We start from the raw sequence: 54894 nt of genomic DNA, 5'->3' as shown, positions 1-54894 counted from the left end.
CAATCAGTGCTCCGTTCTGGAGGTTAGGGAACGTTCGGAGCGAAACGCGCGTACGTCATGGAGCGTTCATGAACACGCAAACCGCCCCGCGTCCGGGGTGCGGACGCGGGGCGGCGGTGGACCAGGACGAGCCCGGTGCCTCTCTTCCCAGGACGGGGCCCGAGGCTTCCCGGGACGGGCCCGAGCTACTGAGGGGCGAGCCCGGAGATCTTGTCGGGGTTGCGCATGATGTAGACGCACTGGATGAGTCCGTCCGCGATGTCCAGCTGGAAGACCGTGTCCGCGCGCCCCTCCGCCAGCACCAGCATCGCCGGACCACCGTTGAGCTCGGTGAACCGGATCTCCATGCCGGGAATCGTCTTCGCCGCCACGGCCACCAGGAACCGCGCCACCTTGTCCGCGCTCTCCAGGACCCGCAGCGGGGCCTGCGCCTTGCCACCGCTGTCGCCGACCAGCCGCGCCTCGGGCGCCAGCATCGAGAGCAGGCCGCCGAGGTCCCCGCCTCCGGCGGCGGCGAGGAACCGTTCCGTCATCTCGCGCTGCTCGACCGGGTCCACGTCGAAGCGAGGCTTGCGCTCCTCGACGTGCTTGCGCGCCCGGCCCGCCATTTGCCGCACCGCCGCCTCGGACCTGTCGAGCGCCGTGGCGATCTCGCCGTACGGGAAGCCGAAGGCCTCGCGCAGGACGAACACGGCGCGCTCCAGCGGAGAGAGCGATTCCAGTACGACCAGGACGGCGAGCGAGACCGATTCGGCGAGGACGGCCTGCTCGGCGGTGTCCGGGACACTCGCCCCGAAGTCCGTCTCCAGCGGCTCAGGCAGCCACGGTCCGACGTACGCCTCCTTGCGCGACTGCACGTGCCGCAGCCGGTCGATGGCGAGCCGGGTGGTGATCCGTACGAGAAAGGCACGCGGGCCGAGGACGTCGCTGCGGTCCTCGGCCGACCAGCGCAGCCAGGCGTCCTGGACGACGTCCTCCGCGTCGGCCACCCGGCCGAGCATGCGGTAGGCGACACCGGTCAGCACGGAGCGGTGTTCTTCGAAGGCGGCGGTCGCGCGGGCCAGGGTGTCAGCATTCACCGGCCCATCCCAGCCCACCGGCCGCGCCTTGTCCACCCACTTCCCGGCGCGCTGCCGCCACCCGGCGCCGAGCCCTTGAACTCGACGCTACCGGAGGGTAGTTGTTACTGACACGCTGTCTAAGGGCAGTGTACGAGGCCGGAATCCAGGGACCCAGGGAGCACCTCCATGACCGCCAGCATCGAGTTCACCGTCCAGTCCCCCGGCGGGCCGCGCACCGCGTCCGTCGTGTACGAGCGGGTGGGCCGGGGCGAGCCGCTGCTCCTGCTGCACGGCATCGGCCACCACTGGCAGGCGTGGGAGCCGGTGCTGTCCGCACTGTCCGCCGAGCGTGACGTCATCGCGATCGACCTGCCCGGGTTCGGTGCCTCGCCGGGTCTGCCCGAGGGGGTTCCCTACGACCTGGACTCGGTGGTTCCGGTGCTCGGCGCCCTGTGCGAGGCGCTGGACATCGGCCGGCCGCACGTCGTGGGGAACTCGCTGGGCGGTCTGCTCGCGCTGGGCATGGGCCGCGAGAAGCTGGCGCGGTCGGTGACGGCCCTGTCGCCCGCCGGTTTCTGGACGCAGGCCGAGCGGAGGTACGCGTTCACCACCCTGCGCGGCATGCGGATGGCGGCGAGGTCGATGCCGTTGCCCGTGGTGGAGCGGTTGTCCCGGAGCGCGGCCGGACGGTTCACGCTGACGAGCACCATCTACGCGAAGCCGGCCCGGCGTTCACCGGAGGCCGTCGTCGCGGAGACCCTCGCGCTGCGGGACGGGGTCGGGTTCGAGCCGACGCTGCACGCCGGGCTCACCGTCCAGTTCCAGGACGACATCCCCGGTATCCCGGTGACGGTCGCCTGGGGCACCCGCGACCGGCTGCTCGTGCGCAGGCAGGGGGTCAGGGCGAAGAACATCATTCCGGGGGCCCGGCTGGTGCGGCTGCCGGGGTGCGGACACGTGCCCATGAACGACGATCCGGCTCTGGTGGCCCGCGTCGTCCTGGACACCAGCCGCTGAACCGGAAACCCCCGATCCGGTACTGGCCGGGCGCCGCTCAGTGATGTGCTCCTGGGGCAGCGGGCGGGGCTGGACGGGCTGATCGGGGGTCTGCGGGTCGGGCTCGGCGGGGCTGCTCAAGGGTTCCGTGGGCGGGGCTCGGCCAGCTGCTCAGAGGCCCCTGGGGGCTGCTCGGCAGGCTGCTCAGAGGTCCCTGGGATCCGCTCGGCGGGCTGGGCAATGGTCCGTGGGCGGAGCCCCTTCGGCTGGTCCGGGGTCTGCGGGCCCGGCCTTCCCGGGGTATGTGGGCGGGCCCCGGCCGGGGTATGCGGGCTGCGCCCGGACCGGTCGTGCGCGAGCGTCCGTCGGCCGAGGACGCCCCGCCCGAAGACTCCCCGTGCGAGCACTCCCGATCCGACGGCCACCCCGAGCCCGACCAGGGCGCTGCCGGCGGCCTGCCCGGCTCCGTAGGTTCCGGTGCCGACCAGCGGCGCGGTCAGCGCCGCCGAGACGGGGATCAGCCCGGAGAAGAGAGTGGCGCGCTCGGCGCCGATCCGCTGCACCCCCTGGTACCAGCAGACGAAGCCGACGACGGTGACGACCACCGCCTGCCACAGCAGCGCCGCGCCCTCCCCCGCGGTGGGCATCCGCAGCCAGTGCGTACCGTCGTGCAGCAGGCCGACGGCCGCCGACTCGACGGCGGCGAGCGCGCAGGAGGCGGCGGACAGCAGCTTCGGGCCGAGGGGACGCAGCAGGGGTACGGCGATGACGGCGAAGCCCACCTCACCGCCCAGGGCCGCGACGGACCAGGCGATTCCGGCTGCGTCCGTACGCCCCCAGCCCTGTACGGCGAAGGCGCCGACGGCCACGAGCAGGGCCCCGTACAGCACGGCCCTGGTGGGCCTGCGCCCGTCGAGGAGGGGCACCAGGACGGCGACCACGACGGGCGCACAGCCGACCAGTACGCCCGGAACGGCAGGCTCCGCGGTGCGTTCCGCGGCGAGCACCGCGAAGTTGAATCCGGCCATGCCGACGGCGGCGAGGAGTGCGAGCCTCAGCCACAGGCGCCGGGTCAGGGTGCGTAGCCTCGCCGCCGCGCCCCGGGCGACGAGCGGCAGTAGAACGAGGGCGGCGAGCCCGTAACGCAGGGCCTGGCCGCCTGCGTACGGGTAGGCGCCGAGGACGCTGTTGGCGGTGAAGGAGCCGCCGACGAGGACGCAGGCGAGGGCGGCGAGGAGCGAACCGTGAACGACGCTGCTCTCGTGGGATGTTCGGGTCATGGCTCGACGCTAGGGAGCGGATCGGTCCGGTTTAAGGTCCACTTTCATGACGCCATCGGGGACCAATCCGCTCGCCGGGACCAGCCCGAACCCGGGGACCACGCGGCCCGCCAAGACCAATCCGCCCACGGAGACCACCCGGTCCGCCGGAACCGGCCCGTCCGCAGCGGCCACACCACCGCCCGGAACCGGTCCGTCCACAACGACCGCGCCGTCGTCAGGAACCGGCCCGTCCACGGCGGCCACGCCACCGTCCGGGACGCAACCGTCCGCAAGCAGCGCGCGGCCCGCCGCGACCCGCCCGCCCGCAGACTCCGTGCCACCTGGCAAAGGCGTGCCGGATCCAGTGCAGGCCACGGCATCGGAGGCGCGGTCCGGCCCCGCACCTGCTCCAGGCCCGCCCTCGGAAGTGTGGTCTGCCGCATGGGAATTGCTGCTTCCGGCTGCCGCCGCGCCCGCCAGGCAGCGCGGCCGGAGTCTGCGGTCGGCGTTGCGGGAGGCGGTGCGGACGGGTCGGCTGCCGGCCGGCACACGGTTGCCTTCGAGCCGTGCGCTCGCCGCCGACCTGGGGGTTTCGCGCGGTCTCGTCACCGAGGCGTACGAGCAGCTGACCGCCGAGGGCTATCTGCGCAGCGGCCGGGGCGCCGGCACCTGGGTGGGCGGCGCGACGCGACCCGCCGTGCGCGGGGTGCGCAACCTGGCACCGCGCGATCCACGGGTACGGGCGGACTTCGTGCCGGGAAGCCCCGATCTGTCGCTGTTCCCGCGTGCCGCCTGGTCGGCGGCGCACCGGGGCGTGCTCGCACGGCTCCCGCACCACGCGCTTGGCTATCCGGATCCGCGCGGACTGCCCGAACTGCGCAGTGCGCTGGCCGGGTTGCTGACGCGGCGGCGCGGGGTGGTGGCCGATCCGGAGCGGCTGGTGGTGTGCTCCGGCGTGGCGCAGGCGACGACGCTCCTGGGCTTCGCGCTGCGGGAGCACGGGCACGTGGACGTGGGCGTCGAGGACCCCGGCAGCCCGGAGCACGGGAAGCTGATCTCGGCGGCCGGGCTGGCTTCGGTACCGCTGCCGCTGGACGCCGAGGGGCCGCGGACCGAGCCGCTGTACGCGAGCGGGACACGCGCGCTGATCACCACTCCGGCGCACCAGTTCCCCTCCGGGATCGGCTGCTCGGCAGGGCGGCGCGCCGAGCTCCTGGGCTGGGCGAGGTCGGTGGACGGACTGATCGTCGAGGACGACTACGACGGGGACTTCCGTTACGACAGGGCGCCGGTCGGGGCACTCCAGGGGCTGGACCCGGAGCGGGTCGCGTACACGGGCTCGGTCAGCAAGTCCCTCTCGCCGGGGCTGCGACTGGGCTGGCTGCTGGTACCGAAGTGGCTGGTGGAGCCGGTGGTGGAGCGCAAGCACACCCTTGACCTGGGCAATCCGGTGCTCGATCAGGCACTGCTCGCGGACTTCGTGGTCAGCGGGGCGTACGACCGACAGCTGCGCCGCTGCCAGCGCGCCTACCGGGAGCGGCGGGACGCGCTGGTGGCGGCCCTCGCCGAGCACTTCCCGGGGGCGGAGGTCAGCGGGATCGCGGCCGGTCTGCACGCCATCGCGACGCTGCCGGGTCGGTACGGGCCGGAGGCGGAGTTCCTGGCTCGGGCGGCCGGGGCGGGGGTGGCGGTGCGGGCGCTGGCCTCCTACGGGACGGGAACGGACCGCGCCGACGGGTCGGGGGCGGTGCGGCTGGTGCTGGGGTACGCGCATCTGTCGGTGGCGGACATCGGGTACGGGGTGGAACTGCTGGCGGAGGCGACTGACCCGGCGCGGCGGTGACGGACCCGACTCGACGGCGACGGACCCGACGCGACGGCGACGCGTTCACCCCTTCGAGTACTTGCCACTTTGGAAAGTAAATGCCAACCTGGCACATAAGAGCAGTTCAAGAATCGCTCCGAGGGGGAAAAATGAGTGAACTCACCGATGCGGCAGCGGCGTTGAGGCGCGTCGACCGGGTCGAGAGCGCCGCCTGGAAGGGCAGTAACTGGTATCTGCGGTTCCTGCTGATATACGGCCTCGCTCAGCTCGTGATCGCACCCGCGCTCGTGCTGCTGCGGCATCCCGTCAGCACCTTCGTCGCCGTCGGGGTCAACACCGTGGTGGTGGTCGCGCTCAGCTTCTACGCGGCCCGCCAGCGCACCGTCCGCAGGGGATTCGGGATGCGGCACGCGATGGTGATAGCCGGCTGGGGGGTGACATTCGCTCTCACCGCGTCGCTGGGCAGCACCGCATTCCACGAGAACGTACTGTTCGCGGTGGCGGCCACGGTCGCCTGTGTCCTGCCCTTCGCGCTCGGCGCCAGGTCCGAGATACGGAGGTCCGCATGACGGGAAAGGACACGGGGTCGCACCCCCGGCACGAGCTCGCCCCTCTGCTGACCTCGCCGGTCCGGCTCTCGGTGGTGGCCGCGCTCGCACCGCTCGACAAGGCCGAGTTCAGCTTCGTCCGGGATCTGGTGGAGGTGTCCGATTCGGCACTGTCCAAACAGGTGGCCGCCCTGGAGGAGGCCGGCTGGGTGGCCGTGGAGAAGGGACGCGTCGAGCGCCGGCCGAGAACGTGGCTGATCCTCACCGCCGAGGGCCGCACGGTGTACCGCCGACACCTCAACGCACTGCGGGCCATCTCCGGCACCTGACCTGCACGAACGGGATGCATCGCGCAAGCGGTCGACTGCGGGCCCGATAGGCAGGAAATCGCAGCGAATCAACCAGAAGCACGCTTAACCCGTCAGTCACAAAGCGTTCGTGATCACGCAACACCGTTCGGCCACAGTGATGGCATGACAGACATGACAGGTGTCAAAACCTCCACGAAGAAGCCCGCCCGCCACCACCACTGGCGCCGTGATCTGGTGGAGCTGGCCGCCCTCTTCACCGCCGTGGCGGTGGCCGACTCGATCGCGAACATGATCGTGCACGGCCCCGAAGGGCCGGTGCTGCTCATCGCCTCGGCGGTGGCACTGGCAGCGACCGCCGGGTTCCACACCTGGTGGGCCCGACGCCACAGCCATGCTCCGCCGCCCACACCGACACCAGCGGATCCCACGACGACCGCGACGGCCGTGGAGCCGGCCGCGTCGGCAACGGCCGCCTCGTCCGCCGCCTCGCCCGGTGAGCCCCGGGAGACCTCGCTCTGGCGGATGCGGACCACGGTGAAGGACGAGCCGGGGTCGCTGGCCGCACTGTGCACCGTGCTCGCCGGGCTACGGGTCGACATCCTGACCCTGCAGACGCACCCGCTGGGCGACGGCACGGTGGACGAGTTCCTGCTCCGCTCCCCCGCCGACGTGCAGGCCCGGGAGCTCTCCCGGCAGATCGCCTCGGTCGGGGCCCGGGACACCTGGCTGGAGCGGGCGGACACGCACGATCTGGTGGACGCCCCGACCCGGGTGCTCGGACTGGCCACCAGGACGGCACTCGACGCGGCCGAACTGCCACTGGCACTGCGGCAGCTGCTCGGCAGGTGCACCATTCACTCACTCCCCGCGACGACGCTCACCGGGCGGCCGACCGGGCAGACCGCACCCGTGGAGGGCGTACTGGAAGGGACGGTGATGCGTTTGCGGGACCCGTCCGGCGGGGCGATCACCGTGGAGCGGCCGTACCTGCCGTTCACGCCGACCGAGTTCGCACGGGCGCGGGCGCTGGTGGAGCTGGACGCCCGGCTGGGGCCGCGGATGCCGCGCAGCCAGGACGTCCTCACCCTGCCCGAGGGCAACGAGATCACCGTTCGCCGGGCCGGCCCGGACGACATCGAGGCCGCGCTCGCCATGCACGAGCGCTGCTCCGAGCGGACCCTCAACCTCCGCTACCACGGTCCGGTCGGTGACGCGGACCGCTACCTCAACCACCTGCTGAGCCCGCGCTACGGCCGCACCCTCGCCGTGCAGACCGCGTCCGGACGGCTCGTGGCCCTCGGCCACCTCCTGTGGGACGGCGACGAGACCGAGGTCGCGCTGATCGTCGAGGACGCCTGGCAGCGGCGCGGTATCGGCTCCGAGCTGCTGGCACGGCTGGTGGCGCTCGCCGGGGAGGCGGACTGCGGCAGCGTGTACGCCGTCACCCAGGCGTCCAACACCGGGATGGTCGCCGCGATGCGCGGGCTGGAGCTGCCCCTCGACTACCAGATAGAGGAGGGGACGCTCGTCGTCACGGCCCGGCTCAACGGCCGGCCGGAGCCGGTACGGCCTCCGGCGTACGGGCAGCAGACGGACCGGGGCTGACACCTTCGCTCCCGCCCGGCGGCAGTGGTGCGGTCGCTGTGCGGGGGCCGGTCGCACCGGCGGCGGCCAGGGCCTCGCACAGGTCGTGCCACAGGTCCTCGACGTCCTCCAGGCCGACCGACATCCGCAGCAGCCGGTCGCTGACGCCCGCCGCCCTCCGGTCTCCCTCGGCCACGATGCGGTGGCTGATGGAGGCCGGGTGCTGGATCAGGGTGTCGACGCTGCCGAGGCTGACGGCCGGGGTGATGAGCCGTACGCCCCGGATGACGGCGTGCGGGTCTCCGTAGACCTCGAAGGCGATCATGGCGCCGCCGATCTCCGGGTAGTGGACGCGGGCGACGCGCGGGTCGGCCGCCAGCCGGCGGACCAGTTCGGCGGCGCTCGCGGAGGCCGCGCGCATCCGGACCGGCAGCGTGGACAGACCCCGCAGCAGCAGGTAGCCGGACAGCGGGTGCAGGACACCGCCGGTCGCGAACCGCACCTGCCGCAACCGGCGGGCGAAGTCCTCGTCGCAGGCCACCACACCGGCCAGCACGTCGCCGTGGCCGCCCAGGTACTTGGTCGCGCTGTGCAGCACCAGCCGTGCCCCGTGTTCGGCGGGCCGCTGGAGCACCGGGGTGGCGAAGGTGCTGTCGACGAGCAGCGGCACCTCGCCGCAGGCCTCGGCGACGGCGGCGATGTCGACCTCCGCCAGGGTCGGATTGGCCGGGGTCTCCACCATGACCAGACCGGTGTCGGGGCGTATGGCCCCGGCGATGGAGGCCGGGTCCGACCGGTCCACCCAGGTCACCTCGGTGCCGAGCAGACCGGCCGTGAGAAGGTGATCGCTGCATCCATAGAGCGGACGCACCGCCACCACGTGCCGCAGGCCCTGCGCGGACCGTACGAGCAGGACGGCGGTCAGGGCGGCCATGCCGCTGGCGAACGCGACGGCGGCCTCGGTTCCTTCGAGCCGGGCGAGGGCGTCCTCGAAGCGGGCGGTGGTCGGGTTGTCGAGCCGGGCGTAGACCGGCGGCCCCTCCGGCCGGGCGCCGGTGGCGGCGAACTCGTCGATCCGGGCGGCTTCGCCGCGGCTGTCGTACGAGGGGTAGGTCGTCGACAGGTCGAGCGGTACGGCGTGGACGCCCAGCGCGGCGAGGTCTTCGCGGCCGGCGTGCACGGCATGGGTGGCCAGGGCCCGGGGAGCCGGGGGTACGGCGGGGACAGGTTCGGCAGTCATGCGAGCAGTCTGAACATCCGGCGGACTCCTGCGGCGAACTGCCGTGCTACGTTCGGCAGATGGCTGAATCCGTCGCGCTGGACACGGTGGACCTGCACATTCTGCGCCTGTTGCAGAACGACGCCCGGACCACCTACCGCGATCTCGCCGCCGAGGTGGGCGTCGCGCCCTCGACCTGCCTGGACCGGGTGAACAGGCTGCGCCGCTCCGGTGTGATCCTCGGGCACCAGCTGCGGCTCGATCCGGCGCGCCTGGGGCGCGGGCTGGAGGCGCTGCTGCTGGTGCAGGTGCGGCCGCACCGGCGCGAACTGATCGGTCCGTTCGTGGAGCGGATCAGGGAGCTGCCCGAGTCCCGGGCCCTGTTCCACCTCACCGGACCCGACGACTACCTGGTGCAGGTGGCGGTGACGGACACGGCCGACCTCCAGCGCCTGGTGCTGGACGAGTTCACCTCGCGGCGGGAGGTGGCCCGGGTGGAGACGCGGCTGATCTTCCAGCAGTGGGAGTGCGGGCCGCTGCTGCCGCCGGGGACCTGACAAGCCTCGTCCTCGCCGCTGCTGCCGCCAAGGCCTGACAAGCCTCGCCCTCGCGGTGGCTGCGGCCCGGAACCTGACAGCCCCCGCCGATTGCTCGGCAGCCGCTGCCGGTTCCCGGCCACGGACCCCTGTCAGGACTCTGACCTCAGAACACTGGTGACGCGGACCCCCTTCACGTACGAGGATGTCCGCATGTCAGACATCAGCAGCCCCTTGCCCCGCCAGGTCGCCGACAACTACGTCGACGCCCTCGTCGCCCTCGACCCGATCCTCGGCACCCAGCTGGGTGTGAAGGAGAGCGCCCGTTCGCTCCCCGACTACTCCCCCGAGGGACGGCAGGCCGTCGCCGATCTGGTCCACCGCACCCTCGCCGCGCTGGACGGGGCGGAGCTCCTGCCGGGGGCGGCCGACGACGCCGAGCGGCGCTGCGGGCGGCTGCTGCGCGAGCGGCTCACCGCCGAGCTCGCGGTGCACGCCGCGCAGGAGGACCTGCGTACGGTCAGCAACATCCACGGTCCCGCCCACAGCGTGCGGGAGGTCTTCACCCTCGCGGCGACCGAGACGCAGGAGGACTGGGCCGACCTCGCGGCACGGCTGCGCGCGGTCCCCGCCGCGCTGGAGGGCTACCGGCGCTCGCTCGCACTGGGCCTGGAGAAGGGGCTGCTGGGCAGCCCGCGTCCGACCAGGACGTTCGTCGGCCAGCTCACCGAGTGGGCGGGCGAGGGGCGGGGCTGGTTCGACGAGCTGGTGACCCCGGGCCCCGACGCGCTGCGCGCGGAGCTGGACGAGGCGGCGGCCGGGGCCACCGCCTCCGTGGTGGCCCTGCGCGACTGGATGCGCGATGTGTACGTCCCCGCGGTCAAGGACGCGCCCGACGCCGTGGGCCGCGAGCGGTACGCCCTGTGGTCGCGCGCGGTCAACGGCACCGACCTCGACCTCGACGAGGCGTACGCGTACGGCTGGGCCGAGTACCACCGGCTGCTCGCCGAGATGAAGTCCGAGGCGGAGATGATCCTCCCGGGCGCCGCCACCCCGTGGGAGGCGCTGGCCCACCTCGATGTACACGGCAAGCACATCGAGGGCGTCGAGGAGGTCCGTGTCTGGCTGCAGTCCGTCATGGACGAGGCCGTGCAGGCGCTGGACGGCACCCACTTCGAGCTCGCCGAGCGGGTCCGCAGGGTGGAGTCCCGCATCGCCCCGCCCGGCGGTGCCGCGGCCCCGTACTACACGCCGCCGTCCGAGGACTTCTCCCGTCCCGGCATCACTTGGCTGCCGACCATGGGCGACACCCGCTTCCCGGTGTACGACCTGCTGTCGACCTGGTACCACGAGGGCGTTCCCGGCCATCACCTCCAGCTCGCGCAGTGGACGCACGTCGCCGACCAGCTGTCCCGGTACCAGGCGTCGGTGGGCGGGGTCAGTGCCAACGCGGAGGGCTGGGCGCTGTACGCGGAGCGGCTGATGGACGAACTGGGCTTCCTCCCGGACGCCGAGCGCCGGATCGGCTACCTGGACGCGCAGATGATGCGCTCCACCCGCGTCATCGTCGACATCGGTATGCACCTGGGCCTGGAGATCCCGGCCGACTCGCCCTTCCACCCGGGCGAGCGGTGGACGGTGGAGCTGGCACAGGAGTTCTTCGGCATGCACAGCGGCCGTCCCGCGGACTACGTGGAGAGCGAGATCATCCGCTACGTGTCGATGCCCGCCCAGGCCATCGGCTACAAGCTGGGCGAGCGCGCCTGGCTGCTGGGCCGCGAGAACGCCCGCAAGGCGCACGGCGACTCCTTCGATCTGAAGGCGTGGCACATGGCGGCGCTGTCGCAGGGTTCGCTCGGCCTGGACGACCTGGTCGACGAGCTGTCGAAGCTCTGACCCGGGTTCTGCCGACAAGAGGGGCGGCGGCCACCGGACTCCGTTCCGGCCGCCGTCCCGCGCGACCCCACTCCCCCCAGGTGGCCAGGAAGATGAGTTGGCTCTTGTGCGCGGACCCGCTCTCCGCGCGCCGCCCCGATCCGGCGTTCGCCGAGGAGGCGGCCGTTCTGCGCGGCACGGGCGCGGCCCTCGCGCTCCTCGATCACGACGCGCTGCTCGCCGGGGACGTCCGGGCGGCGCTCGCCCGCGTCCCGCGCGATTCCGGGCCGTACTGGTACCGGGGGTGGATGGTTCCCGCCGTACGGTACGGGGACCTGGCACGCGGCCTCGACACACGCGGCTGCACCCTGCTGACCGGTCCGGCTGCGTACCGCAGGGCGCACGAACTGCCCGGGTGGTACGAGGTGTTCGCGCGGCTGACCCCGCGCAGCGTGTGGTGCGGGCTGCCGCCGGGCGCCCCGCCCGCACCGGCCTCGCTGGCCTCGCTGGTGGCCCCGCTCGGCAAAGGTCCCGCCGTGGTGAAGGACTTCGTGAAGTCGCGCAAGCACGAGTGGCACGAGGCCTGCTACGTACCGGAGCTGACGGACGGGCCCGCGCTGTCCATGGTGGTGGAGCGGTTCTTCGCGCTTCAGGAGGACTCGCTGGCGGGCGGCCTCGTGGTGCGGAGCTTCGAGCGGTTCGTACCGGGCGGGGAGGCCCGGGTGTGGTGGGTGGACGGGGAAGCGGTGCTGGTCACCGCCCATCCTGACTCGCCGGAAAGGCTGCCGGAGCCGGATCTCTCGGCGGTCGGCCCGGCCGTTCGCGCGCTCGGCTGCCGCTGGGTGACCACCGATCTGGCGCTGCGGGAGGACGGGGAGTGGCGGGTGGTCGAGGTGGGCGACGGGCAGGTGAGCGGGCTTCCCGCGGGTGCCGACGCGGGGAAGCTCTTCGAGGCGCTGTCGGGCGCGGTGTAACACCTCGCGGGGGCTGTCGGGCGCGGCGTAGCACTCCGGGGTGCTGTCGGGCGCGGTGCAGCACTCCCGGGTGCTGTCCGGCGCGGCGTGGTTCTCCGGCGCGGTGCAGCACTCGGGGGTGCCCTCCGGCCCGGCGCAGCCCTGGGGCGCGGAGGTGTCCCGGCCGCGCGCCGTTCAGCAGCCGCAGTCGTCCGCGTCGACGGGGGCGGTCAGCGGGTCCGCGTCCCGCGTCTCGTGGCCCTCCCAGGTCCGGTACTCGAAGCCCTCCCGGATCCAGTACTCCATTCCGCCGAGCATCTCCTTGACCTGGTAGCCGAGTTGGGCGAGGGCGAGCGCCGCGCGGGTGGCGCCGTTGCAGCCGGGTCCCCAGCAGTACGTGACGACCGGGACGTCCTTGTCGAGGAGGCGGGCGGCCTGTTCGGGGATGAGCGCGGTGGGGAGGTGGAGGGCCCCCGGCACGTGGCCCTGGTCCCAGGAGGCGGTGGAGCGCGAGTCGATCACGACGAAGCCGGGGTGCTCACCGGTGGCGCGGGCGTCGGCCAGCGCGGCGGCGACGTCCGAGACGTCGGCGTGGAAGGCCAGGCTGGCACCGAAGTACGCGGCGGCGGCCTCGGGGGACGCGGGCGGCACGCGCAGCACGGAGTTGGCGGCGGGAGCGGGGACCGCGGGGGTTCCGGCGAGGTGAGCGGCGGGAGCGGCGGCGGCTGCCGCGCGGGTGGCCGTGGCTGCTGAGGTCGTGGTGTTCATGGCCTGAAATCTACGGGCGACGAACCTCGCGCTGAAGTGGATTCCCCCGGCGCTTCCCTTGATCTACCGGGGATTCCCCTGTTGTCTGTCTTCATGACCGGATATTCACCGGATGCCACCGACTGGCGCATCCTGGAGGCCCTGCAGCGTGAAGGACGCGCCACCTTCGCCGAGTTGGCGCGTGCCGTCTCGATGTCGTCCAGTGCCGTGACCGAGCGGGTCCGCAGGCTGGAGGAGGCCGGGGTGATCTCGGGGTACTCGGCCGTGGTCGAGCCGGAGAAGCTCGGCATGCCGATCCTGGCGTTCGTACGGCTGCGTTATCCGCACGGCAACTACAAGCCGTTCCACGATCTTCTCGACGCGACTTCCGAGGTGCTGGAGGCGCACCACGTCACGGGTGACGACTGCTTCGTGCTGAAGGTCGCCGCCCGTTCGATGCAGCACCTCGAAGAGGTGTCGGGGCGGATCGGGGCACTGGGTTCGGTCACCACCAGCGTCGTCTACTCCTCGCCCCTGCCGCGCCGCGCGATCAGCCCCTGACCGCACCGCACCACCCGCCACCCCCGCCCACCGGGGTGGCGGACCCGTCGCGGGTGGCGGCGGGCTCGTTCACAGATGGTGGCGGACCTCGTCACAGGTGGTGGCGGACCGTCGAGCCTTCCCGTCCCTTGAGCACTTCGAGGCGGGTGCCGATGCGCTGCCGCAGGTCGCCGACGTGGCTGACGATGCCGACGCTGCGGTCCCGTTCGCGCAGTGAGTCCAGTACGTCGATGACCTCGTCGAGGGTCTGTTCGTCGAGGCTGCCGAAGCCCTCGTCGATGAAGAGGGTGTCGAGCCCGACCCCGCCCGCCTCCTCCGTCACCACGTCGGCGAGGCCGAGCGCCAGTGCCAGGGAGGCGAAGAAGGTCTCGCCGCCGGAGAGGGTGGCGGTGTCGCGTTCGCGTCCGGTCCAGGCGTCGACCACGTGCAGCCCGAGCCCGGAGCGTCGGCCGCCGGCCTTCGCGTCGGAGTGGACGAGGGTGTAGCGGCCCTGCGACATGCGGTGCAGCCGGGCGGTCGCGGCGGCGGCGACCTGTTCGAGCCTGGCGGCCAGGACGTAGGACTCCAGGCGCATCTTGCGTTCGTTGTCGGCGGAGGTGCCCGCGGTGAGCCCGGCGAGCCGGGCCACCCTCTCGTACTCCTCGCGGAGCGGTCCCAGGCCGCGGGTCTCCTCCTCGGCCTGGCGGGAGAGACGGGCCAGCGCCGCGCACCGTTCGCGTGCCGCGTCGTACGCGGACGCCGCGGCGCGCTGCTGCCGGTCCGCGGCGGCCACCGCGTCCAGCGCGCGGTCGAGGTCGGCGGCGGGCCGTGCGGCGGCGTGTGCCGCGTCCGTCTCGCGCAGCCGCTCGGCGACCGCCGCCCGTTCGGCCTGCCAGCCGTCGATGCGGTGCTGGAGCTCGCGTTGGCGCACGTCGTCCAGGAGGGCGTCCGCCGCCTCCTGCGGGGTGGCGAATCCGGCCCTGAACGCGGCGTCCGCGAGCCGGTCGTCGGCCGCCTTCAGCTGCTCGGCCGTGCTCTCGTAGGCCCGGACGGCTTCGGCGGCGTGGGCGAGGATGCCGACCCGCCGCTCCAGCAGGTGGGCCTGTTCGGCGACGCTGCCCGCCTCGCCGCGCACCCGCCGCAGTTCCTCCTCCAGGACGGCGAGTTCACCGTCGAGGGCCTCGCGGCGCGAGGTGCGGGCGGCGCTGCGCCGTTCGGCCTGCTGCTGGGCGTCGACGCGCCGGGCGTGCTCGCGCTCGGCACGGTCCAGCGCCTCCCGGGCGGCGTGCGTGTCGGCGGCCCGGCCGTGGGCCCTGGCGTGCTCGTCGCGCAACTGCCGTGCCAGTTCGGCGAGTTCGGCGACCGTGGCGCCGCCCGCCTCGGCGCGGGCCGCCGCGTGTGCCTCCCGCAGCCGGGAGAGGGCGCTGTCGGCCCGGCCCCGTACCTCGTCCGCGCGGCCGTACTCCGCCTCCGCCCGTGCTTCGGCGGCCCGGTCCACGTGCCCGGTACCGGGTCTGGCGGGCGCCGGGTGGCCGGTCGCGCCGCACACCTTGCAGGGCTCGCCGTCGCGCAGTCCGGCGGCCAGCTCCGCGGCGATCCCGCTCAGCCGCCGCTCGCGCAGGTCGTGCCACTGCTGGCGGGCGTCGGCCGCGGTGTCACGGGCGGCCCGCAGCCGGTCCTCGCCCTCGGTGACCTGGTGTTCCAGCTCGTCCCTGCGGCGGGCCGCGTCCAGCCGGGCCCGTGCGGGTTCGAGCTGGGACTCCAGGTGGCTCGCCCGGGTCGCCGCCTCCTGCGCCGCCTCGATGCGCTCCTGGTGCCGTCTGCGACCGGCGTCCCAGCCGGCCAGCCACTCCTCGGCCTCCTGGAGGAGGTCGTCGTCCGCGCGGGCCTGCCGGTCGAGGTCGGCGCGCTCGGCGACGATCTCGGCACCACGCCGCTCGGCCCTGCGGGCGGAGTCGAGTCCGCCGAGCTCCTGCCGCATCCGCCTCTCCTGCTCGGCGAGCTGCTCGGCTCCCGCGTCGGCGAGGGCGGGCGGCAGGTTCGAGCGGGCCGCCCGGTGGGCGCGGTCCGCGGCGAGGTGGGCGGCCTCGGCGGTGGCGCGCAGGCCCAGTGCGGGTGCGACCCGGTCGGCGGCCCTGGCCAGGTCCTGGCGGGCACACAGCCGGTCGAACTCCTCGCGGCGTTCGTCCAGGGCGTCGGCGCGCCGCCGTGTCTCGGCGTACCGCTCCTGGAGCCTGGCCAGTTCGCGCTGCTCCTCCAGGGCGCGGCGGGCGGCGGCCTGCCGGCTCTCGGTGGCAGCCGCGGCGAGGGCTGCGACGTCCCGGCGTTCGCGGGCGCCGCTGCGGGCGACGGCCGCCCAGCCGAGCACGGCTCCGGCGAGCCCGGGGTCGCCCGGCCGCTGGTCGGGGGCGGGCCAGCCGGCGGCGGCCGGACCGCCCGCTTCCGCCATCCGGTCGGCGAGCGAGAGCAGCTTGTCGTCACCGGCCTTGACCTGTTGCTCGGCGGTGCGGCGCAGTTCGGCGAGACGCTCCTCGACGGCGGCGAAGCGGCGGGTGTCGAAGAGCTTGCCGAGGAGCCTGCCGCGCGCTTCGGCGTCCGCGCGCAGGAAGCGGGCGAACTCGCCCTGCGGCAGCAGCACCACCTGGCAGAACTGTTCGCGGCTCATCCCGACGAGCTGGAGTACCTCCTCGCCGATCTCCTGGTGGGAGCGGCTGAGCGCCCGCCACTGCCGGGTCGTGCCGTCGTACTCGCGCAGCCAGCTCTGGGCCTTCTCGGTGGTGAAGCCGTCGCCGCGCTTCTTGGGGCGCTGCTGGGCGGGCTGCCGGGTGATCTCCAGGCGCCGTCCGCCGACGGTCAGGTCGAGGACGACCTCGGTGCGCACGCCGGGGTCGGCGTGGTCGCTGCGCAGGGTGAGCCCGCGGCCCTCGCGGGCGCCGGGCACCGATCCGTACAGGGCGAAGCAGACCGCGTCCAGGACGGAGGTCTTGCCCGCGCCGGTCGGTCCGTGCAGCAGGAAGAGTCCGGCGGCGGCCAGGGCGTCGAAGTCGACGCCCTGGGTGGCGCCGAAGGGCCCGAAGGCGGTGATCCGCAGCGAGTGGAGTCTCATCGGGCGACCTCGCGGACCGTGTCGTCCAGCCGCACGTCGTCGAACGCGCCGCGCAGCACGGCGCGTTCGTGGCTGCTGGCAGTGCTGCCGCCGCGGACGTGGGCCACGAAGTCCTCGGCGATCTGCTGGTCGTCGCGGCCCTTGAGCCGCTGGGCGTAGGAGGCCCGGGGTTCGTCCGGTCCCCGTTCGGGGTCGAAGACGAGGCCCAGGACGTGCGGGAAGCGGGCGGCGAGGCGGGCCATCGGGTCCTCGGGGCGGACCGCGTCGGTGAGGGTGGCCTCCACCCAGGAGTTCTCGTGCCGGTCGAGGGCGGGGTCGTCGAGCAGGTCGGTGAGGTGGCCGCGGAGCCGGGCGAGCCGACGGGGCACGGGGCAGTCGATGCGCTCGGAGGCGGTGATCTCCCCCTGCGGGCCGAGGTCGAGCAGCCACATCGTCTTGCGGTGGTCGACCTCGGAGAAGGAGTACGCGAGCGGGGACCCGGAGTACCGGACGCGCTCGGTGACCCGCTGCGCTCCGTGCAGGTGGCCGAGGGCCACGTAGTCGACGCCGTGGAAGACCCCGGCGGGGACGGCCGCCACTCCCCCGACGGTGATGTCCCGCTCGCTGTCGCTGGGTTCGCCGCCCGCGACGAAGGCGTGCGCGAGGACCACGGAGCGGGTGCCGGCCGGGCGGCCCGCGAGGTCGGCGCGGACCTGGTCCATGGCGGCGGCCAGCACGTCCTCGTGGCGTGCCTTGGCGGCGCCCAGCTGCTCACGCACGAGTGCGGGTTCCAGGTAGGGCAGCCCGTAGAGGGCGACGTCCCCGTGCTCGTCGCGGAGCACGACGGGGGTGGCGCAGCCGGCCGGGTCGGTGCGCAGGTGGATGCCCGCCCGTCCGATGAGGCCGGCGCCGACGCCCAGGCGGCGGGCCGAGTCGTGGTTGCCGGAGATCATCACGGTGGGTACGCCCTCGGCGGCGAGCCGGTGCAGCGCCTGGTCGAAGAGCTCCACGGCGGCCAGCGGCGGCACCGCCCTGTCGTACACGTCCCCGGCGACCAGCACGGCGTCCACCGCGTGCGTGCGCACCGTCTCGACCAGGTGGTCCAGGAACGCGGCCTGGGCGTCGAGGAGCGCGACCCGGTGGAAGGACCGGCCCAGGTGCCAGTCGGACGTATGCAGAAGCCTCATGGTTCACGAGAGTAAAGGGAGGGTCCGACAACCCGTGCGGCAACGGGGGAATCCGCCCTGTCCCTGACCTCAGGCGTCGCCGTACGCCTCGCCGCCGAGCGCGAGGTCCGCGGTGCCGGCCGTCGCGTCCGCGAGCCATCCGCGGAAGGCCTCCACGTCGGCGTCCGGCAGTCCGATCTCGATCGTCACGGCCTCCGCGTACCGCACCTCGCGCACGGTGCGCCCGGTGGCCCGCAGATCGTTCTCCAGCTTGCCCGCCCGCTGGTGGTCGACGGTCACGGTGGCGAGCCGAAAGCGCCGGCGGGTGATCGTGCCCAGAGCGTCCAGGGCCTCGCCGACGACTCCGCCGTACGCCCTGATCAGACCGCCCGCGCCCAGTTTGACCCCGCCGTAGTAGCGGGTGACGACGGCGACGACGTAGCGCACCTCGCGCCGCATCAGCATCTGGAGCATCGGCACCCCGGCCGTGCCGCCGGGTTCGCCGTCGTCGCTCGCCTTCTGGATCCCGGCGTCCGCGCCGACGACGTAGGCGTAGCAGTTGTGCGAGGCGGCCGGGTGTTCCTTGCGGACGCGCGCGACGAAGTCCTGCGCCTCCTGCTCGGTCGCGGCGGGTGCGAGGGCGCAGAGGAAGCGCGAGCGGTTGATCTCGGCCTCGTGCACGCCCGCCTGGGCGACGGTCCGGTACTCCTCCTGCATTTTGCCCACCCTATGCGGAACCGGGAATCCCCCGCCCCACCGGTACGTTCTCCCGGCACAGGCATCCGCAGCAGGCCCACGGGAGGCACCGCATGTACGGCGATCGGGACACGGTCCGCAGGATTCTCCGCGAGAGCGGCGACACCTGGGCGGTGGTCGGCCTCTCCTCGAACGAGTCCCGTGCGGCGTACGGCGTCGCCGCCGTCCTCCAGCGCTTCGGGAAGCGGATCGTCCCCGTCCACCCGAAGGCCGAGGAGGTGCACGGCGAGAAGGGGTACGCGTCGCTCGCCGACATCCCCTTCGAGGTGGACGTGGTGGACGTCTTCGTCAACAGCGAGCTGGCCGGAGCGGTCGCCGACGAGGCGGTCGCCGCGGGCGCGAAGGCTGTCTGGTTCCAGCTCGGTGTGGTCGACGAGGCGGCGTACGAGCGGACCCGGGCGGCGGGCCTGGAGATGGTGATGAACCGCTGCCCGGCGATCGAGATCCCGCGGCTGGACTGAGCGGGCGGGCGCCGCGGCTACCGCACCGAGGGGCACATCCGTCCGTTGGCGGCGGCGCGGGCCTCGAAGCCGGGGGGCAGCCAGCCGTGCGAGAGCAGCCGGGGGTGGGCGGGGAAGGCGGCGTGCGCCGCGAGCACGAAGATCAGTGACGCCCAGAGGCTGTGCAGCCGGACCGTCGTGTAGCCCTTGCCGTTGATGTCGTGGAAGGCGCACTCGAAGGTGTCGGGGGCCGCCAGGTCCATCGTGGCCAGGCCCGTCCAGCCGAGGTCGAGCCAGGTCTGCGGGTGCGAGAAGATCGCCCGCCGGTCGGTCACGGTGACCTCGCCCTGGCCCTCCATCACCCAGCGCGGCTGGGCGGCGGCCTGTGCCTGGTTTCTTCGGGAGGCGTTGCTCATGGCGTTGACGGCCAGGGCGCCGACCACGAACCCGGTCGAGCCCATCGCCATGGTGCTGGTCTGGGTGTACGAGCCGTCGCCGAGGGGGCGGTAGGTGGAGCGGGCGGCCGGGCCCGCGGCCAGCGAGAGCTCGCCGGGGGCGAGGCGGGCGGTGGTGGGCAGCGGCGGCCGGTGGGCGAGGCGGCCCTGCGTCAGGTCGTGGACGACGCCGCAGGTGTAGAGCAGGTGGTCGTCCAGGGGCCCCCAGGGCGGCCCGGCAGGGGCCGGCAGGTGGCCGGGGACCTGTGCGGGCAGGTGGTTGCCCGGCTGTACCGGATGGGTGTGGTCGTTCACGGCTCCCCCGTTCGACACGTTCGTTCAGTGCTGGTCGCGCGGCGGCCGTGTGCGGCCCTGTGCCGCGGGCGGTCCCGGCCGGCCGTCGGTGCGGCGTTCCCGGTCGTCCGTCCGTGCTGCCCGTGCGACGACCGTCATCGTAGGGCTCATCGGACCGGTGCGATGGCCACCGCCATCGTCATCTCCACGGGTTCCGCACCGTCGTTGCGGTAGGAGTGCGCGACATCGGCCTCGAAGGAGGCGGAGGTACCGGCCGGGACCGGGTACGAGGTGCCGTCCACGACGAGGGTCAGTTCACCGGCGGTGACGCGCAGGAGTTCGGTGCTGCCGGTGGGGTGCGGGTCGGAGGTGCTGGCGTCGCCGGGCATCAGGAGCCAGGTCCACAGTTCCAGCGGGCCGCGCCGGTCGGTGCCGACGAGGAGCGTGGCGTGGCTGCCCGCCCCGGTGGACCACATCCGGACGGCCTGCTCCCGGGTCATCAGCCGGACCTGGGCGCTCTGTTCGTGGTCCAGGAGGGTGCTGATGCTGATGCCGAGGGCGTCGGCGAGCTTCACCGTGGTGCCGACGCTGGGGTTGGTGCGGGCCTGCTCGATCTGGATGATCATGCCCCGGCTGACCCCCGCGCGGGTGGCCAGCGCATCGAGCGTGAAGCCCCGCTCGCCCCGCCAGCGCTTGAGGTTGCGGGCGAGCGACTGCGTGAGCTGGTCGAGGTCCGACACGTTCCGTCCGTCCCAGAAGTGGCCAGGCGCCGTCCACTGTGCTGGACGGCCGGTTCACTTTACTGGAGTGGGCGGGTGCGGGCACCGTCCCGTGGCGGTCAGGACGCCTCCTGGTCCAACTCGGCCAGTGCGACGAGCTGTTCCGGGGTGATGTCCGCCGGTATCGGCACCGGGGCGGGCGTCCGCAGCGGCGGCTGCCAGCCGTTCTCCTCGTCCCAGCGGCGTACGACCCGGGCCGGTGCCCCCGCCACCACGGCGTGGTCGGGCACCTCGCCCCGTACGACCGCGCCCGCCGCGACGACGACGTTGCGGCCGATCCTGGCGCCCGGCAGGATCACGGCCCCGGTGCCGATCCAGCAGCCGGGGCCGATCTCCACCGGCTCGGTGCGCGGCCACTGCTTGCCGATGGGCATGTGGGGGTCGTCGTAACTGTGGTTCGTGGAGGTGACGTAGACGTTCGGCCCGAAGTAGCAGTCGTCGCCGATGGTGACGGTGGTGTCGGCGATGACGTGGCTGCCCCGGCCGAGGACGACGCCGTTGCCGAGGGTGAGGATCGGGTCGGGGCCGAGGTCGAGGTCGGGCATCATGCCCGCGGTGAGGGTGACGCTCTCGCCGACGATGCAGAACTCGCCGAGGTGGATCCACCGCTCGCCGAAGACGGTGCCCTGCGGGAACGCCAGCTTGGTGCCGTGCCCGATCGAGCCGAACCGCAGCCGTCCCGGGCGCTCGGCGCTCACCGCTCCGGCCTGCTGGATCAGCCGCCAGCCGCCCTGCACGGCCAGGGTCGTGGCGCGGCGGCGGGCCGCCGTCAGGTCGGCGAGGAGCGCGCGGGCGGAGCGGGCGGCGGACCCGGCGACGGAGCCGTTCGGTTTGCCCGCGCGGGTGAGTCCGGCGCGCCCGGCGATTCCGGCGGCGAATGAGAACGTGTTTCTGTTCTTCGGCACCCGCACACGGTAGTCGGCCGCGGCCGGGCCGTTCAGCGCCGGTTCCTGTGATCTTCGCCCCACCCGGCACGACGGACGGAGGGCCGTACGGCGCACTGGGACGATGCGCCGGACGGCCCTCCGCGCTTCCGGTGAAGCGATGAATCGGTGAAACGGTGAAGCGGTCGTGCGGTGACGCGGTGTCGCGGTGGATTCGCCACGGAATCCGGTGCGAGGTCTCAGAGCACGATGCCCAGGCCCGCGTTCAGGTCGACGTCGAGGTCGAGACCATGGTCGTGGTGCCACGGGTAGTCCGAGCAGTACCAGTGACCGTGGTGCATCCAGCAGCGGTCCGCCGCCGTGGAGGATGTGGCCGACTGTTCCACCGTGCTCGCCGAGGCTGTTCCGGCGAGGGGTGCGAGAGCGATGACGGCCAGGGCCGAAGCCGCCACCGCACGTCCGACTATGGAGCGCATACCTGTCTCCTGACACATGGAGGAATAGGACGCAACTAGGCATACCGTGCACGATCGGCGCTACCACGGGGCCGACCGGGTTACGTCCCTTCGGAGCCGTGCCGCCGCCGGACGCAGCAGCCCGGGTGGCGGAACCGGGCTACCTGTGCGTGCGGGCCCCGGTACGCCTCAGCCCTCGCCGCGGACCGCCTCCGCGTGCTGCGCCGCCAGGTCGCGGTACATGAGCGCGTTGACCTTGATGCCCTCGCGCTCCTCCTCGGTCAGCTCGCGCCGCACCTTCGCGGGGACACCCGCGACCAGCGAGCCCGGCGGGACCCGCATGCCCTGCGGGACCAGGGCCTGGGCGGCGACGAGGGAACCGGCGCCGATGACCGCGCCGTTGAGGACGGTGGCGCCCATGCCGACCAGGACGTCGTCCTCGACGGTGCAGCCGTGCAGGACGGCGTTGTGACCGACCGAGACCCGCTCGCCGACGGTGACCGGGAAGCCGGGGTCGACGTGCACCGTGCAGTTGTCCTGGATGTTGGAGTCGGCGCCCAGCACGATCGGACCGCAGTCGGCGCGGAGCACCGCGTGGTACCAGACGCTCGCACCCTCCGCCAGGGTGACCTCGCCGACGACCACCGAGGTGGGCGCGGCGAAGGCACCGGGGTCGAGCCGCGGGGAGTGGCCGCCGACGCCCATGATGAGGGGCTGACCCGCTGTTTCCGTCATGTCGTACTCCTTCGTGCGTGCTTCGGACCGTCTGCCGCGCCGCAGTCCTGCCGGGCACGGTAGACGACCCGCGCCGGACACGGCGGGGCGGGGGCGCGACGGGGGCGCGGGCGGCTCAGTCGGCGGCGACCGGGACGGGTGCGGGGGCCGCCTCGGCGGCGGCCTTCTCTGCGGCGGCCTTCTCTGCCTCGTGCTTGGCCGCGGCCTTCTTCGCCCGGTTCTTCAGCACCAGCATCGAGGTCAGTCCGATCAGTACCGCGGCGACCAGGCCCAGCCACGAGAAGCGCTTCAGCCACGCCTCGGCGACCACACCCACCGAGTAGATGACGGCCGTGGTGCCGCCCGCCCAGACGATGCCGCCCAGCACGTTGGCGATCAGGAACTTCCAGTACGGCATGCGCAGCACACCCGCGAGCGGCCCCGCGAAGATGCGCAGCAGGGCGACGAAGCGGCCGAAGAAGACGGCCCACATGCCCCACTTCTGGAAGGACCGCTCGGCCATCGCGATCTGCGCCTCGCCGCAGTGTCTGGGGAACTTGCCGCCCATCCACGCGAGGAGCGGCCGGCCGCCCTTGCGTCCGATCGCGTACCCGATCGAGTCTCCGATGATCGCGCCCGCCGTGGCGCACGCACCCAGGATGTACGGGTCGATCTCGCCGTGCTGCGAGGCCAGCAGGGCCGAACTGACGAGGACGATCTCACCGGGCAGCGGAATGCCGAGGCTCTCCACACCGATGACCACCCCCACCAGGATGTAGATGCTGACCGCAGGCACGGTCTCCAGCCATTCCTGGACGTGCAACGCCTGTTCCTCCGTCGTACATGGGTTTCGCTGTCGGGGATCTCGCACCGAGGAACTCCCGGACGGACCACCCGTGCCGCGCCGGACCGGCGCCCGCCGCGCAGCCTACCCCGCTGGTCACCGCACGACGGCGGCCGTCCGAGCGGTCGCACGCACGGTCGGAAACCACCCCGCGCGGCGGTGTTTCGGCGAAGAAGGACAACCGGGGAAGGACAACTGACGGACGCTCAAAGAGCGGGCACACAGGGAAGGGGTGCTGCCGCGCCTCGACCGAGACGGGGCAGCACCCCTTCATCCACTCTTCCGCGGTACGCCGGACCCTCTTCTGCGGTACGCCGGACCGCCCGCGGTCCCGCTTGCCTACTTGTTCGGGCGCAGCGTCCAGACGACCGTCATCTCTCCGGTCACCGCGCCGTCCTCGCGGGTGATGGCGATCTCGACGGGGAACTCCGGGCGCTCGCCCGCGTCGAGTTCGGCGACCACGTCGGCGATCGGGCGGCCCAGCGTCGCGGTCGCGGTGACCACGCCCATGGCGAGCTTCTTGTAGCCGATCTCGGCCTTGACCGCGAGCGGCACGGCGCGCGACAGCTGGTCGCCGAACGCGGCGATCACGATCGCGCCGCTCGCCGACTCGGCGAGGGTGAACATCGCGCCGGCGTGCGGACCGCCCACGTGGTTGTGGTAGTCGCTCCGGTCGGGCAGGCGGACGACCGCCCGCTCCGGGGTGGTCTCCAGGAACTCCAGGCCCAGCGTGCGGGCCATCGGGACGGTGGCGGCGAGCATGTCGCCGACGGACATCTGATCTGCGCTCATGGAACGTTATGTTACCCACGGGTAGGACTTCTTGGCCATCCCCTCCGTGCCTCGCCCCGCTCCCCGCCCCTCGCGCCCGCCCGGGGGCGGCGGTAGCCCTGTCGCCCCCTCCCCTCTATGGTTACTCGCCATGTGGCCAGGACAGCAGCCGCCCGGGGGCGAGCAGAACCCGCAGGACGCCAACCCGTACCAGCAGCCGGGGTACCCGAACACGCCACCGCCCGGCCAGCCGCCGGCCGGTGGCCAGCCGACGCCGCCGCCGGGCCCGCCGCCCGGCGGATACCAGCAGCCTCCGACGGTGCCCGGGTACGGCTACCCGGCCCCCGGGTCGGTGCCGACACCGCCGCCGCCCGGGACCAACCCGTACCAGAACCAGTTCAACGCCCCGACCCACCCCGGACCGATCGGTCCCGGTGGCCCCGGCGGGCCCGGCGGCCCGCAGAACGACAAGAAGAAGAACATCGTCACGGCGGCCGTCGCGGGCGTCGTGGTCATCGCCGCGCTCGTCGGCACCGGGGTGTTCCTCTTCAAGGACGACGGGGACGAGAAGCAGCCGGTGGCGGAGGGCAAGACCACGCAGAGCCCGGCCGCTCCCAAGCAGCCGTCGGCACCGCCGGCCACCGACCCGGCAACACCCCCGACCGGCGGCAGCAGCAGCAACCCGCGGGCCGGTATCGACGCCAAGCCGACCATCCCGGGCTGGAAGGTCGTCCTCAACCCGAAGCACGGCACGGTCTTCGACGTACCGCCGGAGTGGGTGGTCGGGACCACCGGCACCATCGTCGGCTTCGAGGACGAGAAGAACCCGACCGGCAAGCCGGTGGTCGCGATGTCCGCGCCCGCGTCCCTCAAGGACAACTGGTGCCAGGACGACGACGACCACGACGGCAAGATGGACACCACCGGCCTCTCGCGGGTCGGCACCAAGGGTGCCAACGGCGCCAAGAACACCGGCGAGGTCGCCGAGATCCAGGCGGGCAACTGGGTCTACGCCGGGTACGACCAGAAGCGCACCGGCAAGATCAACGTGGTGAAGCCCAAGCCGTTCACCACCACCTCCGGCCTCACCGGCCACATCTCCACCGCGACCGCGACCGGTGTGAAGAAGCCGTCCAAGTGCGACACCGACGGCAAGGCCACGGCCTTCGGCTTCAAGAACGCCAAGGGCGACTACGCGGCCTGGGTGCTCTACAGCGCCAAGGGTGTCAAGGACGAGGTGCCGGACGCCACGATCATGAAGATCCTCGGCACGCTCCGGCTGCCGAGCTGATCACCGCACCACGGCACGTTCGCGTGCCGATCACCGCACCACGGCAGGTCCGCGTGCCGATCACCGCATAACGGCACAGACAGCCGTTCGGTTTGGCATCCCGGGGCGGCGGAGGCGATAGTCCACCAGTGACTTCCCCCGCCGCCCCGCCGTCTTCCGCAGCGCGCCGCCGCCCGCCGTGGGCCGGCCGCAACTACACGCTGCTCACCGCGGCAGCCGTCGTCACCAACCTCGGCTCCCACGGCGCGCTCATCGCCGCGTCCTTCGCGGTCCTCGCCGCGGGCGGCACCGCGGGCGACGTCGGACTGGTCGCGGCGGCCAGGACCGTACCGCTGATCCTGTTCCTGCTGATCGGCGGAGCGGTGGCCGACCGGCTGCCGCGGCACCACGTCATGGTCGCCGCCAACGCCCTCAACTGCGTCTCCCAGGGCCTCTTCGCGCTCCTGGTGCTCACCGGTACGCCCCAGCTGTGGCAGATGATGCTGCTGGCCGGGCTCGGCGGTGTGGGGCAGGCGTTCTTCGGCCCGGCGGCCGAGGGCATGCTGCTGTCCACCGTCACCGGGGAGCAGGCGGGGCGCGCGTTCGCGGTGTTCCGGATGTCGATGAACGGTGCCGCGATCGGCGGGGCCGCCCTCGGCGGCGCGCTGATCGCCGCCGTCGGACCCGGCTGGGTGCTGGCCATCGACGCCGCCGCGTTCGCCGTGGCGGGGGCGCTGCGGGCGTTCCTGGACGTGAGTCACATCCCGGAGCGGGTCAAGAGCAGCGGGCTGGTCGCGGACCTGCGGGCGGGCTGGCACGAGTTCTCCTCGCGGCCCTGGCTGTGGGCGATCGTGGTGCAGTTCTCGGTGATCAACGCGGTGGTCGCGGCGGCCGAGGCGGTGTACGGGCCGCTGGTCGCCGAGGAGCATCTGGGCGGCGCGGCCCCGTGGGGGCTGGCCCTGGCCGGGTTCGGCGCGGGCACGGTGTGCGGTGCGGTGCTGATGATGCGCTGGAAGCCGCGCCGGCTGCTGCTCGCCGGGGCGCTCTGCGTCTTCCCGCTCGCGCTGCCGTCGGCGGGGCTGGCGATCCCGCTGCCCGCGTGGGCGCTGATCGTGGTCATGTTCGCCACCGGCATCTCGATCGAGGTGTTCGGCGTCGCCTGGATGACGGCGCTGCACCAGGAGATCCCGGAGGACAAGTTCTCCCGGGTGTCCGCCTACGACTGGCTCGGCTCGCTCGCCATGGTGCCGGTGGCGACCTCCCTGGCGGGCCCGGCCGAGACCGCCTTCGGCCGCTCCCAGTCGCTCTGGGGCTCCGCCGCGCTGATCGTGCTGCTGACGGCCGCCGTGCTGACCATCCCGGACGTGCGCAATCTCCGGCGGCGCACTCCGGAGCCGGTGGCGGCGGCGGAACCGGCCACCGCAGGGCCCGCTCCCGAGCCCACCCTCACCCCGGGCCCCGCTCCCGCACCGCCCGCCGCGCCCGCGCCGTCAGCCGACGCTGAAGGCCCCGTCGGGGGGAACGGGTGACGCCACCGCGTCCGCGTCGCGCACCGCGACCGCGCCCCTGACGAAGCGGACCAGTGCCGCCCCGTGCTCGACCCGTGCGGGAAAGGCGTCCGCCGCGGTACGGCGGGCGAGTGCGGCGGTGTCCAGGGGCTGCTGGGAGGCGACAAGCACCGCGTTCCCGAACCGCCGCCCGCGCAGCACCCCGGGCTCCGCGATCAGCGCCAGTTCCGCGAACTCGGCGCGGAAGGTGGCGAGCTGGGAGCGGAGGAAGTCGAAGGGCGCGCCGTCCGCGAGGTTGGCCGCGTAGGTTCCGCCGGGCCCCAGGACGCGGGCGGCCTCACGCGCGTAGCCGAGGCAGGTGAAGGCGGCCGGCACCCGTGAGCCGCCGAAGACGTCCGCGATCAGTACGTCGGCGGAGTCGTCCGGCGCCTGCTCCAGCCAGGCCCGTCCGTCGGCCCCGTGCACGGTGATCCCGGCGCCGCCGTCGGGCAGCGGCAGGTGTGCGGTGACCAGGTCGAGCAGGCCCCGGTCGGCCTCGACGACGTGCTGGCGCGAGCCGGGCCGGGTGGCCGCGACGTACCGCGGCAGCGAGAGGCCGCCGCCGCCGAGGTGGACGACGTCGAGGGGTTCGCCCGGGGCAGCGGCGCTGTCGACGACGTGGGCGAGCCTGCGCGCGTACTCGAACTCCAGGTACGTCGGCTCGTCCAGGTCCACGTACGACTGGGGTGCCCCGTCCACCGTGAGCAGCCAGGCGTGCGGGCGGTCCACGTCGGGCATCAGCCGGGCGGTGCCGCCGTCGACGTCCCGGACGACCGGTATCGGATCGTTCATCCGCACATTGTCCCCCGCGCGGCGCCCGCCGGACGCCCCTGGGACACGCGCCGGGCGGCGGGGTCGCCCCCGCCGCCCGGTTTCCGGGACGGGCCCGGATCAGCCGACGAGGGATCTGTCGGCCGCGCTCAGTCCGAGGACCTTGACGGCCTGGTAGTAGGTCCAGGCGGTGGCGTCGCAGGAGGTCTTCTTGGCGCCCGAGTACTGGCCGCAGACCCGCTTGAGGTCCGCGTAGAAGGCGTCGTCGAGCCGTGCCTTGTTGGCGCTGAAGGTGCCGGCCGCCTTGTAGTTGCGGTAGCCGAAGTCGTGCCGGGCACAGGAGGTCTGGAACGGGAAGCCGAACGGGTTGTCGGGCGAGGAGGAGCAGTAGTCGGTCGACCAGTCGAAGCCGTAGGCCGACCAGTTGCCCTGGTTGGCGCGCGCCGAGACCCAGGACTGGTAGCTGGACGCGCTGGTCTGCGTCCAGCTGCTCAGTACCTGGGGCTTGTCGGCGGGGGCCGCGGACGCCGGAGTGGCGAAGGCGAGCACCGCGGCGGCAGTGGCGAGCCCGGCGGCAAGAAGACGGCGCATGAAGGATCTCCAGTCTGCGGGCACCGGATCTTTACCGGTGCGGCGGGCAACAGACTGTGAGGTGTCCGCAACAGTGCAGAGCGGTTACCCGAAAGCATCACGCCACCTGCGGAGAACCTCCACGATCAAGGGCCGCGGCACCCGCACGGTTCACCTCGCCGCAAGCTGCGACGAGGTGAACCGTGACCCAACTGGCCTTGCTACGGGAGCAGTTCGGTGACCGTTCCGGCACCGACGGTGCGTCCGCCCTCACGGATCGCGAAGCCGAGACCCGGCTCCAGCGGGGTGTCGCGGCCGAGCTCGACGGTGAGTGTGACCGTGTCGCCCGGCCGGGCGACCCCGCCCGTCGCGGCGAGGTCGATGTCGCCGACGACGTCGCCGGTACGGAGGTAGAACTGCGGCCGGTAGCCGGACGCGACGGCCGTACCGCGCCCGCCCTCGCGCGCCGACAGGAAGTACACCTGGGCCCGGAAGCGGCGGCCCGGGGTGACGCTGCCCGGCGCCGCGACCACATGGCCCCGGCGCACCGCGTCGCGCGGCACGCCGCGCAGCAGCAGGGCGACGTTGTCCCCGGCCTCGGCGGACTCCATCGGCTTGCCGAAGGTCTCCAGGCCGGTGACGGTGGTCGGCTGCGGACCGCCGTCCGCGCCCAGCACCTCCACCCGGTCGCCGACGCGCACCGTGCCGCGCTCGATCGCCCCGGTGACGACGGTGCCGCGCCCGCTGATGGTGAGGACGTTCTCCACCGGCAGCAGGAACGGCGCGTCGACGTACCGCTCGGGCATCGGTACGTAGGTGTCGACGGCGTCCAGCAGCGCCTCCACGGAGGCCACCCAACGCGGGTCCCCCTCAAGGGCCTTGAGCCCGGAGACGCGGACCACGGGGGCCGCGTCGCCGCCGTAGCCGTGCGCGGAGAGCAGGTCGCGGACCTCCAGCTCGACGAGGTCGGTCAGCTCGTCGTCGCCCGCGTCGGCCTTGTTGAGGGCGACGACGATGTGGTCGACGCCGACCTGACGGGCCAGCAGGACGTGCTCGGCGGTCTGCGGCATGATGCCGTCGAGCGCCGAGACGACGAGGATCGCGCCGTCGAGCTGGGCGGCGCCGGTGACCATGTTCTTGACGTAGTCGGCGTGGCCGGGCATGTCGACATGGGCGTAGTGGCGGGTGTCGGTCTCGTACTCGACGTGCGCGATGTTGATGGTGATGCCGCGCGCGGCCTCCTCCGGCGCCCGGTCGATCCGGTCGAAGGGCACGTAGCCGGTACTGCCGCCGGAGCCGCGCTCGGAGAGGACCTTGGTGATGGCGGCGGTGAGGGTGGTCTTGCCGTGGTCGACGTGGCCCATGGTGCCGATGTTGAGGTGGGGCTTTATCCTGGTGAATGCCGTCTTGGGCATGACAGTTGTTCCCTGTTTCTACGAAGCTGAAGATCCACGAAGCGTGGAGGGACCCCGGGGCCCGGCCGACCCTCCCCTTCCGGGGTCCGTCGGACGCGATCCGAGGAGGGTCAGCTTCGGGCGCCGTCGAGGGGCGCGGCGACTGCGGCGGTGACGACTGCCGCGAGGGCGGCTGCGACCGCGGCGGCGGTGGATGCCGCCGTGGCGGCTGCGGTGGGAAGCTCCGCGACAGGTGCGGAGTCGAGTGCGGAACGGGCAGCCTTCGGCGCGTCCGCGACTGCGGACGGCGCTGCGAGGAAGGCGTACCGGAACATGGGGCTGATCCTGCCCTGCCGGACCTTCGGGGTCGAATGATTTTCCCGCCGCGCGGCCGGGCGGGCCGCCGGGCGTGACGTCGGGCCCGCACCCGACCCCGGGGCCCGGGGGTTCAGAGGTGCTTGAGTGCCTCGCGCGCCGAGAGGGGCGACAGTACGTCCCGGTGCCGCCCGACGAAGTCGGCCACCGCCGCCGGGTCGGTCTTCGCGTACTCGCGCAGGCACCAGCCGATCGCCTTGCGCACGAAGAAGTCCGGGTGTCCGGCCTGGCGCAGGCAGTAGCCGAAGAGGCGGGAGGTGTCGGTGGCCTCCTTGTGGCGGAGCTGGTGCAGCAGGGCCGTGCGTACCAGCCACCTGTCGTCGTCGCCGCTCCACTCGTCCATCACCGTGCGCAGCCCCGGGTCCGCGGCGACCAGCGGCCCGACGACATGGGCGGCGAGCAGGTCGACGGTGTCCCACCAGGAGTCGGTCACGATCAGCGACCGGGCGACGGGCAGGAATCCGGACGGCAGCCGTCCGGCGTGTGTGCGCAGATAGTCGACGGCGAAGTAGCGGTACTCGCGCTCCGGCAGCCGCCAGCAGCGCAGCGCGACGGCCGTACAGTCCCTCGCGTCGGGGCGCGGTGTGCCGTGCAGCACAGCGCGCGAGAGGGCCCGGCGCTCGGGGGTGCGGATGCCGAGGAAGGGCCCGATGTCCTTCATGTACGCCCTGGCCTCGGCCGCCCTGGCCGGATCGCCCGCTTCCGGGTAGGCGGCGGTGAGCCGCGCCAGCACGGTGTCGGCGAGCGCGCTGTCCGGAACGGTCCCGCCGAGAGGGGTCATGCGGTGCACATTACGGCGATCACACACCGATGTCGGCTACTCTCCCCGGATGTTCGACCCAGTCACCCGGACCACGGTCCGCACGGACACACCGCGCGGCGACCGGCGCCACGAAGGACCCCCGGGCAGCCGCGACGAGCACCGCGACGGCGGGCACCGCCCGCCCGAGCGCGCTGCCGCCCGCTGCGCCCGGCTGCTCCTGTCGCCCTGGTCGCGGCTCGCCCTGCTGCTGGTCGTGCTCGCCTCGGCGGCCACCGCCGTACTGCTCTACGAGCCGCAGAAGATGCTGGCCGACGGCTGGCCACCACACCTGGGCGGGGCGAGCGCCGCGGTGCTGTTCGGGGTGGCGTACGGGCTGTGCACGGTGGCCTTCGTGCCCCGGCCGATCCTCAATCTGGCGGCGGGCGCCCTCTTCGGCACCTGGCTGGGTCTCACCACGTCCATCGCCGGTACGGTCCTGGGCGCCGGGATCTCCTTCGCGCTGGGCCGGCTGCTCGGCCAGGACGCGCTGCGGCCGATGCTCAGGGGGCGGGTGCTGCTCGCCGCCGACGGGGTGCTCAGCCGGCACGGCTTCCGGTCGATGCTGGCGATCCGGCTGTTCCCCGGGGTGCCGTTCGCCGCGGCCAACTACTGCGCCGCGGTCTCGCGGATGCGGTACGTGTCGTTCCTGGTGGCGACCGGCCTCGGCTCGATCCCGAACACGCTCGCCTATGTGATCGCGGGCAGCGAGGCCTCCTCGCCGATGTCGCCGCCGTTCCTGATCGCTATGGGCTTCATCGTGGTGTCGAGCGTGGGCGGAGTGGTGGTGGCGTGGCGCAAGCGCCACACGATCGGCAGGCCGCGGCAGTGCGAGCGCACCGCGGAGAGCTCCGCCGGGGCGGAGCGGGCCGTCGCGGCGAAGGCCCCGGCGCTGTCCCTCTCGAAGAACTGAACCGGCGCCGCCCCCGGAGCGCGCGTCCGACGAACGGCGGCCGGACGCCCGGCGGGCGGCAGGTGAACGGCCGGCACCGACACGGAGCCACACCGGTCGCCCGTTGATCACCGCCCGGCCATCTTCCGCGGGTACGCTGCGCACCACCCACCCCACCCTCCGCACGGTGCACGGCTGCCGCAGGTTGCGCCCGGCCGCACCCCTCCCCCAGGGACGGCGCCACCCTCCATGAGCTGGTTCGAATCCATCATCCTCGGGCTGGTCCAGGGCCTGACCGAGTTCCTGCCGATCTCCTCCAGTGCCCATCTGCGGCTGACCGCGGCCTTCGCGGGCTGGCACGACCCCGGTGCGGCGTTCACCGCGATCACCCAGATCGGCACCGAGGCGGCCGTGCTCATCTACTTCCGCAAGGACATCGGGAACATCCTGTCCGCCTGGTTCCGCTCGCTGCACGACAAGTCGATGCGCTCCGACCACGACGCGCAGATGGGCTGGCTGGTGATCGTCGGCTCGATCCCGATCGGCGTGCTGGGCATCACGCTCAAGGACCAGATCGAGGGCCCGTTCCGCGACCTGCGGCTGATCGCCACCACCCTCATCGTGATGGGCGTCGTGCTGGGCGTCGCCGACCGGCTGGCCGCGCGCGCCGAGTCCGACTCCGGCCGCCACACCGCGGGCAACCACCGCAAGACCCTCAAGGAACTGGGCGTCAAGGACGGCCTGATCTACGGCTTCTGCCAGGCGCTCGCCCTGATCCCCGGCGTCTCCCGCTCCGGCGCGACCATCAGCGGCGGCCTCCTGATGGGCTACACCCGCGAGTCGGCGGCCCGCTACTCCTTCCTGCTGGCCATCCCCGCGGTGCTGGCCTCCGGGCTGTACGAGCTGAAGGACGTCAACGAGGGACACGTCTCGTGGGGGCCGACGATCCTCGCGACGCTGATCGCCTTCGGGGTGGGCTACGCGGTGATCGCCTGGTTCATGCGCTACATCTCCTCGCGCAGCTTCCTGCCCTTCGTCTACTACCGGATCGCGCTCGGCATCGCCCTGTTCGTACTGGTCGGCACGGACGTGCTCAGCCCGCACGCGGGCGAGTCGGCGGGCTGAGCCGCCCGCGGGCGCTCCGCACCGGACGCACTCGTGCCCCACGGGCCCTTGGCGTCACGCCCCGGCTGCCCGAGACTGGCGCGATGACCCAGCGTGTGGAGCTCGCGACCGTAATGGACCGGCTGGCCATAGACGCGGTGATCACCGGATACGCGGTGGCCGTCGACGACGCCGACTGGTCGGCGTACAAGGCCCTGTTCACCCCGGACGGGCGGGCCGACTACCGCTCGGCCGGCGGCATCGAGGGGCCCGCGGCGGAGGTGGCCGGGTGGCTGGAGGAGATGCTGCGGATGTTCCCGGTGCGCCAGCACCTGATCGTGAACCGCCGGCTGCGGCTGGAGGAGCTGGGCGGCTACACCGGGGACAGCGCCGAGGTGCAGGCGGACTACCTCAACCCGATGCGGCTGGAGCGCGGCGCCGTCGCCGGACCCGGTGACGACGGGGCGGCGCCGAACTTCGTGACCGGTGGCCGCTACACCTTCGGCCTGCGCCGTGCGGAGGGCTCCGACTGGCAGGTGCACCGGGTCGCCGTCCACGAGAAGTGGCGCCGCACCGACCTCGGACGGGGCACGGGCACCGGCTGACGCCCACTGTCCCCTCCCGCCCGCCTCCTCCACACTGGGGGCAACACTCCGGTGGTGAGGAGGCGCGGATGCCGAAGCACTGGGGAGCCGGCGGAGCGGACGGCTCACCGTGGCACCGGCGGTTCGCCACGCGGCGGCAGGACCGGCAGAGCCCCTCCCGGCGGCAGGACCGGCCGGCCCCCTCCCGGTGGCGCGACCGGGCGGCCTCCCCCTGGTGGCGCGGTGCGGCCGGGGTCCTCGCCGGGGCGCTGCCCGCGCTCGCCTTCCCGGCTCCCGGCCTGTGGTGGTTCGCGTACGTGGCCCTGGTGCCCTGGATACTGCTGGCCCGGTCCGCGCCGACCGGCCGGCGGGCCGCGCTGGACGGCTGGCTCGGCGGGATCGGGTTCGTGGTGGCCGTCCACCACTGGCTGATGCCGAGCCTGCATGTGTTCATCGTGGTGCTGGTCGCGCTGGTGGGTCTGCTGTGGCTGCCGTGGGGGTGGCTGGTGCGGCTCCTGCTCGGCGGCCGGCCGACCGTGCCGAGGGCCCTGGCCGCCGTCGTGGTGCTGCCCTCGGGCTGGCTGATGGTGGAGCTGGCCCGCTCGTGGGAGGGGCTCGGCGGCCCCTGGGGGCTGCTCGGCTCCTCGCAGTGGGACGTCCCCGCCGCCCTGCGGCTCGCCTCGGTGGGCGGGGTGTGGCTGGTGACGCTGCTGGTCGTCGCCGTGAACACCTCTCTGGTGGTCCTGCTGACCCAGCGCCACGCCCGTACCGCCGCCCTCGCGGCGCTCGTCGTCTGTGCCGTGCCCGCCGGGGCCGCCTGGCTGTGGGCGCCGCGGCCCGCGCCCGAGCACACCGCGCGCGTCGCCGTCGTACAGCCCGGGGTGTTCGACGGCGTCGGGTCCACCGAGCAGCGGCTCGACCGCGAGGAGCAGCTGACCCGCACGCTGGCCGGGCAGCGCGTCGACCTGGTGGTGTGGGGCGAGAGCAGTGTGGGCACGGACCTGCCGGCCCGCCCGGACGTGGCCCGGCGGATCGCCGCGCTGTCCCGGCTGGTCGGCGCGGACATCCTGGTCAATGTGGATGCCCGGCGCTCCGACCGCCCCGGCATCTTCAAGTCCTCGGTGCTGGTGGGCCCGCGGGGGCCGACCGGGGCGCGCTACGACAAGATGCGGCTGGTCCCGTTCGGCGAGTACGTCCCGGCGCGCGCCCTGCTCGGCTGGGCGACCTCCGTCGGCAAGGCGGCGGGCGAGGACCGGATGCGCGGCACCCGCACGGTGGTGATGCCGCTGCCGAACGGGCTGCGGCTGGGCCCGCTGGTCTGCTTCGAGTCCGCGTTCCCCGACATGAGCCGGCACCTGGTGCGCGACGGGGCGCAGCTGCTGATCGCGCAGTCCGCGACCTCGACGTTCCAGGAGAGCTGGGCGCCCGCGCAGCACGCCTCGCTCGCCGCGCTGCGGGCCGCCGAGAACGGCCGCCCCATGGTGCACGCCACCCTCACCGGGGTGAGCACCGTGTACGGGCCGGACGGCCGGCGCGTCGGCGCGCCGCTGGGCACCGAGCGCAGCGCCGCCGCCGTCTACGACGTACCGCTGTCACCGGGCACCACCCCGTACACGCGGTACGGAGACTGGGCGGTCCACTCGGCGATGGCCGTCCTCGCGCTGCTGCTCGCCGCCGAGGGCGTGCGGAACCTCAGGAAGCCTGCTCCCGGGCCGCCCGTACCACCCGCTCGCACAGCTCGTGTGTCGCCAGCGCGTCCCGTGCGCTGAGCACCTTGCCCGCCCGTACGGCGTCCAGGAAGCCGGTGACTGCCTGCTCGATGCCGCGCTGGCGGGCCACCGGCACCCAGTCGCCGCGGCGGCGGACGCTCGGCTGGCCCTTGTGGTCGACGACCTCGGCGAGGTTGAGGACCTGCCGCTTGGTGTCCTGGCCGGACACTTCGAGGATCTCCTCGGTGGAGCCGCTCATCCGGTTCATGGTGCCGATCGCGGTGAAGCCGTCGCCGGAGAGCTGGAGGACCACGTGGTGCAGCAGTCCGTCGACGGTGCGGGAGCGGACGTCGACGTGGTCGATCTCGCCGGGGGCCAGGAAGCGCAGGGTGTCCACGACGTGGATGAAGTCGTCCAGGACGAAGGTGCGGGCGTCCTCCGGCAGGCCGACCCGGTTCTTCTGCATGAGGATCAGCTCGCGCGGGTGCTCGGCGCACTGGGCGTAGCCGGGGGCGAGCCGGCGGTTGAAGCCGACGGCGAGGCCGACGCCGCGCTCCTCGGCGAGCTCCACCAGCCGCTCGGAGTCGGCGAGTTCGTAGGCGAGCGGCTTGTCGACGTAGGTGGGGACGTCCGCCTCCAGGAGGCGGGTGACGATCTCCGGGTGGGCGACGGTCGAGGCGTGCACGAACGCGGCGTCCAGCCCCTGCGAGAGCAGCCCGTCGAGGTCGGTGTGGGCCCGCTCGGCCGGGATGCGGTGCGCCGCGGCCACCCGCTCCAGGGTGGCGGGGGTACGGGTCTGGAGGTGCAGCTCCGTCTCCGCGAGGGTGGCGAAGACCGGCAGGTACGCCTTCTGCGCGATGTCTCCGAGCCCGATGACGCCGACCTTCACGGGGTCCTGCTTTCTCTCGCCGTACGGCCGTTGTCCCTGGTGGACGGCCCACAGGGCAGCATACGTGCGGGGCGGCGGGTGCCGGTCGGCGCTCCCGCGGAACCCGGACGGCGCCGCCGTGGCGGGTGCGCGCGGCGCCGCCGGGGCCGTAAGCGTGCGGGGCGGCATCACTCGTGCGGGCCAATATCGGCCTCCTGGCTTCCCCCATCGGGTCCACTGTCAGCAAAGTTGCGCGGGTGCACAGAACACGAACCGTGACGAGAACCGCAGCGACCCTCCTGGTGGGGGTGGCCGTGACGGCAGTCTCCGGCTGCATGGCCGCAGAGCCGGAGGGCGCTCCCGCCACCGGGCGGCACTCCTCCCCGGCGCCCCAGTCGTCGCCCCGGTCCGCGCCGGAGGCGGACGCCCGGCCGTCGGCCCCGCGCTCCCCCGGTGCCGCGCTGCCCCGGCCGGCCGGGCAGGGCGGGCAGCCGGAGATCCTCGTCGAGGCGCCCGTCCACGAGGTGCTGGAGGCGGCCATGCTGCCGTCCGAGCGGGCGCCCGAGCCCCGGCGGGCCGCGGCGAAGGAGCGGGGCGGCCAGGGCGAGGAAGGGGCGCGGGAGAAGGAGGAGCGGGGCGGCGAGGCCCGCCGCGGCGCTCCCGCGCAGCAGCACCGGGCGCAGCCGCCCGCCCGTCGTACCGAACCGGAACCGGCCGAGCACCGGCACCGTCCCGCGCACCGGAGGACGGAGCCGCCGCAGACCCCGCCGAGGATCCCGGTCAGCGCCGCAGACGTCTGCGCACTCGGCACCGGCTACGGCGGCTGGCGCCCGAACAGCCCGGAGGCCCGCATCTGCCGGGAGACCTACGGGCGGTGAAACCGGGCGGCTGCACGTCGCCGCCGCCTCCGCTTCCCTCCACCGCGGGCGGCTCCCCCGTGCCGCCCGCCCTCACTCCCCCGCCAGCTGTTCCTCCAACCGCCCGATCGCCTCGCGCACCCCGTGCCCGAAGCTGTCGTCGGCCAGTGCCTCGCACGCGGCCCGCGCCCGGCCCAGATGGCTGCGGGCCGCCTCCGGGCGGCCCAGCTTCGCGTAGTCGGCCGCGAGGCCCAGGTGCAGCGACGGGTAGAGCGCGCGCAGTTCGTCCGTACCGTCGGCCGCCGCCAACGCCCTCAGGTCCCACAGGAGTTCGTCGCGAGCGGCGTCCTGCGCGTCCGCCATGTAGTGCGCCAGCAGGCACCGGTGCCGGGCCTCCCCCTGGGCGCCGATCTCCTCCCAGAGCGCGCCGAACCTGCTGCGCGCCTCCTGCCGGTCTCCGGCGTGGAGCAGCATCGCCGTCTGCCCGATCCGGGTCATCACGGCGTCCTGGGACGCCTCCTGCTGCTCCACCGCTCCGCCTCCACCGCGCTGCGCACCCGTACGCCGCCCGGCGCCCGCCGTCCCCGGCGGTGCGTACGGCGTACCCGACACCACGGAAAGCTAGCCGCAGGCGGCCCGAATCGCGCTCAGGCTCAGCCCAGGTTCGGGATGGTCCAGTCGATCGGCTCGTGGCCCTGCTCGGCGACGGCCGCGTTGATCTGGGTGAAGGGCTGGGAACCGAACCACTTCTTCGCGGACAGCGGCGAGGGGTGCGCGCCCTTCACCACGGCGTGCTTCTCGGTGTCGATCAGCGGCAGCTTCTTCTGGGCGTAGTTCCCCCACAGGACGAAGACCGCGGGGTCGGGGCGCTCGGCCACCGCGCGGATCACCGCGTCGGTGAACTTCTCCCAGCCCTTGCCCTTGTGCGAGTTGGCCTCGCCGCCGCGCACCGTGAGCACCGCGTTGAGCAGCAGCACGCCCTGCTCGGCCCACGGCATCAGATAGCCGTTGTCCGGGATGGGGGTGCCCAGCTCCGCGTTCAGCTCCTTGTAGATGTTGCGCAGGGACGGCGGGGTCTTCACCCCGGGCCGCACCGAGAAGCACAGCCCGTGCCCCTGGCCCTCGCCGTGGTACGGGTCCTGGCCGAGGACCAGGACCTTCACCCGGTCGTAGGGGGTGGCTGCCAGGGCGGCGAAGACGTCCTCGCGCGGCGGGTGGACCGGCCCCTTCGCCCTCTCGTCCTCGACGAACTCCACGAGCTCCTTGAAGTAGGGCTTGTGCAGTTCCTCGCCGAGGACCCCGCGCCAGGACTCGGGCAGCATCTGGGTGTCGGTCACGTCAACAACCTCCGGTAAACGATCCGTTCTCTGGTTCAAGAACCTACCGGCCACCACTGACAACGCCGCCGGTCCCCCGGGAATGCCCTAGTTCCAGCTGGTCTTGCGGTAGAGCTCCCAGACCTGCATCACCGTCTGCGGGTCCAGGGCGCGCTCCGTGCCGCCGAGCTCCTCGGAGGCGGCGACGTACAGCTTGCCCTGCCACAGCGGCAGCAGCCGCACGTCCTGCATCAGCAGTTCCTGGGTGCGCACGAAGTAGCGCACCGAGCGGTCCCGCTGGACCTCGCGGCGCGATTTCGGCAGCAGCCGGTCGGTGATCTCGGCGTTGAGGTACGGCGTGGAGATGGCGTTCTGCGCCCCGACGAAGGGCGATACGAAGCTGTCCGGGTCCGGGTAGTCCGGTGCCCAGCCGCGGCCGAAGACCGGGAACTCGCCCTTCTGCACGGACTTCTGGAAGGTGGCCCAGGGCCGGCCCTTGACGGTGACCGAGAACAGCCCGGACTCGTCCAGCTGGCGCTTCAGCTCGGCGAACTCCAGGGCGGTGGCCGATCCGTAGCGGTCGGTGGGGTACCAGAGCGTCAGCGCCACGGGCCGGGTGATGCCCGCGGCGCGCAGGATGCGCCGGGCCTCCTGGGGGTTGGGGTCGCCGTAGGTGTCGAAGAAGTTGGTGGTGTGTCCCGCGATGCCGCTCGGCACCATCGAGTACAGGGGTTCGGCGGTGCCCTTGTAGACCTTCTCGACGAGCGCGGGGCGGTCCACGAGCTGTGCGACGGCCCGCCGCACGGCCGGTTTGGCGACCTGCGGGTCCTTCGCGTTGAAGACCAGGAAGTGGACCTCCGAGCCGGTCGACTCGGCCACCTTGACCGCGCCGGAGGTCTGCTGGAGGCCGACCACCTGCTCCGCCGTCAGCCCGCGGAAGGTGGCGTCGATCCGGTCCTCCTTGAGCTCCTTGACCATCTTCGCGGAGTCGTCGAAGTAGCGGATGGTGACGGCCTTGTTCTGCCGTTCGGCGAAGCCCTTGTACGTCTCGTTGCTGACCAGGTCGGCCCCGGAGTCGGCTCCCTCGGGGCGGTAGGCCTGGAGGGTGTAGGGCCCGGAGCCGGTCAGCGCGTTGCCGGTGCGGAGGTGGCCGGCCGGGTAGTCGGCCGGGCTGACCAGCGACATGCCGGGCGTCGCGAGGACGAACGGGAAGGTGGCGTCGGGCTTGTTGAGGCGGAAGACGACCTTGGCCGACCCCTGCGTCTCGACCTTCTGGAGGCTGGAGAGCAGTCCCCGGGGACCGCCGGGGTCGTTGATCCGGACGATCCGGTCGATCGAGTGCTTGACCGCCGCGGCGTCCAGCGGGGCGCCGTCGGAGAAGGTGAGCCCCGGCTTGAGGTCGCACGTGTACACACGGTGCGAGGGGTCGGAGAACGCGCACGACTTGGCGGCGTCCGGGGTGGGGGCGGAGCTTCCGGTCGGGTAGCTCAGCAGCGTCTGGAAGACGTTGCGGTACAGCTCCCAGGAGCCGTCCCAGGCTCCGGCGGGGTCCAGTGCGCTCGGCTTGCTCGTCGTGCCGACGGTGATCTTCTGCTCGCTCTCGGCACTGTCCTCGTTCAGTACCCCGCAACCAACCAGCAGGGATATGGACGTGAGGGCTGCGGCCACCCGCAGTCTCCTGGCCCGGTACAACACGCGCACACTCCTCGGTCAGCCATGGGTCGGCAGACCATACCGCAACGGCCCGCCGGGGCAAGGGGGGTGCCCGGCGGGCCGTTCGCTATGTCGGAATGGTCAATTCCGTCAGCCGACACCGGCGTTGAGGAAAATGCCCCCGTCAACCACAAGTGTCTGTCCGGTGACCCAGTCGGACTGGGCGGAGGTGAGGAACGCGGCGGCGCCGCCGATGTCGGCGGGCACGCCGAGCCGGCCCAGCGGGTACGCGGCGGCGGCCTCCGCCTCCCGGCCCTCGTACAGCGCCTGGGCGAACTTGGTCTTCACGACGGCGGGGGCGATCGCGTTGACCCGTACCACCGGCGCGAACTCGTGGGCCAGCTGGAGCGTGAGGTTGACCATGGCGGCCTTGCTCATGCCGTACGCGCCGATGAACGGCGAGGCCGAGACCCCGGCCACCGAGGCGATGTTCACGATCGCGCCGCCGTTGGCGCTCTGCCAGGCCTTCCAGGTCTGCTGGGCAAAGCCGAGCGCCGAGATGACGTTGGTCTCGAAGACCTTGCGGGCGACGTTCAGGTCCATCTCGGCCATGGGGCCGAACACCGGGTTGGTGCCGGCGTTGTTGACCAGGAAGTCGACCCGGCCGAAGGCCTCCATGGTGCGCTCGACCGCGACGGCCTGATGGGCCTCGTCGTGCGCCTTGCCCGCGACGCCGATCGCCCGGTCCGCACCGAGCGTCTCGACCGCCTCCTTGAGGGCGTCCTCGTTGCGCCCGGTGATGCACACCCGGTCGCCGCGGGCGACGAACGCCTCGGCGATCCCGTAGCCGATGCCCCGGCTGGCTCCGGTGATCAGCGCGACCCTGCCGCTTTCCTGCACTTCTTCCGCCATGTGTGAAGTCCCTTACTGGGTTGCGTCCGTGGGCTTGCGGGGGTCAGTTGAGCGGTCCGCCGGCGACGTACATGACCTGGCCGGAGACGAAGCCCGCCGCGTCGCCGGTGAAGAAGGCGATGGCGTTGGCGATGTCCTCGGGGTGGCCCACCCGCTGGACCGGGATCTGGGTGGCGGCGGCCGCCTGGAAGTCCTCGAAGCCCATGCCGACGCGGGCGGCGGTCTGCGCGGTCATCTCGGTGACGACGAAGCCGGGGGCCACCGCGTTGGCGGTGACGCCGAACTTGCCGAGCTCCTTGGCGAGGGTCTTGGTGAAGCCCTGGAGGCCGGCCTTGGCGGTGGCGTAGTTGGCCTGGCCGCGGTTGCCGAGCGCCGAGCTGGACGACAGGTTGACGATGCGGCCGAACTTGGCCTCCACCATGTGGCTCTGGCAGGCGCGGGACATCAGGAACGCCCCCTTGAGGTGGACGCCCATCACGGTGTCCCAGTCCAGCTCGCTCATCTTGAACAGCAGGTTGTCGCGCAGCACGCCCGCGTTGTTCACCAGGATCGTCGGGGCGCCCAGCTCGGCGGCGACGCGCGCGACGGCGGCGGCGACCTGCTCCTCGTCGGACACGTCGCAGCCGACGGCGAGCGCCCGGCCGCCCGCGGCGGTGATCTTCTCGACGGTGTCCTTGCAGGCCGCCTCGTCGAGGTCGAGCACGGCGACGGCACGGCCCTCGGCCGCCAGCCTGACGGCGGTGGCGGCGCCGATGCCGCGTGCCGCCCCGGTCACGATCGCTACGCGCTGCTCGGTGGTGGACATCCTGGGTTCTCCTCGCGATTGGGGACCGCTCGACCGCTGAGCAACCGCTTAGTAGGCCCAGCAGACGAGACGCTAGAAGCCCCGGCACCCGGTGTCAACGGCCGCCCCGGTCCCCGTCGAAGATCACACCTCGCCCGCCCGTGCGAAGGGCCGCCCTCAGCGCACCAGCACCTCGAACAGCCGCGCCAGCTCCGCCTCCGGGTCGGCCGTCAGCCCGGTGTGCACGGGCCCCGGCTGTACGACGGCGGAGCGCGGCGCGCTCAGCCAGCGGAACCGCCGCCCGGGGTCGTCGCCCGCCGCCTGACCGGCCGGGTCCCCGCCGAGGCACACCCCTTCCACCGCCGCCAGCGCGGCCCGCACGCCGGTGACGTCCGCCCGCGGGTCCAGTACGAGGAGCTTGCGCTCGTCGAGGTGGGTGAGGGCGGCGGCGTACGACCTGGCCCGGCAGTAGACCATCACTCCCGCGTTGAACATCTCGCCGCGCTCGACGCGGGGCACCACCCGCACCAGGGCGTACTCGAAGACGTGCCGCTGGACGGCCCCGCTCTGCTGCTCGCTCACTTGCCGCCGCCGTCCTGCCGCACCCGCTGCACCTGTGCGCGGTGGGCCTGCTCGTCCTGCTCCCGCTGCTGCTGCCGCTGCTGCTCCCTGGTGGGGTGCGGCCACGGCTTGAGGTGCTCGGTGAGCCAGCCGGGCGCCTGCGAGGGGCGCGCCTTGGCCGGTGCGCCGAGGGTGATCCGCTCGTGGATGCCCGGGGCGCGCGACAGCAGTGCCCGCACGTAGGCGCGGCGCAGCTCGTCGGGGCCGTCGAAGCCGGGCTCGTCGGCCAGCCACACGTCGGGCACCTGGGCGGCGACCTCGGTGAGCAGTTCCTCGGTGACCAGCGGGGCCAGCTCGCGCGCGGCGCTCGCGATGTCGGGCCCGAAGCGGGCCAGCGCGTGGTCGGAGGCGTTGTACGGCTTGGCCGCGGCCGACTGCGCGGTGGGCCAGTTGTGCTGCCAGATCATGGTGGCGCCGTGGTCGATGAGCCACAGGTCGCCGTGCCAGACCATCATGTTCGGGTTGCGCCAGGACCGGTCGACGTTGTTGATGAGCGCGTCGAACCAGACGACGCGGCCGGCCTCGGCGGGGTCCACCTCGTAGGCGAGCGGGTCGAAGCCGATCGACCCCGGCAGGAAGTCCATCCCGAGGTTGAGGCCGCCGCTGGCCCGCAGCAGTTCCTGCACCTCCTGGTCCGGCTCGCCGAGCCCGATCACGGGGTCGAGCTCCATCGCGACCAGCCGCGGCACCCGCAGACCGAGCCTGCGGCCGAGCTCGCCGCAGACGACCTCGGCGACCAGGGTCTTGCGGCCCTGTCCGGCGCCGGTGAACTTCATGACGTACGTACCGAGATCGTCGGCCTCGACGAGTCCCGGGAGCGAGCCGCCCTCACGCAGGGGCGTGACGTAGCGGGTCGCTGTGACTTCGGTCAGCATTTCGCCAGGCTATACGGCATTGGCGCGCCGTGATCCGGGTGCTCCGGGCGGCCCCGGCGGCCGGTCCCCGGCGGTTGCGGAACCGGTGCGGAACCCGGCCGGGAACGAGCCCGGGTACGCCGCGCGTCCAGCCCGCGCCGCCCCTCGCCGCACCCGGAGCGCGGCCCCGACCGGGCCAGCTGGACGGGTCCCGCTCGCGCATCGGGCGGGGAACACGTCATGCCGCGGGGAGGCCGCCCGCGGGTGCCGCCACCCCGCGGGCGGCCGGTGCCGCGCGCCCCGCAGCAGGTCAGCGGCCGGACCCGGCCGCCCGGCACGGAGCCGGGCCGTCCGTAGGGACTGCCGGAGCGGCGGGGTCCGGGGCCGGCGGGGCGTGACACGGGACGGTCATGGGTGCAGGCTGACTCACCGTCACGAGGATCAGCGCTCCGGAGCGGTCCCGCGAGGAGCCGTGCGCCCGCCGCCCGGCAACCGGAACCGGCCTCCGCGCCCGCGCCGCCGCGCCCGTGTTCGCGCGTCTCGGCGAGGCGCCGTCGTGTCGCACGGCCCCTGTACCGCTGCGGGAGGCGGTGGAGGACGCCGCGCACCCGCGGTCCTCGCCGGGGCGCGTCAACGGCACACGCCCTCGGCGCCGCACACGGACCGGCGGGAGAAGTGGCGGAACCGGGCGTACCGGTGGACGTCCGCACACGGCACTTTCACCGACACCCCCCAAGGGGAACGGCGGTCCGTGCGACGTCCGGCGCCCGCACCGCGTGGCCGAGCCCTCCGAGGGGAAAGGGGAGGCCGTCCGCACCGACGGCCTCCCCTCCGACGGCCTCCCCTCCTGTCAGAAGGAGTGCGGGACCTTCCGGCCGCGCGAGCGGATGCGGAAGCCGGTGATGATCTCGACGATGCCGACGGCCACCAGCCAGCAGCCGCCGACCACGGTCAGCACGGCGACCGAGTCCAGCGGCGAGGTGATCAGCACGATGCCGGCCAGCGCGCTGAGGATGCCGAGGCAGACCTGCCAGCCCCGGGCGGGCATGTCCCGGTCCGCGGCTGCCGCGATGGTCTGGGTGATGCCCCGGAACAGCCAGCCGATGCCGATCCACAGTCCGAGCAGCAGCAGCGACTGCATCGCGCTGCGGAAGCAGAAGAGCCCCAGCAGGATGGACAGGGCACCACTGATGAACGCCATCACGCGCATGGCGGCCGTGACGTGCGTACCGAACGCGGCGATCAGCTGGAGGACGCCGCTGACCAGCAGGTAGGCCCCGAAGAACGACGCCGCCACGAGCAGGGTCGCCCCCGGCCAGGCCAGCACCATGACGCCCAGGACCAGGGAGAGCGCGCCCGCCGCGAGCACGGCCTGCCAGGCACCCCGGGTGATCCGGTGCAGCGGGCCCTCCGGCGGGCGCGGCCCCCAGCCCTGCGGCGCCTCGTCCGGCCGCGCCTCGTCGTGCGGCGCCCCGGCCTGCGGTGCTCCGTTCTGCGGAGTCCCGTTCTGCGGTGCCCCGTTCTGCCACGAGCCGTCCGGCCGCGGTGTTCCCTGCCACGGCTCCTGCGGCGATTCCTGCTGCGGTTGGGTGGTCATACGACAGCTCCTCCGCCGAGTGTGCGCCGGCGGTTCGCCGGCTGGTACCGCTGCACCTCACTAGAGCAAACACCACCAAGAACCGCATTCCGGACGCCAGGCCGGGCGTCGGCGCACCCCTGGCACGGTCCGCGACCGCGGGCGACATGCCGCGCCGTAACCACACTGCTACTTTTCGCTTTATGTCACGATTCGCACCTTTTACCGGATACGGCGGCTGACGCCATGGGTGTCATCCGCGACCACCCCGAACTCGCCGTCTTCCTGTGCCTGGCGCTGGGCTACCTCTTCGGCAAGCTCCGGGTGGGGCCCATCGCACTGGGCGGGATCTGCGGCACCCTGATCGTCGCGCTGCTGCTCGGCACCCAGAAGATCAGCGTCGACGACGATGTGAAGACCCTCTTCTTCGCGCTGTTCATCTTCGCCCTCGGCTACATGGCGGGCCCGCAGTTCTTCGCCCACCTCAACCGCAAGGGCCTGCGCTTCGGCGTGCTGTCACTGATCGAGATGGCCTGCGTGCTGCTCATCGCGTTCGGCCTGGCCAAGGCGTTCGACCTGGACGTCGGCACCGCGTCCGGCATCCTGGCCGGCGCCGCCACCGAGTCGGCCGTCGTCGGCACCGCCACCGAGTCCATCGGCAAGCTGTCCGGCCTGAGCGCCGACCAGATCACCCAGTACCAGAGCCACGTCGCCACCGCGTACACCGTCTGCTATCTCTTCGGTCTGGTCACCATCGTCATCCTGACCAGCCAGATCATGCCGATGATGATGCGCATCAACCTGCGCGACGCCTCCCGCGAACTGTGGGAGAAGATGCGCGGCGAGTCCGCGGCGCTGGAGGACGACGAGACGGAGGCGCTGCCCGCCCTGGTCGGCCGCACCTTCCTGGTGACGCACGCCGACGGCCGCACCATCGGCGACCTGGAGTCCTCCTTCGAGGGCCGGGTCACCGTGGAGGGCGTCAAGCGCGGCAGCCAACTCCTCAAGCCCGAGCCGGGACTGACCCTCTCCCTGAGCGACCTCGTGCAGGTGGTCGGCCGCCGGGCCGGGGTGATCTCGGCGGGCCGGGTGATCGGCCCGGAGACCCCCTCGATCCCCGGCCTGGACACCCCGATGGTGGTCCGGCAGGTGGTCCTGACGGACAAGGCGATGGACCACAAGTCCATCGCGGCGATCCAGAAGGCCAACCCGGAGTTCCTCAAGTCAGGGGTGTACGTCACCGACGTCCTGCGCGCCGAACAGCACCTGCCCGCCGCCCCGGAGACCGAACTGCGCCGCGGCGACGTCCTCACCGTGGTCGGGGCGCGGGCCGGGATCGGCAAGGTCGTGGAGAAGCTCGGCGCCCTGGTCAAGAACGAGTCCACCGACTTCGTCTACATGGGCCTGGGCCTGGTGGTCGGTTCGCTGATCGGACAGCTCGTCGTGCGGCTCGGCGACGTACCGCTGTCGCTGGGCACCGGCGGCGGCTGCCTGGTGTCCGGGCTGTTCTTCGGCTGGCTGCGCTCGCGCCGCCCCACCTTCGGCGCGTTCCCCCCGCAGGCCGCGAGCACCATCAAGGACCTCGGCCTGTCGGTCTTCATCGCCTGCACCGGGCTCGCCTCGGGCGCGACGGCGGGCCCGCTGCTCAAGCAGTACGGCGCGCTGCTGCCGCTGGCCGGCATCGGCATGGTCCTGGTCCCCGCGCTGATCTCGCTCTTCGTCGGCCTGAAGCTGCTGAAGATCGAGAAGCCGCTGCTGGTCGGCGCCATCGCCGGGCAGCAGTGCTCGACGCCCGCGATCACCGCGATCACCCAGGTGTCGCAGAGTTCCGTCCCGCTGCTCGGCTACACGATCACCTACACCCTCTCCAACTTCCTGCTGCCCCTCACCGGGCCGGTTCTCGTCGGCGTACTGGGGGCCTGACACATGATCGACTTCCTGGTGCGCGACATCTTCCGGCCGCACCCCGAACTGCTGGTCTTCCTGGTCGTCGCGCTCGGCTTCCTGGTCGGAAAGATCCACTACAGGACGATCGCGCTGGGCGCGGTCACCGGCTGCCTGGTGGTGGGCCTGCTCCTCGGCGCCCAGCTCAAGGTGCCGGTCAACGGCACGGTGAAGGACCTGTTCTTCATCCTGTTCCTGTTCGCCCTGGGCTACAAGGTAGGTCCCCAGTTCTTCCGGGGCCTGAAGAAGGACGGCCTGCCCCAGGTCCTCAACGCGGTCGTCGTCTGTGTGACGGGCCTGCTGGTCGCCTGGGGCTTCGCCGCGATGCTCGGATACGGTCCCGGGCTCACGGCCGGCCTGATGAGCGGCTCGCTCACCCAGTCCGCGGCGATCGGTGTCGCCCAGGACGCCATCGGCACCCTGCCGGGCATCAGCGCGGGCGACGCCAGGAGCGAGGAGAACCTGGTCGCGGTCGGCTACGCGGTCACCTATCCGCTCGGCACCATCCTGTGCGCGATGCTCCTGGCGAACGTGCTGCCCCGCCTCTACCGCCGCGACCTGGCCGCCGAGAGCGTCGCCCTCGCCCGGGAGATGGACGCCCCGAACGACAACCCGGACCTGGGCGACGGCTACTACGAGGTGGTGCTGCGCGCCTACCGGGTGGAGCACCCCGACCTGGTGGGCCGCACCATCGAGGACTTCGAGAACCAGCAGAAGGAACTCGGCCGCCGCATCTACCTCACCAAGGTCAGACGCGACGGCACGATCCTCGAACAGTCGCAGTCGACCGTGCTCCGGCAGGGCGACGTGGTCGCGCTCAGCGCACTGCGCGGCGACCTCGTGGCGTACGACGCCCGCACCCACGTCGGCGGCGAGTCCGACGACGTCGAACTGCTCGGCTACCAGACCGAGCGCCTGCACGTCGTCGTCTCGGAGAAGGCACAGCTCGGCAGGACCGTCGCCGAACTGCGGCGCGAGCCGTTCATGGTCGGGGTGTACATCGACAAGCTGTACCGGTCCGGCACGGAGTTCCCCTACCGGCTCTCCACCAAGCTGGAGCGCGGCGACACGGTGACCCTGACCGGCCCCAAGCGGCTCGTCGACCCGGCGGGCAAGGAGCTCGGCAAGCCGGTCCCCACCAGCTTCGCCACCGACATGGTCTGGGTCGGCCTCGGCGTCTTCCTGGGCGGCTGCATCGGCATCCCCGCGCTCACCCTGGGCGGTGTGCCGATCTCGCTCTCCACCTCCGGCGGCGGGCTGATCATGGGCCTGGTCTTCGGCTATCTGCGGGGCAAGTACCCGACCTTCGGCAATGTGCCGCCGGGCGCCCAGTGGCTGATGGACACGCTCGGGCTGTGCATGTTCGTCGCCATCGTCGGCATCAACGCCGGACCGAGCTTCACCGACGGCCTCTCCAAGGCCGGCTGGGGGCTGCTGGTCTTCGGCGCGGTCACCACCGTGGTCCCGCTGATCGTCGGATTCCTCTTCGGTCACTACGTCCAGCGGATCAGGTTCCCGATCCTGATGGGCGTCCTGGCGGGCGGTCAGACCACCACCGCCGCGATCGGCGCCCTCAACGAGAACGCCAAGTCCCAGATCCCCACGCTCGGTTACACGATTCCGTACGCCATCGGAAACGTACTGCTGACCATCTGGGGCGCGGTCGTCGTCCTCCTCCACCACTGACACACCCCTCCCAAGGAGTCCCCGTGCCCAAGTCCACGTACAGCCGCGAGGAGATGAAGCGGCTCTCCTCGCTCAGTCCGTTCGAGCTGAAGGGCGAGTTCATCCGGCTCGCCGAGGCGAAGCAGGAGGACAAGCCCGGCCAGAAGGGCACCGCCACCCGCACCCTGCTGAACGCCGGCCGCGGCAACCCCAACTGGGTCGCCACCGGCCCCCGCGAGGCGTACCTCGCCCTCGGCTACTTCGCCCTGTCGGAGTCCCGCCGGGTGTGGACCGCCGACGACCTGGGCGGCATGCCGGAACTGCGCGGCTCCGCCGAGCGCTTCGAGCGGTTCGTCCGTACGCACCCCCAGCTGCCCGGCGTCGAGATGCTCAAGGCGAGCTTCGACCTGGCCGTACGGCGCTTCGGCTTCGACGCGGACGCCTTCGTGCACGAGATGAGCGACTCGCTGATCGGGGACAACTACCCGAGCCCGGACCGCATCCTGACGCACTGCGAGCACGTGGTGCGCGGCTATCTCCAGGACGAGATGTTCGACGGCAGGCCGCCCGCGGACAACCTCAGCCTGTTCGCCACCGAGGGCGGCACGGCGGCGATGTGCTACACCTTCGACTCGCTGATGAAGAACGGCATCCTGCGCAAGGGCGACCGGATCGCCCTGATGGTGCCGGAGTTCACCCCGTACCTGGAGATCCCCGAGCTGGACACCTACGACTTCGACGTGGTGCCCGTCGAGGCGAGCATGTTCGCCGAGGACGGGGTGCGCGAGTGGCGCTATCCCACCGAGGAGGTCGCCAAGCTGGCCGACCCCACGATCAAGATGGTCTGCCTGGTCAACCCCAGCAACCCGCCGTCGCTGGCGCTCTCCCAGCGGGTCACCGACCAGATCAAGGAGATCGTCGCCACCGCCAACCCGAACCTCGTCATCGTCACCGACGACGTGTACGGCACGTTCGTGGAGGGCTTCCGCTCGATCGCGGCCGACCTGCCGCGCAACACGCTGCTGGTCTACTCGTACTCCAAGCACTACGGGGCCACCGGCTGGCGCCTCGGTGTGATCGGTCTGCACGACGACAACGTCATCGACGCGATGCTGCGCGACCAGTCGCAGGAGCAGAAGGACCGGCTGAACGACCGGTACGGCACGCTGACGCTGGAGCCGGAGAAGATCCGGTTCATCGACCGCCTCGTCGCCGACTCCCGGCAGGTGGCCCTCAACCACACGGCGGGGCTGTCGCTCCCGCAGCAGGTCATGATGGTCCTCTTCTCCCTCTTCGACATGCTGGAGGAGGGCCAGGCGTACAAGCACCGGATCCGCTCGATCGTCCGGCGGAGGCTGGACCTGCTGCTCGAAGGCGCCCAGATGAAGATCGCCGAGGACCCGAAGCGGGCGGCGTACTACATCGAGCTGGACCTGCTCGCCGAGGCCGAGCGGGTCCAGGGCAAGGCCTTCGCCGACTTCCTGAAGCAGAACTACGAGCCGGTCGACCCGTTGTTCCGGCTCGCCGAGCAGACCTCGGTGGTGCTGCTCAACGGCGGTGGCTTCGACGGACCCGAGTGGTCGGTGCGCGCCTCGCTGGCCAACCTCGACGATCTGGACTACCTCCAGATCGGCCATCACCTGCGGAAGATCTTCGACGACTACATTGCGGAGTGGAAGGCGGCCGGCGGCAACCCGGTCTCCTGACCTGCGGGGACGGCTCCCATCGGCCGCGACCGCAGTTACCGGGAACCGTCACCGCACCCCGCGGTAGTCAAGGAGGCCAGGGGCATGAGGCGCACCCTCAGCAGGATCGACCGGCGCTGGTTCGAGCAGGTGGCCGCCGCCCGGCTGACGGGCGCGGAGCAGGTGCTGCCCGCGCTGTCGAAGGCGGCCAACCACGGCAAGCTCTGGATCGGGGCCGCGGCGGTGCTGGCGGTGGCGGGCGGGCCGTCCGCCCGGCGTGCGGCCCGCCGGGGTCTCGGCTCGCTGGCGCTGGCGTCGCTGACGACGAACGTGGTCGCCAAGTACGCGGTGCGCCGTGCCAGGCCCGTGAGCGACCTGGTTCCGCTCGTCCGGCGTCCGCGCAAGACCCCGTGGACGCCGTCCTTCCCCTCCGGCCACTCCGCCTCGGCGGCGGCCTTCGTCACCGGGGTGGCCCTGGAGGCGCCCCGGTACGGCGCGCTGCTCGCGCCGGTGGCCGCCGCCGTGGCCTTCTCCCGGGTGTACGTGGGGGTGCACTACCCGGGGGACGTGCTGGCCGGGTGCGCGCTGGGCGTGGCCGCGGCGGCCGTCACCTGCCACTGGTGGCCGCCGCGCGCCGCGAACGTACGGGAGGGCCGTACCCGCGTCGGGGCGCCCGCGCTGCCGGACGGCGAGGGCCTGGTGGTGGTCGTCAACTCCGGTTCGGGCAAGGGCGTGCCGGGCCGGCTGCCCGCGCAGGAGCATCTGCGGCTGCTGCTGCCGGAGGCGGAGGTACGGGCCTGGGACGGGGACGAGGACCTGATGGCGGTCCTCGACGGGGCGGTGGCACGGGCCCGGGAGCTGTCCGGGGCCCTCGGGGTGTGCGGCGGCGACGGCACGGTGAGCGCGGCGGCCTCGAAGGCAGCGGCGGCGGGACTGCCGCTCGCGGTGTTCCCCGGCGGCACCCTCAACCACTTCGCGCTGGACGCGGGCACGGCCACCTTCGAGGACACCGCGCACGCGGTCCGGCGGGGCGAGGCGGTGCGGGCCGACCTGGCGCGGGTCACCGACGGGCGGGGCGCGCACGTCACGGACTTCGTGAACACCTTCAGCATCGGCTTCTACCCGGAACTGGTGCGGCGCCGCGAGAAGTTGGAGGGCCGGATCGGGAAGTGGCCCGCGGCGGCGGTGTCCCTGGTGCGGGTGGTGCGGGACGCCTCGCCGCTGCGCATCGACGTCAACGGCCGGCCGCGCACCCTGTGGCTGCTGTTCGCGGGCAACGGCCGCTACCTTCCCGACGGCCTCGCCCCCTCGCACCGGCCGCACCTGGACGACGGCATGCTGGACGTGAGGACCGTCGACGCCGAAGCCAGGTTCGCCCGTACCCGGCTGGTGATCTCCGCACTGGCCGGGGCCCTCGGCCCGTCCCACGTCTTCCGGACGGAGCGCGTCCCCCGCCTGGAGCTGGGCGGACTGACCGGCGTGGGCCGGCTCGCCTACGACGGCGAGACGGCGCCCGCCCCCGAATCCCTGGTCCTGGCCAAGTCACCGGGCGCCCTCACGGTCTACAGCCCGGCCGAGGACCTCGGGGAGATCCGCCTGCAGCTCCGCACGGCCACCGTCGCCGCCCGGTCCGCCCTCCCGCCGAGGACCGGTTCCTGACCGGTCCCGTCCGGCCCGCACGCCGCCCGCCCCGTCAGCCGCGCCCTCGCTCGGTCCAGCAGTCGGCCACGTCCGCCGCCGTCACCACCGTCGCCACCAGGGCCAAGGTGTTCCGCACCAGTTCGCCGGTGTACCGCGAGGGCACTCCGGCGATGGCGTCGGCGGCCACCAGTACCCCGTAGCCCGCGTTCACCAGGTCGAAGACGGCGTTGGGGATCGCCACGTTCGCCGACACCCCGGCCACGACCACGCTGCGGCACCCCAGGTTCCGCAGCAGCGCGTCCACCTCGGTGCCCGCGACCGGCGACAGCCCGTGCAGCCGACGCACCACGAGGTCCGCGTCCGCCACCTCGATCGGCCGTGCCACCCGCACCGCCCGGGTGCCGGCGGTCTGCTGCACGGGCAGCCGCTCGGCGGCCCGGAAAAGGCGCGCGTTGCGGTTGGCCCCGCGGCCGTCCGGCCGCCGCTCGGCGACGGCGTGCACGACCTGCACCCCGGCGGTGTGCGCGGCGTCGACCAGCCGGGCCACGTTCGCCAGGGCTCCGGAGGACCGCGCCTCCTCGGCGAGTTCGGGCAGCGCGCTCCCGCTGCCGACCACCCCTTCCTGGCACTCCACGGTGAGCAGCACCGCGCTCACCGGGTCGAGCTGCTCGGCGAGTCGTTCCGCGGCCTGTTGTGCGCGTTGTTCCTGCGACGGCATGGCGACACCTCTCCGCTCCCGGGCCCTGCGAACGGCCGCGAGGCTAGCGGCCATTGCGCGCCGGGGGAAGGAAGCCCCATGATTCCGGGGAACGTTTCTGACGGTTCGTCAGCACGGCACATCCGAATCCTCCAGAGGAGCCCGAGATGACCAGCAGCACCCAGCGCCGCGGCCGCCGCATCATGATGAGCGACGCCGAGCGCGACACGTATCTCACCGAGCAGCGCACCTGCCGGGTGGCCACGGTCTCGGCGGACGGCGCGCCCCACATCGGCGCCCTGTGGTTCGTGTGGGACGGCGGTTCGCTGTGGCTCTACTCCATCACCCGCAGCCGCCGCTGGGCGCAGCTGAGGAAGGACCCGAGGATCGCCGTGGTGGTGGACGACGGCGTGGAGTACGGGGAGCTGCGCGGCGTGGAGCTCTCCGGCACGGCGGTCTTCGTCGGCGAGGCCCCCCGCACCGGCGAGCCGTGCCCCGAACTCGACGCTCCCGAGCGGCTGTTCACCCGGAAGTACTTCGGCCTCGCCGAGATGCCGCACGACGGGCGGCACGCCTGGCTGCGGCTGACCCCGGACGCCGTCGCCTCCTGGGACTTCCGCAAACTGGCGGCGCTGTAGAACCCGTCAGCTCGCGACCCGCGTCCCCGAGGCTGCCAGCGCCTCGACCGCCGCCCGGACGGAGGGCCTGCGGTCCGCGTCCGCCCGCCACACCACGTACACGTGCCGGCGCATGGCGTGCCGCACCGGCACGACCCGTACCCCGTCCGGGACCGGCCCCCGTCCGAGCCTGGGCGCCACGCACACCCCCAGACCGGCCTCCACGAGGGCGAGTTGGGTGGCGTGCTCCTCGGCGACGTGCGCGAGCCTCGGCTCGACACCCTCGCCGCGCAGCGTGAGCAGCAGCCACTCGTGGCAGAACTCGCCCTCCGCCCAGGTGACCCAGTCGTCGTCGGCGAACTCCGCGAGTTCCACCTCGTCGCGCCCGGCCAGGGCGTGCCCGGCGGGCATCGCCACGTCCGCCGGGTCCTCCAGCAGGGCGCGCTTGGCGAGCCCGCCCGGCATGGACAGCGGCTTGTTGTACCAGTCGAGGACGACCGCGAGGTCGAAGTCCCCGCGCACCACGCCGCGCACCGCCGCGTCGGGCTCCACCTCCCGCATCTTCACCCGCAGTTGCGGGTGGCACGCGCGAAGCTCCGCGAGCGCCGGCGGCACCAGGCCCCGGGCGGCGGTCGGGAAGGCGGCCAGCGCCAGGTCCCCGACCACCCGGCCGCGCTGGGCCTCGATGTCGGACTGGGCGCGCTCGGCCTGCGACAGGATCCGGGCCGCGTGTCCGGCGAGCAGCCGCCCGGCCTCGGTGAGCCGCACCCCCCGGCCGTTCTTGGCCAGCAGCGGTTCGCCCACCTCCCGCTCCAGCTTGGCCATCTGCTGCGACACGGCGGAGGTGGTGACGTGCAGCCCCTCGGCAGCCCCGCTCACCGAGCCGTGCCGGGCGAGGGCGTCCAGGGTGCGCAGGCGCTCCAGATTCAACATGTAAGCAATGCTACGCGGTCGGTCCACCAATTCTTGCTTGTGCTACGAGGTCGGGGCGGCCATCGTGGCCGTATGACCACCGTGCCCGCGGCTCACCCCCGCACCGCAGAGCCGGCCGCCAGGCCCCACGTCCCCGCCGCCGCGCGCCGCCCCGTGCTCGACTGGCGCATCCGCTTCGCGGTGCTGGCCCTCATCTGGGGCTTCAGCTTCCTGTTCATCAAGCTCGGCACGCAGGGGTACGCCCCGTTCCAGGTCACCTTCGGGCGGCTGCTGTTCGGCACGCTCGTCCTGCTCGCCGCGATGGCGATCAAGCGCACCCGGCTCCCCCGCTCGGCCCGCACCTGGGGCCACCTGACGGTCGCCGCCTTCTTCCTGAACGCGCTGCCCTTCTCCCTCTTCGCCTACTCCGAGCTGACGATCCCCTCCACCCTCGCGGGCATCTGCAACGCCACGTCGCCGCTCTGGGGCATGGTGCTCTCCCTGGTCGCGCTCTCGGAGGACCGCCCGACCCGGCGCCGGGTGGCGGGCCTGGGCCTGGGCTTCCTCGGCGTGCTCACCGTCCTCGGCGCCTGGCAGGGCTTCTCCGGGCTGGACCCGACGGGCACGGCGATGGCCCTGCTGGCCTCGCTCAGCTATCCGGTCGGATGGATCTACCTGCGCCGCACACTCGGCGGCAGCAAGGAGCCCGCACTCTCCATGACCGGTGCACAGCTCCTGCTCGCCACCGCCCAACTGGCCGTGGTCACACCGCTGTTCACCACGCTTCCCACCGCCTTCCCGCTGCTTCCGCTGCTGTCCGTGGTCGCCCTCGGCGCACTCGGCACGGGCCTGGCCATGCTCATCCAGTACAGCCTGGTGGCGGAGATCGGCCCGACCACGGCCCAGATGGTCACGTACTTCATCCCGGTGATCGCGACGGTCGCGGGCGTGACCCTGCTGGGCGAGCACCTCGCCTGGAACACGCCGGTGGGCGCCGTGGTGGTGCTGGCGGGCGCCGCCCTCACCCAGAGCAGGCCCCGCCGCCGCACGAAGGAGCAGCGGCCGCGCCTGCCCGACCCCGCGGCCGGCCCCAAGGACACGCCCTAGGTGTACTGACCCGTGAGGTTGGGGACGCGGCTGGCGGGTGGTTGGCCCTTGAGCGCGGTGTGTCCGCGGTGGTGATTGTAGGTGTGCAGCC

The 54894-nt window shown here is 72.9% G+C and carries 53 protein-coding genes; 23 read left to right on the top strand and 30 right to left on the bottom strand.

The genetic code is table 11. The features are described 5' to 3' along the window. Positions 1–185: 185 nt before the first annotated feature. On the bottom strand, positions 186–1079 hold the full coding sequence (locus ACFYVL_RS42545; protein WP_389255150.1) for an RNA polymerase sigma-70 factor: 894 nt from the start codon (positions 1077–1079) through the stop codon (positions 186–188). Between the two features lie 168 nt (positions 1080–1247). Here ACFYVL_RS42545 and ACFYVL_RS42540 point away from each other — a divergent pair, with 168 nt between their 5' ends. Then, positions 1248–2078 carry an alpha/beta fold hydrolase gene (locus ACFYVL_RS42540; protein WP_389255148.1) on the top strand — a complete coding sequence of 277 codons (831 nt, stop codon included), beginning with the start codon at positions 1248–1250 and terminating at the stop codon, positions 2076–2078. 116 nt (positions 2079–2194) lie between these two features. On the opposite strand, the gene ACFYVL_RS42535 is transcribed toward ACFYVL_RS42540, so the two are convergent. After that, positions 2195–3337: an EamA family transporter gene (locus ACFYVL_RS42535; protein WP_389255146.1), complete on the bottom strand. Its 1143-nt coding sequence runs from the start codon at positions 3335–3337 to the stop codon at positions 2195–2197. 409 nt (positions 3338–3746) lie between these two features. Between ACFYVL_RS42535 and ACFYVL_RS42530 the strand changes: the two genes are divergently transcribed. The 4 genes from ACFYVL_RS42530 (at position 3747) to ACFYVL_RS42515 (ending at position 7608) form a co-directional block, all read left to right on the top strand. Beyond that, entirely contained in the window at positions 3747–5162 is a 1416-nt protein-coding gene (locus ACFYVL_RS42530; RefSeq protein WP_389255144.1) for a PLP-dependent aminotransferase family protein, read from the top strand. Between the two features lie 131 nt (positions 5163–5293). Next, positions 5294–5713: a hypothetical protein gene (locus tag ACFYVL_RS42525; protein WP_389255142.1), complete on the top strand. Its 420-nt coding sequence runs from the start codon at positions 5294–5296 to the stop codon at positions 5711–5713. Continuing rightward, positions 5710–6021, top strand: a complete 312-nt coding sequence (locus tag ACFYVL_RS42520) for a winged helix-turn-helix domain-containing protein (RefSeq protein ID WP_389255140.1) — start codon at positions 5710–5712, stop codon at positions 6019–6021. Before ACFYVL_RS42525 ends, ACFYVL_RS42520 begins: the two co-directional genes overlap by 4 nt. 144 nt (positions 6022–6165) lie before the next feature. Continuing rightward, positions 6166–7608, top strand: a complete 1443-nt coding sequence (locus ACFYVL_RS42515) for a GNAT family N-acetyltransferase (protein WP_389255138.1) — start codon at positions 6166–6168, stop codon at positions 7606–7608. Here the strand turns inward: ACFYVL_RS42515 and ACFYVL_RS42510 are convergent. Beyond that, positions 7547–8827: a trans-sulfuration enzyme family protein gene (locus ACFYVL_RS42510; RefSeq protein ID WP_389255136.1), complete on the bottom strand. Its 1281-nt coding sequence runs from the start codon at positions 8825–8827 to the stop codon at positions 7547–7549. The two genes, ACFYVL_RS42515 and ACFYVL_RS42510, sit on opposite strands and share 62 nt — an antisense overlap. 59 nt (positions 8828–8886) lie before the next feature. Here ACFYVL_RS42510 and ACFYVL_RS42505 point away from each other — a divergent pair, with 59 nt between their 5' ends. The 3 genes from ACFYVL_RS42505 (at position 8887) to ACFYVL_RS42495 (ending at position 12191) form a co-directional block, all read left to right on the top strand. Beyond that, positions 8887–9363: an Lrp/AsnC family transcriptional regulator gene (locus tag ACFYVL_RS42505; protein WP_389255134.1), complete on the top strand. Its 477-nt coding sequence runs from the start codon at positions 8887–8889 to the stop codon at positions 9361–9363. 192 nt (positions 9364–9555) lie between these two features. Beyond that, positions 9556–11238: a DUF885 domain-containing protein gene (locus ACFYVL_RS42500; protein WP_389255132.1), complete on the top strand. Its 1683-nt coding sequence runs from the start codon at positions 9556–9558 to the stop codon at positions 11236–11238. Positions 11239–11330: 92 nt separating this feature from the next. Beyond that, positions 11331–12191 carry an ATP-grasp domain-containing protein gene (locus ACFYVL_RS42495; protein WP_389255130.1) on the top strand — a complete coding sequence of 287 codons (861 nt, stop codon included), beginning with the start codon at positions 11331–11333 and terminating at the stop codon, positions 12189–12191. Positions 12192–12365: 174 nt separating this feature from the next. On the opposite strand, the gene ACFYVL_RS42490 is transcribed toward ACFYVL_RS42495, so the two are convergent. Continuing rightward, positions 12366–12938, bottom strand: coding sequence for a rhodanese-like domain-containing protein (locus tag ACFYVL_RS42490; protein WP_389255128.1), 573 nt, complete (start codon positions 12936–12938; stop codon positions 12366–12368). 93 nt (positions 12939–13031) lie between these two features. Here ACFYVL_RS42490 and ACFYVL_RS42485 point away from each other — a divergent pair, with 93 nt between their 5' ends. Continuing rightward, complete coding sequence (locus ACFYVL_RS42485) at positions 13032–13478, top strand: Lrp/AsnC family transcriptional regulator (protein ID WP_389255126.1); 447 nt, start codon at positions 13032–13034, stop codon at positions 13476–13478. A 91-nt stretch (positions 13479–13569) separates the two neighbouring features. On the opposite strand, the gene ACFYVL_RS42480 is transcribed toward ACFYVL_RS42485, so the two are convergent. From ACFYVL_RS42480 to ACFYVL_RS42470, 3 genes are all read right to left on the bottom strand, one after another. Then, positions 13570–16563, bottom strand: coding sequence for an AAA family ATPase (locus ACFYVL_RS42480; protein ID WP_389255124.1), 2994 nt, complete (start codon positions 16561–16563; stop codon positions 13570–13572). Continuing rightward, the gene (locus ACFYVL_RS42475) at positions 16560–17729 is read right to left on the bottom strand and encodes an exonuclease SbcCD subunit D (RefSeq protein ID WP_389255122.1); all 1170 of its coding nucleotides are present in this window, start codon (positions 17727–17729) and stop codon (positions 16560–16562) included. Before ACFYVL_RS42475 ends, ACFYVL_RS42480 begins: the two co-directional genes overlap by 4 nt. A gap of 69 nt (positions 17730–17798) precedes the next feature. Then, the gene (locus tag ACFYVL_RS42470) at positions 17799–18425 is read right to left on the bottom strand and encodes a YigZ family protein (RefSeq protein WP_389255120.1); all 627 of its coding nucleotides are present in this window, start codon (positions 18423–18425) and stop codon (positions 17799–17801) included. A gap of 92 nt (positions 18426–18517) precedes the next feature. Here ACFYVL_RS42470 and ACFYVL_RS42465 point away from each other — a divergent pair, with 92 nt between their 5' ends. Then, on the top strand, positions 18518–18925 hold the full coding sequence (locus ACFYVL_RS42465; RefSeq protein WP_389255118.1) for a CoA-binding protein: 408 nt from the start codon (positions 18518–18520) through the stop codon (positions 18923–18925). A gap of 17 nt (positions 18926–18942) precedes the next feature. On the opposite strand, the gene ACFYVL_RS42460 is transcribed toward ACFYVL_RS42465, so the two are convergent. From ACFYVL_RS42460 to ACFYVL_RS42430, 7 genes are all read right to left on the bottom strand, one after another. After that, entirely contained in the window at positions 18943–19653 is a 711-nt protein-coding gene (locus ACFYVL_RS42460) for a hypothetical protein (protein WP_389255116.1), read from the bottom strand. A 146-nt stretch (positions 19654–19799) separates the two neighbouring features. Next, positions 19800–20372: a helix-turn-helix domain-containing protein gene (locus ACFYVL_RS42455; RefSeq protein WP_389255114.1), complete on the bottom strand. Its 573-nt coding sequence runs from the start codon at positions 20370–20372 to the stop codon at positions 19800–19802. 98 nt (positions 20373–20470) lie between these two features. Next, positions 20471–21322 carry an acyltransferase gene (locus ACFYVL_RS42450; RefSeq protein WP_389255177.1) on the bottom strand — a complete coding sequence of 284 codons (852 nt, stop codon included), beginning with the start codon at positions 21320–21322 and terminating at the stop codon, positions 20471–20473. Positions 21323–21534: 212 nt separating this feature from the next. Continuing rightward, positions 21535–21771, bottom strand: a complete 237-nt coding sequence (locus tag ACFYVL_RS42445; RefSeq protein WP_389255112.1) for a hypothetical protein — start codon at positions 21769–21771, stop codon at positions 21535–21537. Positions 21772–21939: 168 nt separating this feature from the next. Then, positions 21940–22485: a gamma carbonic anhydrase family protein gene (locus ACFYVL_RS42440; protein WP_389255110.1), complete on the bottom strand. Its 546-nt coding sequence runs from the start codon at positions 22483–22485 to the stop codon at positions 21940–21942. Between the two features lie 115 nt (positions 22486–22600). Continuing rightward, the gene (locus ACFYVL_RS42435; RefSeq protein ID WP_389255108.1) at positions 22601–23287 is read right to left on the bottom strand and encodes a DedA family protein; all 687 of its coding nucleotides are present in this window, start codon (positions 23285–23287) and stop codon (positions 22601–22603) included. Positions 23288–23647: 360 nt separating this feature from the next. Beyond that, on the bottom strand, positions 23648–24085 hold the full coding sequence (locus ACFYVL_RS42430; protein WP_389255174.1) for a DUF4442 domain-containing protein: 438 nt from the start codon (positions 24083–24085) through the stop codon (positions 23648–23650). A gap of 145 nt (positions 24086–24230) precedes the next feature. Here ACFYVL_RS42430 and ACFYVL_RS42425 point away from each other — a divergent pair, with 145 nt between their 5' ends. After that, complete coding sequence (locus ACFYVL_RS42425; RefSeq protein ID WP_389255106.1) at positions 24231–25370, top strand: hypothetical protein; 1140 nt, start codon at positions 24231–24233, stop codon at positions 25368–25370. A gap of 128 nt (positions 25371–25498) precedes the next feature. Continuing rightward, positions 25499–26878, top strand: coding sequence for an MFS transporter (locus tag ACFYVL_RS42420; protein WP_389255104.1), 1380 nt, complete (start codon positions 25499–25501; stop codon positions 26876–26878). Here the strand turns inward: ACFYVL_RS42420 and ACFYVL_RS42415 are convergent. The 5 genes from ACFYVL_RS42415 to ACFYVL_RS42395 form a co-directional block, all read right to left on the bottom strand. Next, on the bottom strand, positions 26840–27688 hold the full coding sequence (locus tag ACFYVL_RS42415) for a spermidine synthase (protein WP_389255101.1): 849 nt from the start codon (positions 27686–27688) through the stop codon (positions 26840–26842). The genes ACFYVL_RS42420 and ACFYVL_RS42415 overlap by 39 nt on opposite strands. A gap of 99 nt (positions 27689–27787) precedes the next feature. Beyond that, the gene (locus tag ACFYVL_RS42410; RefSeq protein WP_389255099.1) at positions 27788–28258 is read right to left on the bottom strand and encodes a phospholipase; all 471 of its coding nucleotides are present in this window, start codon (positions 28256–28258) and stop codon (positions 27788–27790) included. 200 nt (positions 28259–28458) lie between these two features. Then, complete coding sequence (gene tuf, locus ACFYVL_RS42405; RefSeq protein WP_389255097.1) at positions 28459–29652, bottom strand: elongation factor Tu; 1194 nt, start codon at positions 29650–29652, stop codon at positions 28459–28461. 110 nt (positions 29653–29762) lie between these two features. Next, the gene (locus ACFYVL_RS42400; RefSeq protein WP_389255095.1) at positions 29763–29966 is read right to left on the bottom strand and encodes a hypothetical protein; all 204 of its coding nucleotides are present in this window, start codon (positions 29964–29966) and stop codon (positions 29763–29765) included. Positions 29967–30079: 113 nt separating this feature from the next. Then, complete coding sequence (locus ACFYVL_RS42395) at positions 30080–30787, bottom strand: DNA alkylation repair protein (protein ID WP_389255093.1); 708 nt, start codon at positions 30785–30787, stop codon at positions 30080–30082. Positions 30788–30836: 49 nt separating this feature from the next. Between ACFYVL_RS42395 and ACFYVL_RS42390 the strand changes: the two genes are divergently transcribed. The 4 genes from ACFYVL_RS42390 (at position 30837) to lnt (ending at position 35154) form a co-directional block, all read left to right on the top strand. Next, a complete protein-coding gene (locus ACFYVL_RS42390; RefSeq protein WP_389255091.1) occupies positions 30837–31718 on the top strand; it encodes a TVP38/TMEM64 family protein in 882 nt (293 codons plus the stop codon). A gap of 228 nt (positions 31719–31946) precedes the next feature. Further along, entirely contained in the window at positions 31947–32822 is an 876-nt protein-coding gene (locus ACFYVL_RS42385; RefSeq protein ID WP_389255089.1) for an undecaprenyl-diphosphate phosphatase, read from the top strand. A gap of 83 nt (positions 32823–32905) precedes the next feature. Continuing rightward, positions 32906–33406: a nuclear transport factor 2 family protein gene (locus ACFYVL_RS42380; protein WP_389255087.1), complete on the top strand. Its 501-nt coding sequence runs from the start codon at positions 32906–32908 to the stop codon at positions 33404–33406. 68 nt (positions 33407–33474) lie between these two features. Next, positions 33475–35154, top strand: a complete 1680-nt coding sequence (gene lnt / locus ACFYVL_RS42375) for an apolipoprotein N-acyltransferase (RefSeq protein WP_389255085.1) — start codon at positions 33475–33477, stop codon at positions 35152–35154. Here lnt and ACFYVL_RS42370 read toward each other — a convergent pair. Beyond that, on the bottom strand, positions 35078–35983 hold the full coding sequence (locus ACFYVL_RS42370) for a Gfo/Idh/MocA family protein (RefSeq protein WP_389255084.1): 906 nt from the start codon (positions 35981–35983) through the stop codon (positions 35078–35080). The genes lnt and ACFYVL_RS42370 overlap by 77 nt on opposite strands. 254 nt (positions 35984–36237) lie before the next feature. Here ACFYVL_RS42370 and ACFYVL_RS42365 point away from each other — a divergent pair, with 254 nt between their 5' ends. Then, complete coding sequence (locus tag ACFYVL_RS42365) at positions 36238–36840, top strand: hypothetical protein (RefSeq protein ID WP_389255083.1); 603 nt, start codon at positions 36238–36240, stop codon at positions 36838–36840. Between the two features lie 72 nt (positions 36841–36912). On the opposite strand, the gene ACFYVL_RS42360 is transcribed toward ACFYVL_RS42365, so the two are convergent. From ACFYVL_RS42360 to ACFYVL_RS42325, 8 genes are all read right to left on the bottom strand, one after another. Next, positions 36913–37317 (bottom strand): hypothetical protein, encoded by a 405-nt coding sequence (locus ACFYVL_RS42360; protein ID WP_389255172.1) that lies wholly within the window; start codon positions 37315–37317, stop codon positions 36913–36915. Between the two features lie 155 nt (positions 37318–37472). Beyond that, a complete protein-coding gene (locus tag ACFYVL_RS42355; protein WP_389255081.1) occupies positions 37473–38156 on the bottom strand; it encodes a uracil-DNA glycosylase in 684 nt (227 codons plus the stop codon). A gap of 87 nt (positions 38157–38243) precedes the next feature. Continuing rightward, on the bottom strand, positions 38244–39827 hold the full coding sequence (locus ACFYVL_RS42350; RefSeq protein ID WP_389255170.1) for an ABC transporter substrate-binding protein: 1584 nt from the start codon (positions 39825–39827) through the stop codon (positions 38244–38246). 111 nt (positions 39828–39938) lie between these two features. Beyond that, positions 39939–40700: an SDR family oxidoreductase gene (locus ACFYVL_RS42345; protein ID WP_389255079.1), complete on the bottom strand. Its 762-nt coding sequence runs from the start codon at positions 40698–40700 to the stop codon at positions 39939–39941. A gap of 43 nt (positions 40701–40743) precedes the next feature. Then, entirely contained in the window at positions 40744–41505 is a 762-nt protein-coding gene (gene fabG / locus ACFYVL_RS42340) for a 3-oxoacyl-ACP reductase FabG (RefSeq protein ID WP_389255077.1), read from the bottom strand. Between the two features lie 156 nt (positions 41506–41661). Beyond that, complete coding sequence (locus ACFYVL_RS42335) at positions 41662–42066, bottom strand: DUF3037 domain-containing protein (protein ID WP_389255075.1); 405 nt, start codon at positions 42064–42066, stop codon at positions 41662–41664. Then, positions 42063–42980 (bottom strand): HipA family kinase, encoded by a 918-nt coding sequence (locus tag ACFYVL_RS42330; protein ID WP_389255073.1) that lies wholly within the window; start codon positions 42978–42980, stop codon positions 42063–42065. The genes ACFYVL_RS42335 and ACFYVL_RS42330 overlap by 4 nt, the downstream gene beginning before the upstream one ends. 829 nt (positions 42981–43809) lie before the next feature. Next, entirely contained in the window at positions 43810–44556 is a 747-nt protein-coding gene (locus tag ACFYVL_RS42325) for a DUF308 domain-containing protein (protein ID WP_389255071.1), read from the bottom strand. Positions 44557–44781: 225 nt separating this feature from the next. On the opposite strand from ACFYVL_RS42325, the gene aspT (ACFYVL_RS42320) reads away from it, so the two are divergent. The 4 genes from aspT (ACFYVL_RS42320) to ACFYVL_RS42305 all read left to right on the top strand — a co-directional run bounded on the left by aspT (ACFYVL_RS42320) (position 44782) and on the right by ACFYVL_RS42305 (position 51488). Continuing rightward, positions 44782–46458 carry an aspartate-alanine antiporter gene (gene aspT / locus ACFYVL_RS42320; protein ID WP_389255069.1) on the top strand — a complete coding sequence of 559 codons (1677 nt, stop codon included), beginning with the start codon at positions 44782–44784 and terminating at the stop codon, positions 46456–46458. 3 nt (positions 46459–46461) lie between these two features. Continuing rightward, positions 46462–48165 (top strand): aspartate-alanine antiporter, encoded by a 1704-nt coding sequence (aspT, locus tag ACFYVL_RS42315; RefSeq protein WP_389255067.1) that lies wholly within the window; start codon positions 46462–46464, stop codon positions 48163–48165. Positions 48166–48188: 23 nt separating this feature from the next. Beyond that, the gene (locus tag ACFYVL_RS42310) at positions 48189–49850 is read left to right on the top strand and encodes a bifunctional aspartate transaminase/aspartate 4-decarboxylase (RefSeq protein WP_389255065.1); all 1662 of its coding nucleotides are present in this window, start codon (positions 48189–48191) and stop codon (positions 49848–49850) included. Between the two features lie 84 nt (positions 49851–49934). Further along, positions 49935–51488 (top strand): bifunctional phosphatase PAP2/diacylglycerol kinase family protein, encoded by a 1554-nt coding sequence (locus ACFYVL_RS42305; RefSeq protein WP_389255063.1) that lies wholly within the window; start codon positions 49935–49937, stop codon positions 51486–51488. A 34-nt stretch (positions 51489–51522) separates the two neighbouring features. Here ACFYVL_RS42305 and ACFYVL_RS42300 read toward each other — a convergent pair whose 3' ends face one another. Beyond that, on the bottom strand, positions 51523–52188 hold the full coding sequence (locus tag ACFYVL_RS42300; RefSeq protein WP_389255061.1) for an isochorismatase family cysteine hydrolase: 666 nt from the start codon (positions 52186–52188) through the stop codon (positions 51523–51525). Between the two features lie 146 nt (positions 52189–52334). Between ACFYVL_RS42300 and ACFYVL_RS42295 the strand changes: the two genes are divergently transcribed. Further along, positions 52335–52805 (top strand): pyridoxamine 5'-phosphate oxidase family protein, encoded by a 471-nt coding sequence (locus tag ACFYVL_RS42295; protein WP_389255059.1) that lies wholly within the window; start codon positions 52335–52337, stop codon positions 52803–52805. A gap of 6 nt (positions 52806–52811) precedes the next feature. On the opposite strand, the gene ACFYVL_RS42290 is transcribed toward ACFYVL_RS42295, so the two are convergent. After that, positions 52812–53717 (bottom strand): LysR family transcriptional regulator, encoded by a 906-nt coding sequence (locus tag ACFYVL_RS42290; RefSeq protein WP_389255057.1) that lies wholly within the window; start codon positions 53715–53717, stop codon positions 52812–52814. 72 nt (positions 53718–53789) lie between these two features. Here ACFYVL_RS42290 and ACFYVL_RS42285 point away from each other — a divergent pair, with 72 nt between their 5' ends. After that, entirely contained in the window at positions 53790–54803 is a 1014-nt protein-coding gene (locus ACFYVL_RS42285; RefSeq protein WP_389255055.1) for a DMT family transporter, read from the top strand. The last annotated feature ends 91 nt before the right edge of the window (positions 54804–54894 follow it).

The sequence above is a fragment of the Streptomyces sp. NPDC004111 genome (assembly GCF_042874215.1).
Lineage (GTDB): Bacteria > Actinomycetota > Actinomycetes > Streptomycetales > Streptomycetaceae > Streptomyces.
The sequence above is the reverse complement of the archived record's forward strand: the minus strand, read 5'-3'. Positions and strand labels throughout refer to the sequence as shown.

What these genes read in the sequence shown, in the direction of transcription:
- ACFYVL_RS42540 (WP_389255148.1), top strand. Translation starts at nt 1,248, where the DNA reads ATGACCGCCAGCATCGAGTTCACCGTCCAGTCCCCCGGCGGGCCGCGC.
- ACFYVL_RS42535 (WP_389255146.1), bottom strand. Translation starts at nt 3,337, where the DNA reads ATGACCCGAACATCCCACGAGAGCAGCGTCGTTCACGGTTCGCTCCTC.
- ACFYVL_RS42525 (WP_389255142.1), top strand. Translation starts at nt 5,294, where the DNA reads ATGAGTGAACTCACCGATGCGGCAGCGGCGTTGAGGCGCGTCGACCGG.
- ACFYVL_RS42520 (WP_389255140.1), top strand. Translation starts at nt 5,710, where the DNA reads ATGACGGGAAAGGACACGGGGTCGCACCCCCGGCACGAGCTCGCCCCT.
- ACFYVL_RS42515 (WP_389255138.1), top strand. Translation starts at nt 6,166, where the DNA reads ATGACAGACATGACAGGTGTCAAAACCTCCACGAAGAAGCCCGCCCGC.
- ACFYVL_RS42510 (WP_389255136.1), bottom strand. Translation starts at nt 8,827, where the DNA reads ATGACTGCCGAACCTGTCCCCGCCGTACCCCCGGCTCCCCGGGCCCTG.
- ACFYVL_RS42505 (WP_389255134.1), top strand. Translation starts at nt 8,887, where the DNA reads ATGGCTGAATCCGTCGCGCTGGACACGGTGGACCTGCACATTCTGCGC.
- ACFYVL_RS42500 (WP_389255132.1), top strand. Translation starts at nt 9,556, where the DNA reads ATGTCAGACATCAGCAGCCCCTTGCCCCGCCAGGTCGCCGACAACTAC.
- ACFYVL_RS42495 (WP_389255130.1), top strand. Translation starts at nt 11,331, where the DNA reads ATGAGTTGGCTCTTGTGCGCGGACCCGCTCTCCGCGCGCCGCCCCGAT.
- ACFYVL_RS42490 (WP_389255128.1), bottom strand. Translation starts at nt 12,938, where the DNA reads ATGAACACCACGACCTCAGCAGCCACGGCCACCCGCGCGGCAGCCGCC.
- ACFYVL_RS42485 (WP_389255126.1), top strand. Translation starts at nt 13,032, where the DNA reads ATGACCGGATATTCACCGGATGCCACCGACTGGCGCATCCTGGAGGCC.
- ACFYVL_RS42480 (WP_389255124.1), bottom strand. Translation starts at nt 16,563, where the DNA reads ATGAGACTCCACTCGCTGCGGATCACCGCCTTCGGGCCCTTCGGCGCC.
- ACFYVL_RS42475 (WP_389255122.1), bottom strand. Translation starts at nt 17,729, where the DNA reads ATGAGGCTTCTGCATACGTCCGACTGGCACCTGGGCCGGTCCTTCCAC.
- ACFYVL_RS42470 (WP_389255120.1), bottom strand. Translation starts at nt 18,425, where the DNA reads ATGCAGGAGGAGTACCGGACCGTCGCCCAGGCGGGCGTGCACGAGGCC.
- ACFYVL_RS42465 (WP_389255118.1), top strand. Translation starts at nt 18,518, where the DNA reads ATGTACGGCGATCGGGACACGGTCCGCAGGATTCTCCGCGAGAGCGGC.
- ACFYVL_RS42445 (WP_389255112.1), bottom strand. Translation starts at nt 21,771, where the DNA reads ATGCGCTCCATAGTCGGACGTGCGGTGGCGGCTTCGGCCCTGGCCGTC.
- ACFYVL_RS42440 (WP_389255110.1), bottom strand. Translation starts at nt 22,485, where the DNA reads ATGACGGAAACAGCGGGTCAGCCCCTCATCATGGGCGTCGGCGGCCAC.
- ACFYVL_RS42430 (WP_389255174.1), bottom strand. Translation starts at nt 24,085, where the DNA reads ATGTCCGTCGGCGACATGCTCGCCGCCACCGTCCCGATGGCCCGCACG.
- ACFYVL_RS42425 (WP_389255106.1), top strand. Translation starts at nt 24,231, where the DNA reads ATGTGGCCAGGACAGCAGCCGCCCGGGGGCGAGCAGAACCCGCAGGAC.
- ACFYVL_RS42415 (WP_389255101.1), bottom strand. Translation starts at nt 27,688, where the DNA reads ATGAACGATCCGATACCGGTCGTCCGGGACGTCGACGGCGGCACCGCC.
- ACFYVL_RS42410 (WP_389255099.1), bottom strand. Translation starts at nt 28,258, where the DNA reads ATGCGCCGTCTTCTTGCCGCCGGGCTCGCCACTGCCGCCGCGGTGCTC.
- tuf (WP_389255097.1), bottom strand. Translation starts at nt 29,652, where the DNA reads ATGCCCAAGACGGCATTCACCAGGATAAAGCCCCACCTCAACATCGGC.
- ACFYVL_RS42400 (WP_389255095.1), bottom strand. Translation starts at nt 29,966, where the DNA reads ATGTTCCGGTACGCCTTCCTCGCAGCGCCGTCCGCAGTCGCGGACGCG.
- ACFYVL_RS42395 (WP_389255093.1), bottom strand. Translation starts at nt 30,787, where the DNA reads ATGACCCCTCTCGGCGGGACCGTTCCGGACAGCGCGCTCGCCGACACC.
- ACFYVL_RS42390 (WP_389255091.1), top strand. Translation starts at nt 30,837, where the DNA reads ATGTTCGACCCAGTCACCCGGACCACGGTCCGCACGGACACACCGCGC.
- ACFYVL_RS42385 (WP_389255089.1), top strand. Translation starts at nt 31,947, where the DNA reads ATGAGCTGGTTCGAATCCATCATCCTCGGGCTGGTCCAGGGCCTGACC.
- ACFYVL_RS42380 (WP_389255087.1), top strand. Translation starts at nt 32,906, where the DNA reads ATGACCCAGCGTGTGGAGCTCGCGACCGTAATGGACCGGCTGGCCATA.
- lnt (WP_389255085.1), top strand. Translation starts at nt 33,475, where the DNA reads ATGCCGAAGCACTGGGGAGCCGGCGGAGCGGACGGCTCACCGTGGCAC.
- ACFYVL_RS42360 (WP_389255172.1), bottom strand. Translation starts at nt 37,317, where the DNA reads ATGACCCGGATCGGGCAGACGGCGATGCTGCTCCACGCCGGAGACCGG.
- ACFYVL_RS42345 (WP_389255079.1), bottom strand. Translation starts at nt 40,700, where the DNA reads ATGGCGGAAGAAGTGCAGGAAAGCGGCAGGGTCGCGCTGATCACCGGA.
- fabG (WP_389255077.1), bottom strand. Translation starts at nt 41,505, where the DNA reads ATGTCCACCACCGAGCAGCGCGTAGCGATCGTGACCGGGGCGGCACGC.
- ACFYVL_RS42330 (WP_389255073.1), bottom strand. Translation starts at nt 42,980, where the DNA reads ATGCTGACCGAAGTCACAGCGACCCGCTACGTCACGCCCCTGCGTGAG.
- ACFYVL_RS42325 (WP_389255071.1), bottom strand. Translation starts at nt 44,556, where the DNA reads ATGACCACCCAACCGCAGCAGGAATCGCCGCAGGAGCCGTGGCAGGGA.
- aspT (WP_389255069.1), top strand. Translation starts at nt 44,782, where the DNA reads ATGGGTGTCATCCGCGACCACCCCGAACTCGCCGTCTTCCTGTGCCTG.
- aspT (WP_389255067.1), top strand. Translation starts at nt 46,462, where the DNA reads ATGATCGACTTCCTGGTGCGCGACATCTTCCGGCCGCACCCCGAACTG.
- ACFYVL_RS42305 (WP_389255063.1), top strand. Translation starts at nt 49,935, where the DNA reads ATGAGGCGCACCCTCAGCAGGATCGACCGGCGCTGGTTCGAGCAGGTG.
- ACFYVL_RS42300 (WP_389255061.1), bottom strand. Translation starts at nt 52,188, where the DNA reads ATGCCGTCGCAGGAACAACGCGCACAACAGGCCGCGGAACGACTCGCC.
- ACFYVL_RS42295 (WP_389255059.1), top strand. Translation starts at nt 52,335, where the DNA reads ATGACCAGCAGCACCCAGCGCCGCGGCCGCCGCATCATGATGAGCGAC.
- ACFYVL_RS42290 (WP_389255057.1), bottom strand. Translation starts at nt 53,717, where the DNA reads ATGTTGAATCTGGAGCGCCTGCGCACCCTGGACGCCCTCGCCCGGCAC.
- ACFYVL_RS42285 (WP_389255055.1), top strand. Translation starts at nt 53,790, where the DNA reads ATGACCACCGTGCCCGCGGCTCACCCCCGCACCGCAGAGCCGGCCGCC.